The 57,671-nt window shown below is 36.3% G+C and carries 49 protein-coding genes and 2 riboswitches (2 of these 51 cut by a window edge); of the genes, 27 read left to right on the forward strand and 22 right to left on the reverse strand.

All coding sequences use genetic code 11. The features are described from left to right. Positions 1-1,351: the 3' portion of an amino acid permease gene (locus MKY08_RS01120; RefSeq protein WP_069513043.1), read on the forward strand. Its footprint begins 113 nt before the window's first position; the window shows 1,351 of its 1,464 coding nt (coding positions 114-1,464); the start codon falls outside the window, past its left edge; the stop codon is at positions 1,349-1,351. Positions 1,352-1,507: 156 nt separating this feature from the next. Here MKY08_RS01120 and MKY08_RS01125 read toward each other — a convergent pair whose 3' ends face one another. After that, complete coding sequence (locus tag MKY08_RS01125) at positions 1,508-2,773, reverse strand: Nramp family divalent metal transporter (RefSeq protein ID WP_069513042.1); 1,266 nt, start codon at positions 2,771-2,773, stop codon at positions 1,508-1,510. Between the two features lie 319 nt (positions 2,774-3,092). Then, positions 3,093-3,238: riboswitch (cyclic di-AMP (ydaO/yuaA leader) on the forward strand. A gap of 174 nt (positions 3,239-3,412) precedes the next feature. On the opposite strand from MKY08_RS01125, the gene MKY08_RS01130 reads away from it, so the two are divergent. The 3 genes from MKY08_RS01130 (at position 3,413) to MKY08_RS01140 (ending at position 7,570) form a co-directional block, all read left to right on the forward strand. Next, positions 3,413-5,236 (forward strand): APC family permease, encoded by a 1,824-nt coding sequence (locus MKY08_RS01130; protein ID WP_069513041.1) that lies wholly within the window; start codon positions 3,413-3,415, stop codon positions 5,234-5,236. 218 nt (positions 5,237-5,454) lie between these two features. Beyond that, positions 5,455-5,556: riboswitch (purine riboswitch) on the forward strand. A gap of 131 nt (positions 5,557-5,687) precedes the next feature. Further along, the gene (locus tag MKY08_RS01135; protein ID WP_069513040.1) at positions 5,688-6,272 is read left to right on the forward strand and encodes a xanthine phosphoribosyltransferase; all 585 of its coding nucleotides are present in this window, start codon (positions 5,688-5,690) and stop codon (positions 6,270-6,272) included. Next, positions 6,272-7,570, forward strand: a complete 1,299-nt coding sequence (locus MKY08_RS01140) for a nucleobase:cation symporter-2 family protein (RefSeq protein WP_069513039.1) — start codon at positions 6,272-6,274, stop codon at positions 7,568-7,570. The genes MKY08_RS01135 and MKY08_RS01140 overlap by 1 nt, the downstream gene beginning before the upstream one ends. A 137-nt stretch (positions 7,571-7,707) precedes the next feature. On the opposite strand, the gene MKY08_RS01145 is transcribed toward MKY08_RS01140, so the two are convergent. From MKY08_RS01145 to MKY08_RS01160, 4 genes are read right to left on the reverse strand one after another with little or no spacing between them, the layout of a single operon-like run. Next, entirely contained in the window at positions 7,708-8,541 is an 834-nt protein-coding gene (locus tag MKY08_RS01145) for an ABC transporter ATP-binding protein (protein ID WP_069513038.1), read from the reverse strand. Position 8,542: 1 nt separating this feature from the next. After that, positions 8,543-9,574: an iron chelate uptake ABC transporter family permease subunit gene (locus tag MKY08_RS01150; RefSeq protein ID WP_069513037.1), complete on the reverse strand. Its 1,032-nt coding sequence runs from the start codon at positions 9,572-9,574 to the stop codon at positions 8,543-8,545. After that, positions 9,571-10,605 (reverse strand): iron ABC transporter permease, encoded by a 1,035-nt coding sequence (locus MKY08_RS01155; protein WP_176723225.1) that lies wholly within the window; start codon positions 10,603-10,605, stop codon positions 9,571-9,573. The genes MKY08_RS01150 and MKY08_RS01155 overlap by 4 nt, the downstream gene beginning before the upstream one ends. A 1-nt stretch (position 10,606) precedes the next feature. Then, entirely contained in the window at positions 10,607-11,656 is a 1,050-nt protein-coding gene (locus MKY08_RS01160) for an iron-siderophore ABC transporter substrate-binding protein (protein WP_024360839.1), read from the reverse strand. 257 nt (positions 11,657-11,913) lie between these two features. Here MKY08_RS01160 and MKY08_RS01165 point away from each other — a divergent pair, with 257 nt between their 5' ends. Both MKY08_RS01165 and MKY08_RS01170 read left to right on the forward strand, forming a co-directional pair. Then, positions 11,914-12,096 (forward strand): DUF6366 family protein, encoded by a 183-nt coding sequence (locus MKY08_RS01165; RefSeq protein WP_069513036.1) that lies wholly within the window; start codon positions 11,914-11,916, stop codon positions 12,094-12,096. Between the two features lie 338 nt (positions 12,097-12,434). Beyond that, on the forward strand, positions 12,435-13,007 hold the full coding sequence (locus tag MKY08_RS01170) for a YitT family protein (RefSeq protein ID WP_069513035.1): 573 nt from the start codon (positions 12,435-12,437) through the stop codon (positions 13,005-13,007). A 48-nt stretch (positions 13,008-13,055) separates the two neighbouring features. Here the strand turns inward: MKY08_RS01170 and MKY08_RS01175 are convergent, their stop codons facing one another. Further along, positions 13,056-13,931: a DMT family transporter gene (locus tag MKY08_RS01175; RefSeq protein ID WP_069513034.1), complete on the reverse strand. Its 876-nt coding sequence runs from the start codon at positions 13,929-13,931 to the stop codon at positions 13,056-13,058. Between the two features lie 107 nt (positions 13,932-14,038). Next, positions 14,039-15,196, reverse strand: coding sequence for a PucR family transcriptional regulator (locus MKY08_RS01180; protein ID WP_069513033.1), 1,158 nt, complete (start codon positions 15,194-15,196; stop codon positions 14,039-14,041). 251 nt (positions 15,197-15,447) lie between these two features. Between MKY08_RS01180 and MKY08_RS01185 the strand changes: the two genes are divergently transcribed. Continuing rightward, positions 15,448-16,341 carry an EAL domain-containing protein gene (locus MKY08_RS01185; RefSeq protein WP_069513032.1) on the forward strand — a complete coding sequence of 298 codons (894 nt, stop codon included), beginning with the start codon at positions 15,448-15,450 and terminating at the stop codon, positions 16,339-16,341. After that, positions 16,307-17,257, forward strand: a complete 951-nt coding sequence (locus MKY08_RS01190; protein ID WP_069513031.1) for a GGDEF domain-containing protein — start codon at positions 16,307-16,309, stop codon at positions 17,255-17,257. Before MKY08_RS01185 ends, MKY08_RS01190 begins: the two co-directional genes overlap by 35 nt. A gap of 163 nt (positions 17,258-17,420) precedes the next feature. On the opposite strand, the gene MKY08_RS01195 is transcribed toward MKY08_RS01190, so the two are convergent. After that, positions 17,421-18,182 carry a glucose 1-dehydrogenase gene (locus MKY08_RS01195; RefSeq protein ID WP_069513030.1) on the reverse strand — a complete coding sequence of 254 codons (762 nt, stop codon included), beginning with the start codon at positions 18,180-18,182 and terminating at the stop codon, positions 17,421-17,423. Between the two features lie 194 nt (positions 18,183-18,376). On the opposite strand from MKY08_RS01195, the gene MKY08_RS01200 reads away from it, so the two are divergent. Beyond that, the gene (locus MKY08_RS01200; protein WP_069513029.1) at positions 18,377-19,771 is read left to right on the forward strand and encodes an L-cystine transporter; all 1,395 of its coding nucleotides are present in this window, start codon (positions 18,377-18,379) and stop codon (positions 19,769-19,771) included. Between the two features lie 90 nt (positions 19,772-19,861). On the opposite strand, the gene MKY08_RS01205 is transcribed toward MKY08_RS01200, so the two are convergent. Beyond that, positions 19,862-21,325: a methyl-accepting chemotaxis protein gene (locus MKY08_RS01205; RefSeq protein ID WP_069513028.1), complete on the reverse strand. Its 1,464-nt coding sequence runs from the start codon at positions 21,323-21,325 to the stop codon at positions 19,862-19,864. 704 nt (positions 21,326-22,029) lie between these two features. Here MKY08_RS01205 and MKY08_RS01210 point away from each other — a divergent pair. Further along, the gene (locus MKY08_RS01210; RefSeq protein WP_069513027.1) at positions 22,030-23,295 is read left to right on the forward strand and encodes an MFS transporter; all 1,266 of its coding nucleotides are present in this window, start codon (positions 22,030-22,032) and stop codon (positions 23,293-23,295) included. A gap of 109 nt (positions 23,296-23,404) precedes the next feature. Here MKY08_RS01210 and MKY08_RS01215 read toward each other — a convergent pair whose 3' ends face one another. From MKY08_RS01215 to MKY08_RS01225, 3 genes are all read right to left on the reverse strand, one after another. Further along, the gene (locus MKY08_RS01215) at positions 23,405-23,719 is read right to left on the reverse strand and encodes a hypothetical protein (protein ID WP_081328018.1); all 315 of its coding nucleotides are present in this window, start codon (positions 23,717-23,719) and stop codon (positions 23,405-23,407) included. A gap of 126 nt (positions 23,720-23,845) precedes the next feature. Next, positions 23,846-24,400, reverse strand: a complete 555-nt coding sequence (locus tag MKY08_RS01220) for a DUF1273 domain-containing protein (protein ID WP_069513025.1) — start codon at positions 24,398-24,400, stop codon at positions 23,846-23,848. Between the two features lie 224 nt (positions 24,401-24,624). Continuing rightward, entirely contained in the window at positions 24,625-25,788 is a 1,164-nt protein-coding gene (locus MKY08_RS01225) for a DUF418 domain-containing protein (protein ID WP_069513024.1), read from the reverse strand. A 103-nt stretch (positions 25,789-25,891) separates the two neighbouring features. Here MKY08_RS01225 and MKY08_RS01230 point away from each other — a divergent pair, with 103 nt between their 5' ends. The 4 genes from MKY08_RS01230 (at position 25,892) to MKY08_RS01245 (ending at position 31,029) form a co-directional block, all read left to right on the forward strand. After that, positions 25,892-26,593: a response regulator transcription factor gene (locus MKY08_RS01230; RefSeq protein WP_069513023.1), complete on the forward strand. Its 702-nt coding sequence runs from the start codon at positions 25,892-25,894 to the stop codon at positions 26,591-26,593. Continuing rightward, entirely contained in the window at positions 26,590-28,233 is a 1,644-nt protein-coding gene (locus tag MKY08_RS01235; protein WP_069513022.1) for a HAMP domain-containing sensor histidine kinase, read from the forward strand. The genes MKY08_RS01230 and MKY08_RS01235 overlap by 4 nt, the downstream gene beginning before the upstream one ends. Positions 28,234-28,660: 427 nt before the next feature. Next, positions 28,661-30,004, forward strand: coding sequence for a cytochrome ubiquinol oxidase subunit I (locus tag MKY08_RS01240; protein ID WP_069513021.1), 1,344 nt, complete (start codon positions 28,661-28,663; stop codon positions 30,002-30,004). After that, entirely contained in the window at positions 30,001-31,029 is a 1,029-nt protein-coding gene (locus MKY08_RS01245; RefSeq protein ID WP_069513020.1) for a cytochrome d ubiquinol oxidase subunit II, read from the forward strand. The genes MKY08_RS01240 and MKY08_RS01245 overlap by 4 nt, the downstream gene beginning before the upstream one ends. Before the next feature lie 174 nt (positions 31,030-31,203). Here the strand turns inward: MKY08_RS01245 and MKY08_RS01250 are convergent, their stop codons facing one another. Beyond that, a complete protein-coding gene (locus MKY08_RS01250; protein WP_069513019.1) occupies positions 31,204-32,109 on the reverse strand; it encodes a TetR/AcrR family transcriptional regulator in 906 nt (301 codons plus the stop codon). A 157-nt stretch (positions 32,110-32,266) separates the two neighbouring features. On the opposite strand from MKY08_RS01250, the gene MKY08_RS01255 reads away from it, so the two are divergent. Next, complete coding sequence (locus MKY08_RS01255; RefSeq protein ID WP_069513018.1) at positions 32,267-33,784, forward strand: MDR family MFS transporter; 1,518 nt, start codon at positions 32,267-32,269, stop codon at positions 33,782-33,784. A 93-nt stretch (positions 33,785-33,877) separates the two neighbouring features. Here the strand turns inward: MKY08_RS01255 and MKY08_RS01260 are convergent, their stop codons facing one another. Beyond that, on the reverse strand, positions 33,878-36,064 hold the full coding sequence (locus MKY08_RS01260) for an MMPL family transporter (RefSeq protein WP_069513017.1): 2,187 nt from the start codon (positions 36,062-36,064) through the stop codon (positions 33,878-33,880). Between the two features lie 123 nt (positions 36,065-36,187). Here MKY08_RS01260 and MKY08_RS01265 point away from each other — a divergent pair, with 123 nt between their 5' ends. From MKY08_RS01265 to MKY08_RS01295, 7 genes are all read left to right on the forward strand, one after another. Next, positions 36,188-36,805 carry a TetR/AcrR family transcriptional regulator gene (locus MKY08_RS01265; protein WP_069513016.1) on the forward strand — a complete coding sequence of 206 codons (618 nt, stop codon included), beginning with the start codon at positions 36,188-36,190 and terminating at the stop codon, positions 36,803-36,805. Positions 36,806-37,208: 403 nt separating this feature from the next. After that, on the forward strand, positions 37,209-37,637 hold the full coding sequence (locus MKY08_RS01270; protein WP_069513015.1) for a DUF1641 domain-containing protein: 429 nt from the start codon (positions 37,209-37,211) through the stop codon (positions 37,635-37,637). Positions 37,638-37,682: 45 nt separating this feature from the next. Further along, positions 37,683-38,867, forward strand: a complete 1,185-nt coding sequence (locus MKY08_RS01275; RefSeq protein ID WP_069513014.1) for an NAD(P)/FAD-dependent oxidoreductase — start codon at positions 37,683-37,685, stop codon at positions 38,865-38,867. 290 nt (positions 38,868-39,157) lie between these two features. Then, positions 39,158-39,973: a hypothetical protein gene (locus tag MKY08_RS01280; protein ID WP_069513013.1), complete on the forward strand. Its 816-nt coding sequence runs from the start codon at positions 39,158-39,160 to the stop codon at positions 39,971-39,973. 2,294 nt (positions 39,974-42,267) lie between these two features. After that, entirely contained in the window at positions 42,268-42,846 is a 579-nt protein-coding gene (locus MKY08_RS01285) for a TetR/AcrR family transcriptional regulator (RefSeq protein ID WP_025218406.1), read from the forward strand. A gap of 102 nt (positions 42,847-42,948) precedes the next feature. Continuing rightward, positions 42,949-44,061, forward strand: coding sequence for an ABC transporter permease (locus MKY08_RS01290; RefSeq protein WP_069513008.1), 1,113 nt, complete (start codon positions 42,949-42,951; stop codon positions 44,059-44,061). After that, on the forward strand, positions 44,062-44,739 hold the full coding sequence (locus tag MKY08_RS01295; RefSeq protein ID WP_069513007.1) for an ABC transporter ATP-binding protein: 678 nt from the start codon (positions 44,062-44,064) through the stop codon (positions 44,737-44,739). A 59-nt stretch (positions 44,740-44,798) separates the two neighbouring features. On the opposite strand, the gene MKY08_RS01300 is transcribed toward MKY08_RS01295, so the two are convergent. After that, positions 44,799-45,449 carry a hypothetical protein gene (locus tag MKY08_RS01300; RefSeq protein ID WP_256093224.1) on the reverse strand — a complete coding sequence of 217 codons (651 nt, stop codon included), beginning with the start codon at positions 45,447-45,449 and terminating at the stop codon, positions 44,799-44,801. 86 nt (positions 45,450-45,535) lie between these two features. Between MKY08_RS01300 and MKY08_RS01305 the strand changes: the two genes are divergently transcribed. Continuing rightward, a complete protein-coding gene (locus MKY08_RS01305) occupies positions 45,536-46,507 on the forward strand; it encodes a zinc-binding dehydrogenase (protein ID WP_069513005.1) in 972 nt (323 codons plus the stop codon). Between the two features lie 81 nt (positions 46,508-46,588). Here MKY08_RS01305 and MKY08_RS01310 read toward each other — a convergent pair whose 3' ends face one another. Beyond that, the gene (locus tag MKY08_RS01310; RefSeq protein WP_069513004.1) at positions 46,589-47,383 is read right to left on the reverse strand and encodes an EcsC family protein; all 795 of its coding nucleotides are present in this window, start codon (positions 47,381-47,383) and stop codon (positions 46,589-46,591) included. Positions 47,384-47,474: 91 nt separating this feature from the next. Then, entirely contained in the window at positions 47,475-48,842 is a 1,368-nt protein-coding gene (locus MKY08_RS01315; RefSeq protein ID WP_069513003.1) for a PLP-dependent aminotransferase family protein, read from the reverse strand. A 99-nt stretch (positions 48,843-48,941) separates the two neighbouring features. Between MKY08_RS01315 and MKY08_RS01320 the strand changes: the two genes are divergently transcribed. Both MKY08_RS01320 and MKY08_RS01325 read left to right on the forward strand, forming a co-directional pair. Beyond that, positions 48,942-49,523 (forward strand): GNAT family protein, encoded by a 582-nt coding sequence (locus MKY08_RS01320; protein ID WP_069513002.1) that lies wholly within the window; start codon positions 48,942-48,944, stop codon positions 49,521-49,523. A 157-nt stretch (positions 49,524-49,680) separates the two neighbouring features. After that, on the forward strand, positions 49,681-50,835 hold the full coding sequence (locus MKY08_RS01325; protein ID WP_069513001.1) for an ATP-grasp domain-containing protein: 1,155 nt from the start codon (positions 49,681-49,683) through the stop codon (positions 50,833-50,835). Positions 50,836-50,873: 38 nt separating this feature from the next. On the opposite strand, the gene MKY08_RS01330 is transcribed toward MKY08_RS01325, so the two are convergent. The 5 genes from MKY08_RS01330 to MKY08_RS01350 form a co-directional block, all read right to left on the reverse strand. Continuing rightward, on the reverse strand, positions 50,874-51,575 hold the full coding sequence (locus tag MKY08_RS01330) for an ABC transporter permease (RefSeq protein ID WP_069513000.1): 702 nt from the start codon (positions 51,573-51,575) through the stop codon (positions 50,874-50,876). Beyond that, a complete protein-coding gene (locus tag MKY08_RS01335) occupies positions 51,572-52,420 on the reverse strand; it encodes an ABC transporter ATP-binding protein (RefSeq protein ID WP_069512999.1) in 849 nt (282 codons plus the stop codon). Before MKY08_RS01335 ends, MKY08_RS01330 begins: the two co-directional genes overlap by 4 nt. Before the next feature lie 144 nt (positions 52,421-52,564). Further along, complete coding sequence (locus MKY08_RS01340; protein WP_069512998.1) at positions 52,565-53,521, reverse strand: LytTR family transcriptional regulator DNA-binding domain-containing protein; 957 nt, start codon at positions 53,519-53,521, stop codon at positions 52,565-52,567. Positions 53,522-53,533: 12 nt separating this feature from the next. Further along, positions 53,534-54,115 (reverse strand): dienelactone hydrolase family protein, encoded by a 582-nt coding sequence (locus MKY08_RS01345; protein ID WP_069512997.1) that lies wholly within the window; start codon positions 54,113-54,115, stop codon positions 53,534-53,536. Positions 54,116-54,292: 177 nt separating this feature from the next. Continuing rightward, positions 54,293-54,964 carry a carboxymuconolactone decarboxylase family protein gene (locus MKY08_RS01350; protein ID WP_069512996.1) on the reverse strand — a complete coding sequence of 224 codons (672 nt, stop codon included), beginning with the start codon at positions 54,962-54,964 and terminating at the stop codon, positions 54,293-54,295. Positions 54,965-55,292: 328 nt separating this feature from the next. Between MKY08_RS01350 and MKY08_RS01355 the strand changes: the two genes are divergently transcribed. Together MKY08_RS01355 and MKY08_RS01360 are read left to right on the forward strand one after the other, a co-directional pair. Beyond that, complete coding sequence (locus MKY08_RS01355) at positions 55,293-56,801, forward strand: SNF2-related protein (RefSeq protein WP_176723223.1); 1,509 nt, start codon at positions 55,293-55,295, stop codon at positions 56,799-56,801. 94 nt (positions 56,802-56,895) lie between these two features. Next, a protein-coding gene (locus MKY08_RS01360) for a YqhG family protein (RefSeq protein WP_069512994.1) crosses the window boundary here: on the forward strand, positions 56,896-57,671 show its 5' portion. Its footprint extends 4 nt past the window's final position; only the first 776 of its 780 coding nucleotides appear in the window; it begins with the start codon at positions 56,896-56,898; its stop codon lies off the right edge, out of view.

A 57,671-nucleotide genomic window follows, 5' to 3' on the forward strand; every position in this document is an offset into this window, starting at 1 on the left:
ATTTTTAGCAAGTGGTGGCGCTATTGCACAGGCTGGACCAGGTGGTGCACTACTTGCTTACGCATTAATCGGTATAATGGTGTACTTTTTAATGACTAGCTTGGGCGAAATGGCAGCTTATATGCCGTCATCGGGTTCATTTAGTACGTATGCAACAAAATTCGTAGATCCTGCTCTTGGCTTTGCCCTTGGTTGGAACTACTGGTATAACTGGGCGATCACAATTGCAGCAGAAATTGCAGCTGTTTCGCTTATTATGAAGTATTGGTTTCCTGATAGCTCCTCTGCATTATGGACAGTAGTATTTATTATGATTGTACTAACATTCAATTTACTATCTGTTAGAAGCTATGGTGAAAGTGAATATTGGTTTGCCATGATAAAAGTGGCGACTGTTATTGTTTTTATTATTGTCAGCCTATTGATGATTTTTGGTATTTTAGGAGGGCAAGCACCGGTTGGTTTCACGAATTTCTTTATAAGTGATGGTCCATTCCATGGTGGCTTCCTTGCAACATTCGGTATATTTTTAGCAGCTGGTTTCTCGTTCCAAGGAACAGAGTTATTAGGTATTACTGCTGGCGAAACGGATGACCCTGGAAAGAACATTCCAAAGGCTGTAAAATCCGTCTTCTGGCGTATTATTTTATTTTACATTTTAGCGATTGCGGCGATTGGGATGTTGATTCCATTTACGGATGCGCGCTTATTATCTGAAGATATTGCGGTATCTCCATTTACATTAGTATTCGATCGCTTAGGCATTGCTTTTGCTGCCTCATTAATGAATGCTATTATTTTAACTGCAATGTTGTCTGCAGGTAACTCTGGTTTATATGCATCATCACGTATGTTATGGCAATTAGCGGTAGATGGACATGCACCTAAAATTTTCACAAAATTAAGCCGTCGCGGCATTCCAATTTATGCATTACTGCTTACATTGGCAGTAGGCTGTCTAGCATTTTTAGCATCATTTTTTGGTGATGGCGTTGTCTATATGTGGCTTCTAAACGCTTCTGGGATGTCAGGCTTCATTGCATGGCTTGGTATTGCCTTTAGTCATTATCGCTTCCGCCGAGCGTTTGAAGCACAAGGGTTGGATTCAAAATTACTACCATATAAAGCAAAGCTATATCCATTTGGTCCGCTCTTTGCTTTCACCGTATGTATGATTGTAGTCATTGGTCAAAACTATACAGCATTCACTGGTGATTCAATTGACTGGTATGGCGTTCTTGTTTCATATATTGGTATCCCACTCTTTGTTATATTGTGGCTAGGCTATAAAATAAAACATAAAACAAAAATGATTCCACTACAAAAATGTGATTTAAAAGTGGAAAAATAATAATGAGAACTGTCCTAAATGTTAGGGCAGTTTTTATTTTTGTTGAACGCATCTGTCAGCCAATGAACCCCGCAGGAACGGATAATTGTCATAGTAAAAAGTGTTAAAGTGACGCAGTCACTTTAACACTTTTTCGTTTAGTTCAGCCTTATTTTATTAAGCAAATAGCGTTTCCCATAATAGGTAGATATTTAACGCTACGACGATGACAACGACACACCAGCCAAGAATTGTTGTGATACGGTGATTGACGAGGCTACCCATAATGTCCTTTTTACTTGTGAACATCACAAGCGGGATAAGCGCAAAGGCAATACCGAATGACAGGATTACTTGGCTTAACACAAGCGCATAGGTTGCATTGACGCCAGATGCAATAATGACCAGTGGTGGAATCATTGTAATGGCTCTGCGCAAATAGAGAGGAATTCTACGCTGGATAAAGCCCTGCATAACAACATCTCCTGCTAATGTACCGACAGAAGAGCTTGCAAGCCCTGCAATAAGAAGACCAAGACCGAAAGAAACGGCTGCCATAGGGCCAAGTGCATCTCGTAATCCATTATAGGCAATGTCTAAATCCTCAACTACTAATCCTTGCGTATGGAACACCGCTGCTGCAATAATCAGCATGCTCATATTAATCGCCCCAGCAATAATCATTGCAATTACAATATCGATAAACTCGAAACGGAAAATACGTCGCTTTTCATTGTCATTACGACCAATAACGCGATTTTGCGTTAAGGAAGAATGTAAATAGATTGCATGCGGCATAACAGTAGCTCCTAAAATACCTGTTGCAAGTAATAGGGAATCGACTCCATCGAAATGTGGTGTCAGCATTCCGAGTGTTACTTCACCCCAATTAGGTTGAGCTAAAAATGTCTGGAACGCAAATGCGAGTACTACAATTAGCACCATACCAGAAATACCAGCTTCAAAAGCTCTAAAACCTCTGCGTTGTAGCTCTAAAATGGCGAATGAGCCGATTGCCGTAATTAGTGCCGCTGGTAGCATTGGGATGTTAAATAATAAATATAGACCGAGGGCAGCACCGATAAACTCTGCAAGATCAGTTGCGATAATTACAAGTTCAGCCTGTATCCATAAAAATATAGAAGTTTTTTTAGAAAAGTTCTCTCTTGCTATTTCCGGCAAATTCTTTCCTGTTGCAATGCCAAGTTTTGCTGATAAAGATTGGATTAGTACAGCCATTAAATTAGAAAAGGCAATAACCCAAAGAAGTAAATAACCGTACTGCGAGCCAGCCGTAATATTTGTGGCAAAGTTGCCGGGATCGATATAGGCAACCGCTGCAATAAATGCCGGACCTAGAAAGGGTAAAATACGTTGCCAGCCTTTTATGTCGCCATCTAAAACAGCTTCGGCTGCCGACTTCTTAATCGGTTTATAGGCCATGTTGTTCCCTCGTTTCAAAAAGTATCGTTAGTGAAATAAAGTTTCCTATAGGAAAATAATGATACTACTATTCTATAGCTAGAACTGAAAAATGTGAAGAAGTTTGCTCAATTTTTTTATCATTGCCAAAAAACAAAGGGAAATCACTGCTGAAGTGAGTTAAATCGCGAATAAAACCATGGAAATCAGCAAAAATAATCCGAAACTGTTACCAGTAATGGGCTTCTACATATAAGGAAAAAATTTACGAAAACCGTATAATCTGTTCTTTACTTTTTATTAATACAGGCGTAATATGACATCATTATAAAAGTTTCAAATTTCTAAATCGCTGAAGCAACTAAACGCGGGGGACCCAATTTTGATGGATTGTCTCTACAATTCTTGGGGTGAATCTCTTTACAAGAGTAGGGCTACTCAGGCCCGAATCCGACAGCTAACCTCGTAAGCGTTAAGAGCAGAAAAGTTGGAGCTTGTCAGACGTTACAACGTCTACAAGTCGTATTTGGTGATGACTTGTAGACGTTTTTTGTTGTCATTTGGCACCCAAAGCCCAAGTAGCTAGAAAGAGCGAGTATGCAAAGGTGTAATTGATTTAGAAAGGCGAAACACACTCTAAAAATCTAGAAGGTGTTAAAAATGAAATCCTCATTCAAACGTTATGTTATCGGTAAACCATTGAGATCCGATGCATTAGGGGAACAAAAGCTTAGTAAAACAAAGGCATTAGCTATACTATCATCTGATGCATTGTCATCAGTAGCGTACGGACCAGAGCAAATTTTACTTGTGCTCATGACAGTAAGTACGGTTGCCTTTTGGTATTCGTTACCGATTGCAGCAGGGGTAGTGGTGCTCCTTGTGGCACTCACGTTATCCTATCGACAAGTTATTTTCGCCTATCCACATGGTGGTGGGGCATATGTAGTGTCCCGTGAAAACTTAGGCGTTAATGCAGGTCTTGTAGCGGGTGGGTCATTACTCGTTGATTATATTTTAACGGTTGCAGTTAGTGTGTCTGCTGGGACAGATGCTATTACATCAGCATTTCCAAGTTTACATGCTTATAATGTACCGATTGCAGTGTTTTTTGTTATTTGCCTAACACTATTAAATTTACGTGGCGTTACAGAATCAGCATCTGTTTTAGCGTATCCTGTATATTTGTTCGTTGTTGTGATGTTAATGCTTATTGGGTTAGGTATCTATAACGTCGCAACTGGGCAAGTTCCCGCTGAGTTACATCCAAAAATCGGGACGCCAGTTGCGGGCATTAGTTTGTTTTTATTATTAAAGGCATTTGCTTCAGGAAGCTCGGCATTGACGGGCGTAGAAGCGATATCCAATGCTATCCCGAATTTTAAAAGCCCTGCACCAAATAATGCAGCGAAAACGCTATTAGCAATGGGAAGTATTTTAGCAGTGCTGTTTATTGGTATCGTTGGCTTAGCTTATTTTTACGGAGTTGTGCCAAACGCTCAAGCAACGGTTGTCTCTCAAATTGCTGAAGCGAGTGTTGGACGCAATGTATTTTATTATATCGTGCAAGGTACGACAGCTATGATTTTAGTACTTGCTGCCAATACAGGTTATTCAGCATTTCCTTTACTCGCAGTTAATTTATCAAGAGACGGCTTTATACCAAGAATTTTTCAAATTCGTGGAGATCGACTTGGTTATTCCAACGGGATTATGATGCTCGGATTAGCAGCGATTGTCCTTATTGTGTTGTTCGACGGTGCAACAGAGCATTTAATTCCTCTTTATGCAGTAGGGGTCTTTATACCATTTACATTAGCGCAGACTGGTATGATGCGAAAATGGTGGCGTGAAAAGCCAAATGGATGGGTGACGAAATTCGCTATAAATACAATAGGTGCAGCCATTTCCTTTGTAGTGGCGATGATGTTCTTTGTTACAAAATTACCTCAAGTATGGCCAGTATTTATCTTTTTACCAATGATTATTTGGATGTTTCATCGCATTAAGCAGCATTACAATGCAGTCGGAGAACAACTACGACTAAATGGAGAAGCATTGCCAATAGTAGACGGAAATGTTTTTATTGTACCGGTAGCGGGGATTACAAAAGTGGTAGAAAATTCACTGCATTATGTGCAATCGTTGAATGTGGAAAAAATTATTGCCTTTTATGTAGCATTTGATCAGGCTGATGCCAAAGCCTTTGAGGAAAAGTGGAAGGCATGGCAACCAGATATACGTCTCGTTACGTACTATTCGCCATATCGAAGCATTACGCAACCTTTAAAAAAATTTATTGATAAGGTAGAACACCAATATGCGAAAACAGGCTATCAAGTAACAGTAGTCATTCCACAGTTTTTACCGAAGAAAGGTTGGCATCACATGTTACACAATCAGTCGAGTCTATTAATTCGTACATCGCTGTTATTTCACAAAAATGTCGTCATTATGACCGTACCTTTCCATTTATCTAAATAATGACTAGCAAGGTCGAAAATAGTCTGATATAATCAGAGCATTGATTGCAAAACACGAACGTTTACCATGAAATAATGTGTAAATACCATTAAATTCCGAAAATTTAAACTTTTTTCAGCTCTAGATATAAGCATCTGCCGAAAGAAGACATGCATCAGCTTATTATGCATATTCATATTGAAATTATAAAAATGGATATTTATAATAAGAAAGTTCAACCAGCTTAATACTGTTTCACTCATATAATAGCGAGAATATGGCTCGTAAGTTTCTACCGATTTACCGTAAATGAATCGACTATGGGTAGCATTGCTTTAGAAAAACTCATACTAGCGATGATGTTTTCTATTAGTTTCGACGTTTTTACGCTGAATGCCTTGCTCCACTCGTAGATGAATGGAATCAAAGTATTCAGCGTTTTTATTATTTTAAGAAAGAAGGAAAAGCAGCAATGAAGTTATTACGTGACAAAATTATGCAGGAAGGTAAAGTTTTATCTTCGTCTGTATTAAAAGTTGATTCTTTTTTAAATCATCAAATTGATCCACAGCTTATGAAAGAAATTGGGCATGAATTTGCAAATCGCTTCTCTGATGAAATTATTACTAAAGTGCTAACAATTGAATCTTCAGGAATTGCACCTTCTGTAATGTTAGGTCTTGAAATCGGTGCACCAGTAGTATTTGCTCGTAAACGTAAATCTTTAACATTATCAGATAATCTCTATTCGTCAAAAGTACATTCTTTCACAAAAAATGAAACAAATGATATTTCAGTATCTTGTAATTTTTTAAGTAAAGATGACAATGTTTTAATCGTCGACGATTTCCTAGCAAACGGTGAAGCGGTAAAAGGATTACTTGATATTGCAGCGCAAGCAGGGGCTCATGTTGTCGGTGTCGGCATCGTGATTGAAAAAGGCTTCCAAGACGGTGGAAAATTATTACGTGAGCAAGGTGTTCGCGTTGAATCATTAGCAATTGTGGATTCTTTAGAAGACGGCAAAGTAACATTTGCAACGGAGGATCGCGCGTAATGAATGCCTTTAAGTCAACGACGCTAGCTATTCAACATTTACTTGCGATGTATGCAGGTGCGATTTTAGTTCCGCTTATTATTGGTGGCGCTTTAGGTTTTGATTCAAAGCAAATGACTTATTTAGTAGCGATTGACATTATGATGTGTGGGATCGCAACATTACTTCAAGTGTATTCAGGTAAATTTATCGGTATTGGTTTACCAGTAGTTTTAGGATGTACTTTTACAGCAGTAAGTCCAATTATTGCAATTGGGACAAACCCTGAACAAGGCATTACCGATATTTATGGCTCCATTATTGCATCAGGTTTAATCGTTATGGTCATTGCAGGCTTCTTCGGTAAGCTTGTAAAATTCTTCCCACCAGTTGTAACAGGTTCTGTTGTGTCCATTATTGGTATCTCTTTATTACCAGTTGCATTGAACAATATGGCGGGTGGACAAGGTGCAGAAGACTTTGCATCGGGTTCTAATGTGGCTTTAGCATTTATTACATTAGTAATTATTTTAGTCGTTTACCGTTTTACTACAGGCTTTGTGCGTGCCATTTCAATTTTAATTGGCTTAGTTGTCGGTACAGTGCTAGGCGCATTTATGGGTAAAGTGGATTTCAGTCCTGTGTCAGATGCGGGTGTATTCCATATGGTTCAACCGTTCTATTTCGGAATGCCAACGTTTGATGCGACAGCGATTTTAACTATGACGCTTGTCGCGATGGTTTCTTTAGTAGAATCTTCAGGTGTCTATTTTGCATTGAGCGATATTTGCAATAAAAAATTAGATTCAAAAGATTTAGCACGTGGTTATCGTTCAGAAGGTCTTGCTTCTGTTATTGGTGGTATTTTCAATGCCTTCCCATATACTACTTTCTCACAAAACGTAGGGCTTACGCGTATGTCTGGCGTAAAAAATCGCAAAGTCATCTACATCACAGGTGGTTTACTAGTAGCACTTGGCTTCCTACCAAAAATCGCAGCACTCACAACAATTATTCCAACACCAGTACTTGGTGCGGCAATGTTGGCGATGTTCGGTATGGTAATTACACAAGGTATGGGCATGCTAGTACCTGTTATGAATGAGTCAGCAGAAAACGCCATGATTGCTGCGATTGCAGTTGGCCTTGGTGTAGGTGTATCGGTTGTTCCAGATATTTTCGCATCATTGCCATCATACGTATCGGTTCTTACGTCAAATGGTATCGTCTGTGGTTCGGTTACAGCGATAATCCTTAATATTTTATTCAACATGATTGGGCCTAAGCATAAAAATGACCCGATGCATGGAGAAATTTAAATCAAAAAATGCCACTTCCTGATAAAAGGAGGTGGCATTTTTTTATGAGAAAAAGAAACAAGACAAGGGAAAGGAAACAAGCGTCTAACTCCTGTTCAATTTCCCTTGTCATGTCAATGAAATGCATCGCTACTTTGTTAGCTTGATTTTGATTTCAGCGCTATATTGTCAATTTGGTTGTGGTGTCGTCCAATTGGTACGACGGATGGTGAATGGGATACAGGGTCTTCCATTACTATACAGTCGAGTGCAAATATATCTTTAATTAATGAATTTGTAATAATGTCAGATGGTGGTCCTTCTGCTACGAGCTTCCCTTCATGTAGGGCAAATATATAATCTGCATAACGTGCTGATAAGTTAATGTCGTGTAACACCATGACAATGGTCGTGCCATATTTACGATTTAAATCAGTCAGTAAATCTAAAATTTCTACTTGGTACGTAATATCTAAGTAAGTTGTTGGCTCATCTAAAAATAAAATATCTGTTTGCTGCGCTAATGCCATGGCAATCCATACACGCTGTCTTTGTCCCCCTGATAATTCATCAATATGGCGATCAGCAAATTCTGTAATGTTCATCATTTCCAACGCTTCAGCAACAGCCTCATAATCTTTTTTAGACCAACCTTTTAAAAAGCTCTGGTGGGGGAATCGCCCTCTACCAACTAAATCGGCAACTGTTATTCCTTCTGGAACGATAGGTGTTTGTGGTAACAAGCCTAGTATTTTGGCAAGTTGCTTCGGTGGCATTTTTTGAATAGCTTGCCCATCCAATGTTACTTGCCCTGAAGTTGGCGTAATGAGTCGTGCCATCGTTTTTAGTAGCGTAGATTTTCCGCAACCGTTTGCTCCGATAATTATGCTCATTTTATTGCTAGGAATCGTTACACTAACGTCTTGTAAAATCGTTTTATTGTCGTAACCAGCAGTAATTTGTTCCGCTCGAAATGTATGTGTTGGCTTCATATTACAAATCTCCTTTTCGATTGATACGAATTAATAAATAAATTAAATACGGTGCCCCAATAATCCCCGTAATTACGCCAACAGGATATCTGGTATCGAATGCGAACTGACCGATTAAATCGGCCGCCAATACTAAAATAACGCCAATTAAGCCAGCAGGCACGATATTTGAAAAGCCTACACCAACAATCTTTTTGGCAATTGGACCTGCTAGAAAGGCAACAAAGGCAATCGGTCCGGCAGCTGCTGTAGCCAACGCAATCATTAAAACCGAGCTAAGCAAGAGCACCAACCTCGTTTTGTTTGTAGCAACGCCAAGTGATGTCGCTGCTAGTTCACCAAGCTCTAATATTTCTAATCGACTAGCCAAAAAAAGAACAATGGGGGTGCAAATTAAAACGGCTATAATTAATGGATAAAGATTTTCCATTTTCGCACCATTCAAACTTCCGCTTAACCAACGCATAGCCGAAGGGAGGTCATGCGTATTCCCAATAACCATTAAATAAGAAATAAACGCATTTAACATTGCTTGAATACCGATGCCGATTAAAATTAATCGACCAATTGAGAACGAGCTACCTTTAGATAATATAAAAATAACGATAGCAGTTAAAAGACCGCCTATTACTGATGCAATCGAGACAAATGCATTACTCGCATGCAGAACAATAATGCAAAAGACAGCAGCAGCACTTGATCCAGCAGTGATGCCAATTACATTTGGATTGGCTAATGGATTGCGCAACATTGTTTGAAAAATGTAGCCACCAGCCCCAAATGCAAAGCCAGCAAATAGTCCAACGATCATTCGTGGTAATCTAATTGTACCGACTGCAAAAGAAGCTCCTTTTACCTCCGCACCTAATAATACGCTGACAACATCTTTTACTGGATAAATGGTATTGCCAAGCATAAGCATTAAACCCATAAGTACAATCGAAATAACTGCTAGCAAACACGTCATAAGTAGGAAACGACGTTTTCGTTTCATTCTTGAACTATAAATAGACATCATTGTTTCATTCATCATAATGCACGCATTTTCGCTTTCATTGTAATAAAAATTAATAGGGGAGCTCCGATAAAGGCAGTTACAATACCTACTTCAAGCTCGCTCGGACTCCCTAATAGTCTTCCACACACATCAGCAATGGTTAAAATAATTGCCCCAGCGAATGCTGAAAGGGGAATAACATAGCGCACGTCTGGACCAATAATTAATCGAATTAAATGAGTTGCTAACAAACCGATAAATCCAATCGGTCCAGCTAATGCTGTTGCCACACCACACAATAACACGCCGCCAAATGAAGCGAGCAAGCGAATTGTCCCCGTTTTAACACCTAAGCCAGTCGCTACATCCTCTCCTAATGCTAGTGCATTCAATGCTGGCGCAGAGAAGATAGCAATACAAATTCCAACTATTAAGAACGGGATAAACAGTGAGATATTATCCCAGCTACCAGAACCTACACTACCAACTTGCCAAAATCTAAACTGGTCCATCACTTTCGTACGTGGAATCATAACGGCCACGACAAGTGATGATAGTATGGCACTTGTAGCAGCGCCGGCTAAGACGAGTTTGATTGGTGTTGCGCCGCCACTCCCGATTGAACCAACAGTAAAGACAAAAATAGCGGTAATCATTGCCCCTGCAATTGCCAGCCAAATATATTGATCCGCAGAACTAATATTAAAAAAGGCAATCCCACAAACAACAAATAAGGATGCCCCTGTATTTACACCTAGTATACTTGGATCCGCAATTGGATTACGCGTTACAGACTGCATTAATGCACCTGAAACACCTAAAGCGGCACCACACATAAAACAAAAAATTGTTCGAACAATTCTTTGTCGAACAACACTTGCCTCATGAGAAGCAACTTCTGAATGGAATAGACCATCCAGAAGTTGCGTCCAAGTAATCATCCGAGAACCAAATATAAGCGACGCCATCACACTTAGACAAAGTAATATAGCAAGCAAAATAATCAGCTTACCGAAGTGACGTGGCATCCATACATGCTTATTTTCTGAAACGGAAGTATTCATCATATTATTTCAACTTTTTCGCAACATCAGAGATTAATGCTAAGTACTCGTCAATTGTATATTGAATGGATAATGGGTTTGGATTACCTGCTGCAGCTAATGGCGTATTATCAGTTATGACAATGACTGAACCATTTTGGATTGCTGGCACTTTTCCTAAAATAGGGTCAGCTTGTAGTGCAGCCAAAGTTTTATCATCCCCATATGTAATAAAAATTTCTGCATCCTTTAAAGCATCTGCATTTTCAGCACTTAATTCAATATAGAAACTAGAGTCATCTTTTACTTGCTCTTTAATACTTGGTGGGTACTCCATACCTAATTCTTCTAAAAACTCACCACGAGGATCTGCAGGCGTATAAATATAAAACTTAGATAAATCAGTTGCATTGAACGAAGCAAATACAGCTTTTTTACCTTTTAATTCAGGTAATTCATTTGCCTTATCAGCTATTAACTTCTCTGTATCAGCAATCAATTGTTTGCCTTCCTTTTCCATACCCATACCTTTTGCATTGTATAGGATTTGGTCACGCCATGAAATAACCCATGGAATTTCTGGGTATGCAACAACTGGCGCAATTTGGCTTAATGTATCGTAGTCTTCTTGTGTAATACCTGAATAGGCAGCTAAGATTACATCAGGATTTGAATCAGCAATTGCCTCAAAATCTAAACCATCCGTATCTTGATAAATATTAGGATTTTCTTCACCTAACTCTTTTAACTTGTCAGCTGTCCATGGCAGCATACCACTATCATCCTGTACGCCGTAGTTTGCAGCAGAGAAGCCCACTGGCACAACACCAAGTGCTAATGCCACATCATGGTTTGCCCAAGCAATCGTTGCAACGCGTTCAGGTTTTTTATCAATTACAGTTTCTCCAAAAGCATGCTTAATAACGATTGGATATTGTGTATCACTAGCATCAGATTCTGGTTTTGAATCACTAGATGCAGCACCGGACTCTTTTTCTGCACATCCAGCTAAAGCTAAAGAAAAAATAGCTATAAATAACATTGTAAATAATGAAAAGTAACGCTTTGAATTCATATTAGAATGACACTCCTATTAAAAAAATAATTGATAATGATTATCACTATCGTTTGTAGTATATAACCAATACATATATATTTCAATAGAATATTTTTTAAATTAAAAATTGCCAATACTAAACATTTTTCTATTTCCTTAATTTGCATGCAATATAGTTGAATTAATGAATATTCTGATTTTATGCGGAATCGTTTGTTGGAAATGATACTATGAAAGAAGTAAGAGGAAGTTCAATTTGAAAAAGGGGGGCTTTCATGTCAGAACAAGAACGGGAAAATTTAAAAGTGAAAGAACAGCGAAAAAATCCTGGAGGCGCTTTGAACAGTGCATCTGCACAAGCGCATACCGGTTCACCTAGCAAAGGGTGTTTAGTCAATATTGGTTCGCTTGTCATGATAATCGTTATTATTTTGTTGGTAAAAGCATGTGCAAATTAAAGTTTTCAACTTATAAAAAGAGACGCTATCCTTTTGTTTGGGTAATGTCTCTTTTTTCATTATTTTCTGGTCGAATATTCTTTGCTGCATCTATAGCTTCCTTCGCAAGTAGTAAGTGAGACACTAAGATAGGAGGCTAGTTCACCTTCTATTTTCGTTCTAAATCCTCCTCCCTACACTTAAACAATGAATGAGCATGTCACGATGTATACGTTTCAATTCTAAGAAAATTTCTAGGTGAGAAAATATTCTTTCTTGTTGTAAAGGTAATGTCCACAAACATGTTCAAATCAATTTTTTCATACTATAAGACATGCTTAGTCTCGGAGGGGGGTTGTATGTTTTTTCTGAAGAAAGGCTTGGTCATCATAATAGGTAGTATCTGTATATCATTAGGCATTAATCTATTTTTAACACCTTATCAAATACTAGACGGAGGCGTTGTAGGGGTAGCACTTATTTTGTACTATTTGTATCAACTAAAAATCGGACTTATGATTATTATTTTAAGCATTCCAATATTTGTTATCGCTTGGTTTAAATACAGAGCTTATTTCTACAATAGTGTACATGGCTTAATTGCTTCGTCTTTTATTATTGACCTGTTGAAGCCTATACGAAATATAATTCAAATCGATGCGATTTATAGTGCAATTTTTGGGGGCATTTTAGTTGGTTTTGGCATCGGTTTAATGCTTCGCTTTCAGACAAGCACTGGTGGAACAGATCTAGTTGCACAGTTTTTAAGTGATAAAACAGGCATTAATGTGGGGATTCTTATTTTTTTTATTGATTCGATTGTTATCGTTTTAGGTGGGTTTCTATTATCTTCTAATACACTAATCCTTTCCATAATTACTGTGTTAGTAGTTGGTATTACGACAAGTATGATAACCAGTTATGCAAAATAAAAAATAGCTTCAGTAAACACTGAAACTATTTATAGATGAGCGTTAAGGTCAGTTATTCATCATCCGCTTTTTTGGATAGGCGGGTTTTACTTCCGCAATTAAAATAGCTAATAAAATTAATACTGCGCCAATAACCATTCTGCCTGTCAGTACTTCATGCAAAAATATTACCGAAAGCACCATACCGAAAAAGGATTCTGTTGATAAGATAATGGCTGCCTTTGTAGCCGTTGTATATTGATTTGCTACATTTTGGAAAAGGTACGCAATAGTAGTTGAAAAAATCCCTAAATAAATGATTGAATAGATAGCTTCTTTTTCAAGATTAGTAGGGATATCGCCTTGACTGACGACGACCAAGATACCCAAAACGGATGCTGTTATAAACTGCACAATGGTAAGAGCGATTGCATCTTCCTTTTGTACAAAAAGGTTTGTACAAAAAATATCGAAAGCAAAGGCAACAGCACATGCTAGAGAAAGGGCATCTCCTATATTCATTGTGAGGGAACCTTGTAATGATAAACAGCCAATTCCAACAAGCGCTATAATAGAGCCAATGATTTCATAACCATCGATTCGGCGTTTATAGACGGCATAAGCAATAAGTGGAACAACGATTACATTAACAGCGGTTAAAAATGCATTTTTAGAGGGAGTCGTATATTGTAAACCAACTGTCTGAAGGGCAAAGGCAATATACAATATCGTGCCTAGTAAAACACCTTTCCAAACGACTGATTTTGTTGCTTTTTTTAATTTGTATCCAAAAATGACGGTTAGTATAATCGAAGCTAATATAAATCTTCCTGCCATCACTTGATAAGCAGTTAAATATTCTAGTGCAATGGCTGTAATAACAAACCCACTACCCCAAACGATAGCAGTTGTAAGCAGCATGCCATCAGCTATGTATTGTTTCATCTTTCTTCCTCCTAACTCCAATAAGAATAGCATGAGAAGGAAGAAAATATTTTGACTTTGTTTCTAAACTTTCAGGCGTTTTTTTGTACTTATTCCAAAGCGAATATTTAATCGGCTATTTTGCTATGTAATAAGTACAATTTAACGGCTGCTGATAAGCGTTCATAAAAAACATAATCATTATCTAGCGGTGCTACCAATTGGCGGATTTTTGTTATGCGATATCGGATAGTATTGGGATGGCAGAAGTGCGCAACTGCCACTTCTTTTATGTTACCTTTCTTTGCAATATAGGTGATTGCGGTATTGATGAAATCAGTATCAATCTTTTCATCAAGTAAGGGCCCTAGATAGTTTTTTACATAATGCATGGCAAATTGAGGATCTTTGCGATGTAACTCAATTAGCAAGCTATCAGAACCAAGCTGAGTGTAATGACAAGTAGGAGTCATATCAATTTCTGCCATTAAGCGGGCAGCGAAAGCTTCCCGTACTGCAAGGTGAAGTGCCGTTTGTGTGATATGCACCTGGCTATAGCCAACAGTCAATTTGTCTGTAGAAATATCATACATTGTAAGCCATTCATTAAGAAATTTTTCGAATTGAAAATGCTGTGATAGATTGGTCATTAAGATGAAGAGGCTATTTTTGTATTTGCAAATAACTCCTGTTTTTAATAGTGGTTCCAATTGCAAAAAAAGTTGCATCCATTGTGTATTCGATACGGCTTGCATTTGAAAATTCGCTACGAATACATATTTTTCAAACGGTTTGTTCAATTGTTGTAAAAAAGATGTGATTTGCTCTGCAGAGACATCTTCGTTAATGAGACGTTTCATAATGGTTTCTAAAAAGAATGTATAGTCTTGCGTTTTTGCATAAGCCATTGTTTCTAAAATAATTTTTTCAAAAAATTCATCTCCACCAAATCGCAGGATCGGGAAATGATGTGCATTGGCTAATGCGAGTACCTCTTCTGGTAGATCATTATAAATAACAGGCTTATATGCTAATGCGCTTGCTTCTAACTGAATCAGATTTTTTACAGCATTTACTAAATAATCAGGCTGTTGCTTTGCAAATAATAAGCTACTAAGAATTACACTATTTGGTGTAAATATCGTTTCTCGAACAGTGTGAATATCAGGCGAAAATTCAAAATCTAGAATTTCAACATTTTGGACAGGTTTATGTAAACCATTGCTACCTGCAACGACTGTAAAGTCCTTTGTAATCGGCAATTGCAAAAAGTTTTTTACGTTCATTTTGGAATCTAGCTACCTTTCCAGTAATTTATTATTAAGTATCGTACCATCATTTTAAGATAAATGAATATAGTTATTGTCTTTTATTGCAAATTTAAATGTTTCAATAGAGCCTGCGTTCATGTAATTAATTATTTTCAGTGCCAGTCACTTTTTCGGAAATCAACATCGTTCTTTTTACAACTACTTCACAGAGCGTTTACAATGAAAGCTTACAATGGATACTAATAACCAATTTAAGAGGTGCAGAAATGGAGTCTGTTGTGAGACAAAGCGTAAAGACAAGCAATTTATTCTTATATTTAAATCATTTATATGAACAGCATCAAAGCAATACTTTATATATAAAACGGTTAAAAGCATTAAATAAAATTATCGAAACAAAAGATTTACATACTTTTTTTCAGCCAATTGTGGATTTACAAACAAAACAAACAATGGGATTTGAGGCATTGAATAGACCAACGCCTTCTAATTTATTTAACAATGTCGATCAATTTTATGAATTTGTAGGGCAAACGGATTGCGTGTTTTTATTTGAATGCTTTTGTCGGAACCTATCATTGCAACGCTTCAAAGAGCGCCTTCACGGGGAGTTACTGAACGAAGATTTTATCCTATTTCTCAATATCCATCCCAATGTATTGCTGGATAAAAAATATAATAGTGGAGAGACGTTACAACTATTAAAAGAGCTAGGTATTAAACCACAGCAAGTAGTCTTTGAGTTAACGGAACGTAGCGCTGTGTTAGATTTTGTAGAGTTCGAAAGGGTATTATCACATTATCGTTCGCAGGGTTATCGAATTGCAGTGGATGATATGGGGTCCGGTTATAATAGTTTAAAAACATTGATTTATTTAAAACCCGAATTTATTAAGTTGGATCGTTCGTTAATTCAATATATCGATAAAAACAGTGAGCAGCAGCAGCTTGTTACATTGCTTATGAAATATGCGGAGCAAGCTGGAACAAAAATTATAGCAGAAGGCATAGAACGGCAAGAGGAGATCAATTATTTACAAGACATTGGCATCCATTATGCACAAGGGTATGCGTTAGGGAGGCCATCAAAAGACATTCAATTGGGGGAATTAAGGGTGGATGACCATGCAGATAGGAGAAGTCACAGAAAACGTTCCTAGTATTGATGAATTTGTGAAAAACAAAGATGTAGATTTACTTTTTACAAGCAATCCATCATTGCGAAGTGTTGTTGTTGTACGAGATGGCAGTCCAATTGGACATATTACCCGCACACATTTCTATCAAAAAATTGGTACACGCTATGGCTATAATCTATTTATGGGTCGACAAAACCAGCTGATTATTAAAGAAAATCCCCTAATTGTAGATTATGACACACCTATTATCGAAGTCAGTACAGAAGCGATGGGCCGACGAGCAGAGGACCTGTACGATGATATCATTGTCATTAAAAAAGGTGTCTATTTTGGTGTGGTCAGTATTAGAGAACTGTTGTTAAAGCTTGTAGAGACGCAAGTAGCCATTGCCAGCTTTTTAAACCCACTTACAAGCTTACCTGGCAATAAATTAATAGAAGAAAAATTACAAGCGGCATTACATCTTGAAACATATAGTCTCATTTATTTTGATTTGGATCATTTTAAAACCTATAATGACACCTATGGTTTTAATAAAGGAGACAAAATCTTACTGTATTTAACAGATGTTCTCAAAAGAAATATTGCAGGTGGAGAAGATTTTCTAGGACATATTGGTGGCGATGATTTTGTTGCTATACTCCCACATTATGAAGTAGCAATCATCTGTCAAACGATTATAGAAGAATTTGATGCGCAAATTATTGATTTTTATGAGCTGGAGGATTTAGTGAAATTACAAGTTCCTAATAGAGCTGGAAAATTAGAGCGTTTTTCATGTACTTCATTATCAATTGCGGTTATTACAAACGAATACCAGCAATTTACTTCAGTTGACCAACTATCAGATGCAGTAGCACGATTAAAAAAGGAATGCAAAAAGATATATGGAAGCTGTTATCTAATTAATGACAAAGCAACCTACCTTATACATTAGATTTTTAAGATGTAGAGTGGTTTACCCGCGAAACAGAGAGAAATACCCGCGAAGAAGAGAGGTTTACCCGCGGAACAGAGGGGAATACCCGCGAAACAAAGCAAAATACCCGCGAACAGCATTAAAACCTACCTCGTCTTATAAACGAGGTAGGTTTTTTTATTTAGTAAGCACTCCAGCCAGCATCAGCTGCTAAAGCGACACCGTTAATAAGGCTGGAATCTTCAGAAGCTAAAAATAGTGCAATATTAGCAATATCTGAAACTTGACCAGCTTTTGGCATAAGTTGTACACCGCGTACAGATTGTTGCATACCAAATGGGTCAACATTCGTCATGGCTGCAGCAAAGCCAGTTTCTACATGTGCGGGTGCAATCGCGTTGCAACGGATATTTTGTGAACCGTAGTGCGATGCAATATTTTTTGTCATACCTACAACTGCGTATTTCGCTGTAGTATAAGCTAGTCCACCGCGACCGCCCGTTAATCCTGCAATGGACGCCATGTTGACAATTGTTCCACCGCCATTTTCAATGAATATTGGTAATACTTGTCGAATAGCTCGCATTACACCACTTACATTAATGTCCATGACACGTTGCCAAACTGCATCTTCGACATTCGCCGCCGCCTGCATATTGTCACCAACTCCGGCATTATTGACTAAAATATCTATACGACCAAAATGAGCAACCGTATTAGCCATCATTTTTTGAATATCTTCTTCTACCGCAACATTTACTTTGACACCAAATGCCTCAAAGCCAGCTTTATTAAACTCAGTAACAGTTGCATTTAATGCGTCCTCATTGAAGTCTGCAATAACAACTTTTGCCCCTTCTTGTGCATATTTACGCGCAATTTCTTTACCGATTCCTGCTCCACTACCTGTAACAATCGCTACTTTATTTTGCAATTTCCCCAAAATTATTTCCCTCTCTCACAATAAGTTTACTGTTAAACTAATTTGATTATAGTCTTTTTAGTCGTTAAATCAAAGAAATTGAACCGCTTACATTTTTAAAAATCTTAATCTTAATAAAACATACTTGAATAATAGGTATTATAGGTATATAATTCGGTTTACATTATAAATAAAACATCTTAGGAGGCTTTCTATTGTCAACTTTACAAGTCATTCTTAACGTAGCACTGTTACTTGCTTGCGTTGGAATTTTAGTTATTATGAATAAAAAACATGTGAAATTTTCAAATCGTGTTTTTGCTGGTCTAGGTTTAGGTATCGCACTAGGTCTAGGGTTGCAATTATTTTACGGTATTGACTCGGAAATTTTAGCCAAGACAACATCTTGGTACAACATTATTGGTACGGGTTATGTGAAACTGTTACAAATGGTGGCAATGCCTCTAGTATTTATTTCTATTTTGATTGCCTTTACGAAAATGACAATTGGCAAAAATTTTGGCAAAATGGCCGCTTTAATTTTAGCAATTTTAATCGGTACGACAGCAGTATCAGCAGCAGTAGGGATTCTTTCAGCAACAATATTTGATTTAGATGCTACTCAAATTATGCAAGGCGACGCTGAAACAGAGCGTGGGGCATATATAGAAGAAAAGACAACGGGCATGACTGCACCTGATTTACCAACGCAAATTATTGAATTGTTCCCAGCGAATCCATTTCTTGATTTAACAGGTGCTCGTTCGACATCTACAATCGCAGTTGTTATATTTGCAGCATTTTTAGGTTTTGCTTATTTACGTGTCGCACGTAAAGATGGAGAGATGGCTGCAACCATTAAAAAAGGCATTGATGCAGTGCATGCATTAGTAATGGGTGTTGTAACAATTGTTTTACGCTTAACACCATATGGTATTTTAGCCATTATGGCACGCACAGTCGCAACCTCTGATTTCGGGGCAATTTACAACTTAGGTAAATTCGTTATTGCTTCTTACGTTGCGTTAATTATTATGTTCCTTGTTCATTTACTAATTATTTCTCTAAGCGGTCTAAATCCGTTTACGTATTTAAAAAAATCGCTTGAAACACTATTATTTGCCTTCACTTCACGTTCAAGTGCGGGGACTCTACCTATGAATATTAAAACGCAGACTGGTAGACTTGGTGTACCAGAAGGGATAGCAAACTTTGCAGGTTCATTTGGTTTATCAATTGGTCAAAACGGTTGTGCTGGTGTATATCCTGCAATGCTTGCAATTATGATTGCACCAACTGTCGGCATTAATCCACTAGATCCTGTATTTATCATTACAGTTATTGCAGTGGTTGCAATTAGTTCGTTCGGGGTAGCAGGTGTTGGTGGTGGTGCAACATTTGCAGCTATTCTTGTGCTATCAGCGCTTCATCTACCCGTTGCACTTGCCGGTATTTTGATTTCAATTGAGCCATTAATCGACATGGGGCGTACCGCTCTAAATGTAAGTGGATCAATGACAGCAGGGGTTACAACAGCACGTGTAACGAAAGAGTTGGATACAGAAATATATAATAATAAAGCTGTTAGCGCACAAGTTTCTGACTTATAGGCTTGTAAAATGAGTTTGGAACATAACAAACATAGCAAAAAAGTGTTAGATTGATTGAAGTCAATCTAACACTTTTTCTCTTTTGTGCAGTCAATAAGTATTTTTTATGTTTTCAGTGCTTTTGGCTGTGTCATCAATGTACTTTGCAATAATATGGTTGTCAGCTGTGATGTTTTCAATTGATGCATTCATTTGTTGTAAGGTTGCAGTGGCCTCCTCAATAATGGCAGCAAAATCATTTGTCGACGAGTCAACATTTTTGCTGTTTACAGCTACTTCATTTGATAAATGCTCAAATTCATCAAATTTTATTTTTAATGAATGTAAAATATTGCTTAATTGAATAAAGTTTGAATTAACTAACTTTGTAGATTCTACACTTTGATGCAATGTGTCGCTACTTCTTGTCATGTTCACCTGTGCTAATTTATTCGTTGTATTGACATCCGTTAAATTTTCACTGATTTTGACAGTAAGATTATTCGTTAAATCCGCTAAATTTCGTATTTCTTGAGCCACAACAGAAAATCCTTTTCCAGCATCCCCAGCACGAGCCGCCTCAATCGAAGCATTTAATGCCAATAAATTTGTCTGTTCCGTTATTTGTTGAATATCATTGGCAAACTGATTTGTTTCTTCAATTTTTTCCGTTAAGGTTTTGAAGTTTTCACTTAAGTTGGATATTACATTTTGCAGACTATTCATCTCCGTTGTAAGATGATTTATTTTATTTTGGCCTTCATCCGCTAAGTTACTAGATTGAATAGAGTCATCTATTAAACGAACTGTTATGTCATTCATGGAATGGATTGCTGCTAAGTTATTTTGTGCACTATCCGCTATTTTAGATATTTGCTCACTTTGCAACATACTACCTGATGAGATTTCATTCATGGCTAGTTGAATTTCTTCTTGCGATCTTAAACCAAATTGAACTTTTTCGTTAATTTTACTAATGCTTTCAGCAATAACGGCGATTTCGCTTTCTAAATGAAGTCTATGTTCTTCTTTTGTTTTTGCATCGGCTTCTGCGATTTCACTATATGCTTGTAACTTTTTAAATTGGTTTTGATTCATACGGATTAAGATTGTTAACAGAAATCCAATAAACAAATAAATGATAACAAAAGAAGTAATTTTTTCACTAGCAAATTCAGGTTTAGGGAAGAGATAAATTAAACCAAGCGTTATAAACCCTAGACTATAGCCAATACTAAATATTTTGGTATTAAATTGAACAGCAGAAAAGATAGCAAAGAAAAAAATTGAAAGAGCAGTGGATAATTCCCCACCATAAATCATGACTAAACCAATATTAAAGACATTCATAATGATCACGATCAAATAGGGGAAGACATACTCTTTTTGATAACGATTACTGACTATATATAACAATGGATAAAAAATAATTTGAAAGCTATAAAAAAAGATAATCCAAAAATCTGGTTTTAAAGATAATGTGCCGAGTAAACCTAAAATTGTTGAAGCTAAATAAGTAAAAAGCATCAGCTTATTTTTATTTTTCAAGTCCATTAATTTTAATTGCTCAATCATATTGCACTAAAGACCTCCTGTTTAATTTGTTATTTTAAAATAGTAATTAAGTGGATTGTTTATCTTTAAACTAGTTATTAGAATTGATTATAGTTATTTTAACTGGAAGTAGTAAAGCATTATTTTCAATTTTTACCGATGTTAGTTAGAACTACCTACGTAATCAATTTTGAAATTGTAAAAAAAATTTTCAAATAGAGGGAAAATGTTATGACAAGTATTTCTCGTTCAATAAATAAATTTTCTGTGAAATTAATTAATTTAATATTAAACAGTTTAATGTTAAAATAAATTGCAGGTCACAAAAGTTTCACAATTATTGGAGGTGTTTATGTGGGGAGAAAGCAGGATAAAGTCTAATATAACGCGGTTTTAGAGGATAAATGGTCAACTGCGAATTCGCTTGCAGAAATGTGAAAAGTAAGCTACCGCAGATTTAATAAAAAGAAAGTAGTAGCTTTTTAGAGGCAATCTGTGTACAAGGATTCCTCAGCATTTGTTCTTTTAAACAATGAAGCCGATCATTCTTTTTATGAAGTAGTTCTTACTTGAACCATGTACATCAGCTTAGGCTAATGGACAAGTTAAGTAATGTAAATATACAACAAAATAAATCATGGCATATGTGCCAATTTGTAGCTAAATGGCGAATTTTGGCGTTTTATGTAAAACAAAGTCGTTTATATAAAAGGAGAAAAAGGGAAATGAGTGCTAATAAGAAAAGGTTTCACTTTGCATGGCTAGTATTACTAGGTTTATGTATTTCAGTTGGTTTAGCTAAGTCGGGATTAAACAGTTCGGCAGGACTATTCCTATCACCCGTATCTGAAGACATTGGTGTAGGTCTTGGAAATTTAACGTTATATCTAAGTATTTCATCTATCGTTACAATGGTATTTTTACCGATTGGTGGGAGATTAATGGCGAAGTATGATACACGTATTTTACTTAGCGTTGCTATTATTTTACAAGCGGGTGCCTTTGCTTTATTCGGTATGATGAACTCTGTATGGGGATGGTATATCCTTGCAATGCCATTAGCTATTGGTGGCGTATTAATTACAGTATTAGCTGGACCTGTATTAGTCAATCAATGGTTTAAACAGCGCAGTGGACTAGCTTTAGGTATTATTACTGCTTCTGGAGGTTTGATCGGAGCGTTTACACAACCTTTAATTGGTAACTTAATTGCCACTCAAGGTTGGCGAAGTGCTTATATTATTGTAGGTGTAGCAGCGATTATTATTATCGTACCAACAATTATTTTATTTTTAAGAAAATCACCACAAGAAAAAGGATTATTACCTTATGGTGCAGCGGACAATAACAATGTAGAGAAGAAAGTAGAAACGGATACTAGCAATACCGGAATCTCGTTTGCAGATGCTAAAAAGTCTTTATCATTTTTATTGTTAATTTTGTTCTTCTTTATTATTACGTCAATAGCAAGTTTTTCAATCCATATTCCAACGTATCTTGTAAATCAAGGGTTTAGTGTGAAGTTTACTGGTAATGTGATGGCTGCTTTAATGGTTGGTGTATTGTTAGGGTCAATTATTTTCGGGTATTTAATTGATAAAATTGGTGCTAAAAATACAACCGTTATCGCCATGTCGATTGGCTTAGTGTCTATGATTTTATTGCTCTTCTTTGTTGAAAGTACAATTGCAATCGTTGTAGCTGTTGGTCTTTTCGGATTTGTCACAGCTTGTATAGGAACATTAGCGCCTGCTATTACTTCTGCCTTATTTGGTAATAAAAATTACAGTCAAATCTATTCGACCGTTTCAATTGGCTTGGCAGTAGCGGGTATTATTGCACTTCCAGCGTATGGTTATATTTTTGATTTCACAGGAAGCTACACAGCTGTTTTATACATTATTGTAATCATGTTAATCATTAATATTGTTTCTGTCTTAGTTGCTTTCCGCAATAAAGAAAAAATGGTGCAAAACGGACTGTGGAAATAAGATATTAATTGGCAAACTAAAAACTACGCCTAACTTGTTAGACAAGTCATGGTGTAGTTTTTGTTTTCAGGATAATTGTTTGAGAATTGTTTGAGTGACTGGCACCCAGTTAAATAATTTTTACATAAAAGTCTTTGCCGTTTATAATGTCAGTTAATTCAATGTTGTAATGAGTTTTATAGTAATCATAAATATTGCGTGCTAAACCGGAGTGTCCATTTAAATAAGTTCCCTTTTTAACTTCTTTCCGTGGATTGTGAAAATCAAAATATAAGCGCGAATCGTGGCACATTGAATTTAAAATGGCTTTAAATTCCTGTTCCTCAATATGAATTCCTCGCGTATATTGGCACTCTCGGCGATACGTATCGTGTGAGACATTCACAGGTGAAGACTCAAGGGTCATTTCGATTTTTCTATTCAAATGACAACAGCTCCTTTCAAGATTCATTACTATTCTCTCTATTATAAAATTGTCAGAAAATTATATCAATATTTATCTACAGTAAAGAATTAAGAAATGTAACTTGTAGGGGAGGGATAGGGTAATTTACCAATCTTGCTGTTGCATTTCCTCTGCAATTACTTGAAGATCATAGGAATTGATGGTTAGAAGCGTATAGTCGTGGGTTTCCATATATTTTTCTGCCAACCGCTTGATATACTTCGGAGAGCCCTCGTTTTCTTCATCATAAACAAGCAACAAACCGTCCGAATTTTGAATAATAAACTTGTCTTTCTCTGTAAACTGCCAAGGAGCCTCATACGGCTTTTTTGTCACACTCGTTACAAAGTCTGCTTGCGCTACTAGTGATAAATACTTTTCTTGTTTCATTTCTTGCCAATTTTTTTCTTGCTCTAAAAAGGGTGTGATAACTGCATATTTTAAGTCAGGAAATTCCTCTTTTAATGTTAAGACAACCTCCACGCTCCATGTTTCAACACCTTGCTGTCCACTAATAATGACCCATTCTAAACCTTCATCTAATAGATTTCTTAAGCGATTTTCTAAAGCTTTTTTGATAATAGGGATACCAGGATGTTTATCATTAAAAATGCCTAGTTCATGTGGTTTGTAGCCTGTTATAATCATTCGCTGAAGCACTAAAACGCCCCCTAAGCTGTTTGTATGTATCAAGTATACAGCAGGGGACGGATGAACACGAATGACAAATCCGGTTGGTATAATGTAATGATTTCTTATATTTATTTTACGGTTGTTCCCAAGAAAATAATGACGCTTAAAATGCAAAAATTGTTAAGACTACAGTTGCTGTTGCGCAAATGCCAAGAAACCACCAAGTGTCTGAGAAATCCTCTTTCGTTTCACTATTCATAGGATATACTTCCTTTCTGTTTAATGCGTCCATTCCAAGACCAATTTGTCCATATACGGAGCAGCGCTTCAAATGGACCCCGTTTAAATTTCTTTAAATAAACAATGCTTAAAATGCATTGCAAGCTATATACTGCAATTCCCAAAATTACGCCGCCAAACACGCCCAATTTGCCAAATAAGCCGAGTCCATAACCGTAAAACACGGTCGTACAAATCACCGTTTGTAATAAATAATTGGTTAGCGATAATTTCCCCACGCTTTCAAAAGCGGTAGACAGACGTTGAATAGGTCGAGAATGAAATAGTAGAGCAGCCAAACAAATATAACCAACTGCTAACACCATTGAGCCACCTACAAGCAACATAGTAGAAAATGGGCTATCTATGAAACTAATACTTTTACAAGTAATGCCTATTGGTACAAATAATGAGCCAAGGATATACCATTTCTTTTCATCTTGCATATGTTCAAAAGCATGATTTTTCGCTAGCCCCATGCCTAAAAGAAATAATGGTGCAAAAAATAATGGCGCAAAAATGATTATGAAATAGATCATAAGTGGGTCATCTACGTCAGGAGGCATGACGTTTAATCGAAAATCGTAAATTTCTTGATAGCTACCATTCGCATAGATGGTATTTGCTTTATCAATATATACTGCCATTTTTTTTTCTTCTTTTTCTGTTGTTTCGTCTGAACCATATGTTAAAGCGGTTGCCAATACAAATAATACGCTAGCCCAAATAAATAATGTTTTTGGTTTGCGATTTATGAATGGAATTAAAAATAATGTCATAATTCCATAAAACAGTAAAATGTCACCTTCCCATAAAAATGTAGAATGAATAAATCCAAGTGTGATTAATCCCGTTGCCCTACGTAAAATGGACCAGCGACTTTTCCCTTTTTTATTACGGATTGACTGTATAAATTTAATAAGAGAAAAACCGAACAGCATTGTGAAAATGGGCATAAAAGAACCTTCGATAAAAATTTTTACAAAATATAACGCCCCTGTATCGAGAGTCGATAGATGTTCTGGTTTTTCTTTTCCATAAATGCCGAACTGAAAAATAAGCAAGTTGGCCATTAAAATACCAAATAAACTAAATCCACGCATTGCATCGATGAAGCGTACACGATTTGCTATCATTGCCTTTTAACTCCTTTATTGGTTAACTTATATATAGTGTAGTTGGTAAAGCTTATAGTGAAATAACGACTACCTTAAAGTAATCTTAAAAGTAGGTGACAGGGTGCAAGAAGCGGCGATATTTGTGTTAGAGGATGAACGTGCGATTGCGGAAATGATCGAAATTATTTTAAGAAAAGAAGGTTTTGAAAACATTACGTTATGCACGACGATAGAAGATGGAAAAAAGGCGATTGAGCATAATGTTTTTGATTTTTATTTATTAGATATCATGCTACCAGACGGTAGTGGGCTTGATTTGGCGGAAGTTATTCGAAAGCAAAGTGATGCACCGCTATTTTTTTTAACAGCCAAGAGCAGTGATGCAGATAAACTTCGAGGGTTTATGAATGGCGCAGACGATTATATTACGAAACCGTTTAATCCGCTTGAGCTAGTAGCAAGGGTAAAAGTCCAATTTACTCGATATATGAAGCAAAAGAATGTATCTGGAAGTCACGTTTACACATGTAGCCGTTTTACTTTTGATATAGATGCAGCAGAAATAACTGTAGACGGAAAAAAAGAATTGATTAGTGGTCGTTTATTTTACTTATTGAAGTATTTATGTGAAAACGAGGGGCAAGTATTATCGAAAGAACAAATTTATGAACGTGTGTGGGGCGATTTTTTATTTGACGATAATACGGTAATGGTTCATATTCGCAAGTTACGTGAAAAAATAGAAAGGAATCCTGGTAAACCAACTTGCATTATTACGGTAAGAGGGATTGGCTATAAATTAGTTGGAGATGATCAAGTATGAAGCCGGCAGGGAAATTATCACTGCGTTTTGTATCCTACTTTATCATATTTTATTTACTTATCATTTTGGGCTTCATTATTAGTTTAGTGGTTTTTGGACTTTTTATAAATGAACGAGTCGGTGATAACATCCATACGATGAGTTCTTTTGAAATTGAAGATAATGCAATTGTGAAAAATGGTAAATCCGTAAAAATAGCCGATTTCTTAGAAAAACGCGCAGAGGAAAATGTAGGGCAGTTATATTTATTGAACAATGCCATGGAAATTGTCGATTATACAGGGGATAGTTGTGAGCTGTGTAGCATGACGGACCGTGAAATTATGGCGCTTAAACGTCCAGGCATGCATACGTGGGAAATACCCAAATACTATTTGTTGTTTTTACCTACATCGCCTTTGCAGCCTATGTTCAATGAGGTCTTGCAGGTGATTCGTGAAAAGAAAGAATTCCCTTCGGAGCTACTCGAACGCTTACAAGCTAATCAGATTGCGATTGAAATTTATAATGAGCGTTGGAATCGTGTAAAGGTAATTGGTGAGCATTATAAGAAATTGCATAAGCCGCAGTTGCTAGATGAAAAATATGATATTTTTGAGCAAGCCGAGCTTAGGCAAAGTACGTCATTAGAAGATGGTTCAACGCTAATAGTACGTATGCCAAACCCCTCCTATAAGCCATTTGAAGAGCCTTTTAATAAAGCAATGATTTTATTTGTGTCCATATTTTTTGGCGGGCATAGTATTTTGTTGCTAGGCATTATTTTGTTATCCATGAGCATTTCACGTCAATTTGTACGGCCGCTTGTATATGTGATCTCTCGTATTGAACGGTTGACGCAGTTCGATTATCGGGAAGTAAGTGATAATAAAATCCATCATCAAAAGACGGGGAAATTGAAAAGGAAATTTAAATTATTCCAACCTGTTGATGAATCGCTTAATCATTTATCTGAACGTCTTGCTTCAAATGAAAGACAAATCCAGCAATCAGAGCAACTACGCGAGGAATGGATAACGGGTTTATCGCATGATTTAAAGACACCATTGAGCTCGATTTATGGGTATTCCACGATGCTTGCTTCCGAAGAGTATGAATGGACGAAAGAAGAGATGCGAATATTCGCGAATACAATGCGTGAAAAAGCAACCTATATGGACTTACTTATACAAGATTTAACGTATTCTTATCAACTAAAGAATAAAGCAATCCAGCTCGAGAAAGTATCGTTAGCACTTGCCACATGGTTACCCCAATTTGCAGATGAGCAAGTATCAATCAAAGTATATGGGGACGTTATGCTTGAAGCCGATGAGCTTTTATTAAAGCGCATATTAGATAATTTAATTACCAATGCTAAAAAATACACACCTGAAGGTACGAAGGTTCTTGTAGAGGCTCAAAATATAGACAAAGGCATTAAGTTAACGATTACAGACCAAGGACCAGGTATTCCACAAGATGAATTAGACAATCTTTTTGAACGCTATTATCGTGGTACAAATACAACAGATGATGCAACGGGCACAGGTCTTGGCTTAGCCATTACGAAACAACTGATTGATTTGCATAATGCAACAATATGCGTACATTCTGATAACAATGGTACTGTCTTTGAATTGAAATTTCTTGAAAAATAAAAAAATGCCCTTATGATAATCAATGTTTAATCATACAGAAGTTTTTTAATTATCAGGGGTGGGACTGTTCATTAGATGATGACACCAACAAAATATGAATGCAGAAGATTACTCGTTTTGGGAGTAATCTTTTTTTATGTAAATAGAAAGTTTGATGCCATTCACAAAGTTGTCAATGTCGTTTTTTTATAGTGGAAAACCCCTATATTTCTAAAAAGTTGGGTTGCTTATACTGGTGGCATAGAAGAAAAAGGAGATGCAATTATATGAGGAATCAAAGGGTTGATTCGTATGGTAAATAAACAACAAAATCGTATTGCATATAAATCCCAAGAGAAAAAGTTAATACTTATTAGTTTTATAGTTGCTGGGATAATGTTGATGTCTATTATAGGGAGAATATTTAGTAGCTAGGAGATGTATAAATATGAATGATTCAGCTGTATTTTGGAGCCGTGCATTAACCGAATTAACATTATCTTTCCATATTATTTATGCAACAATTGGTGTTGGTATACCGCTGATGATTATGATCGCTCAATGGGTTGGGATTAAAAATAATGATGAGCATTATTTATTACTCGCTCGACGTTGGGCACGGGGATTTGTTATTACAGTAGCAATTGGCGTTGTGACAGGAACAGCAATTGGCTTGCAACTTTCTTTATTATGGCCAAACTTTATGGAATTAGCTGGTCAAATTATCGCTCTACCACTATTTATGGAAACGTTCGCGTTTTTCGTTGAAGCCATTTTTTTAGGGTTGTATTTGTATACATGGGATCGCTTCAAAAATCCAAAGAGACATTTACTATTATTAGTACCAGTAGCCATTGGTGCTTCTATGTCAGCAGTATTTATTACAATCGTGAACGCCTTTATGAATGCACCGCAAGGATTTGATATTGTGGATGGGGAGCTGATTAATATTCAGCCTGTACTAGCCATGTTTAATCCGGCAATGCCGACAAAGGTAGCGCACGTTTTAGTAACATCTTATATGACGGCAGCTTTTTTATTAGCTTCCATTGCTGCCTATCGCATGCTACGAGGGTCTGCGCACGTATATCATAAAAAAGCACTGTACTTACTATTGAAATTAGGGTTAGTCTTTTCACTCGCAGCACTTGTAGTAGGAGACTTTTCAGGCAAATATTTAGCGGAATATCAACCTGAAAAATTAGCAGCAGCAGAATGGCATTTTGAAACGGAAGAAGACGCTTCCCTTGTTTTATTTGGTGTATTGGATGGAGAAGACATAAAATACGCTATTAAAATACCTTATGCTTTAAGTGTATTAGCGCATAATAATCCGTTTGCAGAAGTAACAGGGCTTGATCAATTTCCGAAAGATGAACAACCACCACTTTATATTCACTATTTATTCGATGTAATGGTGATGATTGGCACGTTATTAATTGTAGTGGCAGCTGTTTATGTTCTTGGTAAATGGCGAAATTGGCAATTTGTTTCGTCTAAACTATTTAAAAGAGTAATTGTTGCAGGTGGTCCACTTGCACTTATTGCAATAGAAGCGGGCTGGTGGTTAGCAGAAGTAGGGCGACAACCATGGATTTTAAGAGGGTACATGAAAACATCGGAAGGTGCGACTACGAGTGGGCAAGTAGATACGATGTTAATTCTATTTGCGGGCTTATATATCGTTTTAGCAATTGGTAGTATCATAGCGCTTATTCGGATGTTCCGTGACAATCCAATTGAACGTGAACTTGCAGAACATAAATTAGTTGAAGGTTGTGAAGAACCATGAGCTTAGAAGTTTTGGGCATTTCTGTACTATGGTTATTTCTCTTTGGTTATGTCATCGTTGCATCTATTGACTTTGGGGCAGGCTTTTTTAACGCCTATAGTGTAATGATTGGGAAAGATCATATTTTATCACAAGTGATAAAACGCTATTTATCACCAGTGTGGGAAATTACGAATGTTTTCTTAGTTTTTTTCTTTGTAGGTATTGTTGGTTTCTTTCCGCAATCAGCTTACTATTATGGCACAATTTTGCTAGTACCCGTAAGTATTTCTCTAATTTTAATTGCAATTCGAGGCAGTTATTATGCATTTGAATCGTATAGTGCAAAAAGTGGACATATTGGCTATAAGTTGATGTACGGTGTCACTGGTTTATTTATACCTGCATCACTTTCCATTGTATTAACGATTTCCGAGGGTGGGTTCGTAACAATGGTAAAGGATCAACCTCATTTGGAAATTGCGAAACTTTTTACTAGCCCGTTAACTTGGTCAATCGTGTTGTTAAGTGTTGTAGCGGTTCTGTATATTTCCGCAGTATTTTTAACTTGGTACGGTAAAAGAGCGAGTGATGAACATGCTTCTAATTTAATGAGAAAATATGCACTTGGTTGGTCAATTCCACTTATCGCAAGTGTTATCGGGATTATGGTGGAATTAAAGGGGCATAATCCTGCGCATTATGAAAATATGCTGAATTTATGGTGGCTATTCGCCATGTCAGGTGCTCTTTTTATCATGACTCTAATTCTTTTAGGTGCTAAGAAAAAATATGGGCTGGCCGTTATATTATTGGTCGTGCAGTTTGGCTTCGCCTTTTTCGGTTATGGTATTTCTCATTATCCTTACTTGTTGTACCCATATTTATCGGTTCATGATAGTTTTACAAATGAATCGATGGCGATAGCATTGGTCATTGCCTTTATTGGTGGTCTTGTTTTACTCATACCTTCACTTTATTTAGTGATGAAATGGTTTGTATTTGATCGTGATTATGCTTGTGGTAAACGGAATCACCACGTATAGGAGGTTTTACAGTGAATCAATTTATTATTTTTTATGCACCGTTTCTAGTGGTTGCTTTAAGTATTATAATTGGCTTCTGGGTAGGCCCGAAAGACCGTAAAGTAAATCGTTAAAATTGTTTGGGTGACTGGCACCACTAAAACCCCCGATTAGCATGCTAATCGGGGGTTTTGATTATCTTTTACATTGCTCTGATGGTTGTTGCATTTTTACATAGCGCCATAAACTATTGGCAATATCGCGTGCTTCAGCAGCATGTTCCGTTCCAACGAATGCTTTTCTGAAAGGAGTGAGCAATGATTCGATAATAAAGAGTTTTGGTTTTTGTTGCTGCAATTCCTCTAAAAGAAATGTTGCATATTCAAAACCTTCAAGCGTGTCATGCTCTGACAGCCCTTTAGTAAAGCCTGCTAATTGGTCAATGACGACATCTTTACTTACTTGTTGATAATTAATTACGTTTTGTATCGCGTTAAACATTTCAGCGCTTATAAGGACTTCATTGGATTCAAGCATAGTAGGTATAATGACACTTATATTGCGCAATGCTACTCGTACAATGGCTTCGCGATTTATATATTTGTAGTCCGCTATTAGGACTGCACGTAAGGACAGGTTCACCATCCCCAATGTTTGTACGGCACATTCATAGCTCATCGGTCTAATTTCTTCACCAAAAACCTGTACAAGTCGATTGGCAAGCCACTCTAATTCTTGTAAGTGATAATTCAAAAGGATTTTTTTAAGTTCACTATCCCGTGAATGGAAAATCGATTCGAAAATTTGTACGAGGTTATGCTCGCGATTGACATGCATCAACACAGCCACTTGCTGTGTTAATATTTCTAAATCAGTGGGATCCTTTCCATAAAGAAGCTCGTGTCGACGATTACTAGCCTCCTCGCGCCCCTCATCCAATATGGCAATCAAACATTCATTTTTAGAAACAAAATGATTATAAAAAGTGCCCTTTGAAACTTTGGCCGCACTAATAATATCGTTAATGGACGTATCTAAAAATCCTTTTTCTATAAAAAGTTCCCGAGCTGCAGTAATTATTTGTCTTTTTCTTTTATTCATGACCTCACCTTTTTAAAGTTATTATACTAGTATTCTACAATGTAAACGCTGTTATATCAACGTTTTGAAATTTTTCAATCTTAATTCTTGAAAAAAGTAGACTGCGAGTATAAAATAAGTTTTATCGTAAACAACAAGAGAGAATAGAGGGATATAAATGAATAATGACTTAACAATGAAAAAGCCCCCTTATGGCATGATTGCTATTTTGTTCGTGGGTGCTTTTGTTGCTTTTCTTAACAACACATTGTTAAATGTTGCGTTGCCAACAATCATGAAAGATTTTGGTATTACGTATGCAAAGGTACAATGGCTTGCAACTGGATATATGCTGGTCAGCGGTATTTTAGTACCTGCATCAGCATTCTTTGTGACGCGCTTTAAAAATAGACATTTATTTATTACGGCGATGTCTATCTTTACGATAGGTACAATTATGGCTGGCTTTGCTCCAAACTTTGGCATGTTACTTGCAGGTCGTATGGTGCAAGCGGCAGGGGCTGCTAGTATGTCACCATTATTAATGAACGTCATGCTAACTAGCTTCCCAAAAGAAAAACGTGGAGCGGCAATGGGTATTTTCGGTTTAGTTATGATTGCTGCACCAGCAATAGGTCCGACATTATCTGGTTATATCGTTGAACATCATGATTGGCGTATGTTGTTCCAAATGATTATACCATTTGCCATTATTAGTCTACTATTTGGTATTTGGAAATTAGACAATGTCATGGAAACACGTGAAGTACACTTAGATGTTCCTTCTGTATTATTATCGACAGTAGCGTTTGGTGGAATTTTATACGGTTTCAGTACGGCAGGTGACAAAGGATGGTCGAGTCCTTGGGTATACGGTACGATTTTAGTTGGCTTTGTTGCTTTAATTATTTTTATCTTTAAGCAATTACGTATGGAACAGCCTTTACTAGAATTACGTATTTACAAATATCCTATGTTTGCATTAAGTTCTGCGATTTCCGTAATCGTTTCAATGGCGATGTTCTCGGGGATGATTTTAACACCTGCGTATGTCCAATCAATTCGTGGGATTGAACCATTCGAAGCAGGTTTAATGATGCTTCCTGGTGCCCTTGCAATGGGGATTATGTCTCCGATTACTGGTAAACTTTTCGATAAATTTGGACCGCGTATATTAGCGATAATCGGTCTAACAATAACAACAATAGCTACTTTCGGCTTAACAAAATTAGCGATGGATTCTAGCTATACATTTATCGTATCGATGTATACAATTCGGATGTTTGGTATGTCGATGGTTATGATGCCAATTATGACAAATGGTTTAAACCAATTACCACAGATGATGAATCCACATGGTACAGCAATTAATAATACTTTGCAACAAGTAGCTGGAGCTATTGGTAGTGCGGTATTAGTTACATTTATGAATAACCGTACAAAATCAACAGCAGAAGATTTAATTGCAGAGGCCAAAGCACATGCAGCTCAATCTGGTGCTACACCAACAGCGGAGCAAATGCAACAAATGCAAGAGCAAATTATGCAAACAGCTTTACTAGATGGCATTACACATTCTTTCTTAATCGCTGCTTTTGTGACGGTTCTAGCACTAATACTAGCGTTCTTCTTAAAACGTGTAAAAGTTGAAAGTGCGGCAGCTACAATGGATTTAAAAAAACCAACAAATTCATAAGATAGACAAAGAAATCCCACCGCTCAAACTGTCGGTGGGATTTTTATTATTGTGTATTGTTAAATGCTAAATTGTTTGAGTGCCTGTCACCATTTAATGACCTTTTTTAAAGAGTGCTCCTGGCCAGAATGCATATTTGCCAAGCACCGTAGTAATGGCTGGTACAAGTAAAGGTCGTACGATAAACGTATCCAGTAATATACCAATAGCCGTTACAACACCGAACTGTACAAGGACTTGAATTGGTAATGTAGCAAGCACTGCGAACGTACCTGCTAAAATGAGTCCGGCAGATGTAATAACACTACCTGTATGCACAACGCCTTCCTCTACTGCTGTTAAATGGTCCTTCGTTTTTCGTTTCTTCCAAATCTCTGAAATCATGAAAATATTATAATCCTCACCAAGTGCCACTAAAAATACAAAGGCATATAGCGGGATAGAGCCTGAAATTGCCTCTGCACCCATGACATGATGCAAAATAAGCCAGCCAGCGCCAAGCGCACCAAAGTAAGAAATAATTACTGTAGCAAGCAGATAAACAGTTGCTGTTACTGAACGTAAATAAACAAATAATAATAATGCGATTAAAGCAATCATTGTCGGCATGATAACAGATTCATCGCGCTCGGTAATTTGCTTTGTATCATATTGGCTTGCTGTTTCGCCACCAAGCCATACGTGTGAGTCAGCATCTTTTAAACCAGAATCTTTAAGAAGCTTAACAACTTCAGCCTTTAATTCAGGGATATGCTCTAAAGACTCTTGTGCATATGGATTGGCATTCAATGATAATTCATACAATTGTATCGAATTATTTTTCGTACCAATTTGTACATCAGACACGTTATCGATATATGGAATTTTTGTAAGCTGTTGTTGTAAATTAACATCCGAGCCTTGCGTATCAATTACTAGCTGAACAGGTGCCAGTTCGCCAGGTGAAAAATTCTCTTCTATTAAAGTAAAGCCTTCACGTGATGGCATATCTTCTGGGAAAGAAGATAATAAGTCGAAAGTATATTGAATGCGTGGTACAAAGGCCGCTAAGCCACCAAGGAGCAAGACAGTGACTGCAATAACAATCCATGGCTTATGCGTTACAAAATGTCCAATTTTATGACTCACTTTATGGGAAGGTTTATGCTGTTTTTTGCCCTTTGCTTTTGCCATTTCTTCTGTACGTGGCGTGAATGGGAAAAAGGCTACTCGCCCTATAACGACAAGAATTGCTGGCAATACAACTAGTGCAGCAATGCCCATTATCAATACGCCAAAGCTAAATGGCACTGCGAAGCGTTGGAAGGAGCCATAATGGGCAAGACTAAGTGTAGCTAAACCAATAACAACGGTAAGGGCACTCATCATAATAGCGCCACCCGATTCTTTCACAGCGAGCTTCATCGCTGTCGCTTTATCTTCAACGTCAAATAAAATTTCACGGTATTTTGAAATTAAAAATAAGCAATAGTCCGTACCAGCGCCAAATAATAAAACCGTCATAATGGAAACAGCTTGCGAGTCTTTGTCAATCCATCCTTGCTCTGCAAAGAAACCGAGTGTTGGACTAATAACACCATAGGCAAGCCCTACAACAATTAAAGGAATAATGGCAAGTAATGGCGAACGATAAATTAGAATTAATAACACTAATACAAGCAGGACAGTTGCTATCATTAGTTTTACATCAGCTTGTGAAAATAAACTAACAGCATCCGTTGCAATACCGACTGGTCCAGAATAGCGCACATGGAGAGCATCGCTTGATAAATCTTGATCCAGTTGAACATTGTTTGAATCCATTGTTTTTGATAATGTATCTAGACTTTCTTGTAAAACATCAGTGGCAACATCTTTTTCAAAGAAAACAGGTGTGACGATTGTAGAGCCATTGTCAGATGCAGATGCTGATAAAGCCTGTGGTGGCATATTATCATATGGTGGAACTAATGTTTGATGCTCTAAAGGGTTGCTATTTAGCTCTGCATAAACCTTTTGGATAGCTCCAAAATCAGCTGGTGTTAGGCCGCTTTCTCTATGCCAAACGAGTAATAAAGGTGTACCTGCATCATTTGGGAATTCTTCAGCAATAATGGCTGCTGCTTGCTCGGACATTTCGGTGTCAGGCAAGTTTTTACCCGTTTCACTTTCGATGCTATTAATTTGCGGCCAAGCAAACGAAAGGACGAGAACAAGTAATACCCAGCATCCAAGTGCAAGAAAACGCCCTTTTTTACTGGATACCATTGAGCCCCATTGCTCAAGTGGATGTTTTTTCATTGGAAAACCTCCGTTTCATGTAATGTACACTAATTATATATACTAGAAGGTTAATTAATCAATACAGAAGTATTGATATGTTATAATATGTTTAGTACTACACATTATAAGGAGGCGATCTTGTTGAAACAATCACCGCGTGTTCTAGGAAGACCTCGCCATGATGACAAGGCTAAACCTACAAAAGATATTGTCTTAGAAACAGCGACAATGCTGTTTATTAAGGATGGCTACAAAAACGTGTCCATGGATGATGTTGCCAAAGCCTGTAATGTTACAAAAGCCACTATCTATTACTACTACCCAACTAAAGGGGATTTATATACATCGGCCTTAGTTGAAATGATGCATAGAATTAGACATCATATTGAACGAATTTTAGAGCAACCGATTCCTTTTAAAGACCGATTAGAACAACTCATTGAAGTCCATTTATCAGCAACTGTTGATATTGATATGAAGAACTTTATGCGAGAGGCGACCATCAATTTATCACAATCGCAATTGAAAGAAGTACATGCTGCAGAAAATGAGATGTATAAAACGATTGAGCGAGCGATGCAAAGTGAAATGGAAAAAGGGACAATTCGCAAAGGAAATGCAGAATTTTTTGCCCATACGTTTATGGCGCTAATGTCAGTGGGCTACTTTAAAGATGGTGAAGGAAAAAGGCTTTTTGACACAGTATCTTTGGCGTCAAAAGAAATTATTGCTTTCTTTTGGTTATCCATCGAAAAGTGAGAAAAATTGTAGCTAATAACATAATTTATGGCGTTTGAGTTGTTAAATTGCGTGAGAAAAATTGATTTATCTTCCAAAAAAAGCAGAAAAAGAGTGCAGACCGCTAAAAGTAGTTTACAATTAAACTATTTTTCAAAGATTGTGCCATAGTTGATTGAAATAATGCGCAAACAGTCTTATAATGGATGTTGTAATGTCACCAAGATAAGATAAGGATGGAATTGTGATGCGCTTTGTGCAAAATGGAGAATATGTAACAAATCATGAAATTCGCTTTCCAGCCCTTGTGACTGGTGAATGTAAGATACCCGCTGTAACGACTGTTAAGAAGATCGCTTAATGGTCTTTTTTACATGGAGGCAATATAAAAAATAGTATTAGTGACGGCAAAGGAGAGTTCAAAATGTCAGAAACGAATAACCAAGCACAGTCTGAACAATTAACTGTGAGTCAAGAACAATTAGATGTACTAGACCAACTATTAAAGCCTGAGGTGCAAGAATCTCTAACAACTTTAGTTGAACAATTACCAAAGCTAACTGAAATGATGACGTTATTAACTAAATCATATGAGTTTGCACAAGCAGTTGCAACAGACGACGTATTAAAAAGCGATACTGTTGGTGCTGTAACAGAAATGGCTGGACCAGTAGTAGGATCAGCTAAACAACTTGCAGCAACAGCTATTGAGGCAAAAGATCGCGCTTCTGAAAGCCAAGAAGTCATCGGTTTATTTGGTCTTGTGAAAATGATAAAAGACCCACAAGTTCAAAATGTTTTCCGTTTTGTTAATGCATTTTTACAAGTTAACGCTGAACGTAAATCAAAATAAAGTTCGAGATATATTCAATTCGTAAGGACGGAGGATTAATTAATCATGTCAAAAGAAATCGTCATCTTAGGTGCTGGTTACGCAGGTGTATTAACTGCATTAACAGCACGTAAGTATTTATCAGCTGATGAAGCTAAAATTACAGTAGTAAACCAATTCCCAACGCACCAAATCATCACTGAACTTCACCGTTTAGCTGGTGGTACTATTGCAGAAGGTGCAGTAGCGCTACCGCTTAAAAAAATCTTTAAAGGTTTAGATATTGATTTACAAATCGCTAAAGTAACGAAATTTAATGTAGATACTAAAAAGGTTGACCTAGATACTGGTTACACTTTATCTTACGATACATTAGTTGTTTCTTTAGGTAGCCAAACTGGTTTCTTCGGTATCCCAGGATTAGAAGAAAATTCAATGGTACTTAAATCTGTTAACGATGCAAACAAAATTAACCGACACATTGAAGATCGTATTAAAGCATATGCACAATCTAAAGACGAAGCAGATGCAACAATCGTTATCGGCGGTGGCGGTTTAACAGGTGTTGAGCTTGTTGGTGAAATCGTGGACAACTTCCCAAAAATCGCTGCACAACACGGTGTAAACTTTGCTGATCTTAAAATTAAGCTAGTTGAAGCTGGTCCTAAAATCTTACCAGTACTTCCAGATGTACTAATTGAACGTGCAACGGAAAGCTTAACAAAACGTGGTGTAGAATTTATCACAGGTACGCCAGTAACAGGCGTTGATGGTAACGTTATTTCACTTAAAGATCGTGAGTCAATCGTTGCTAATACATTCATCTGGACTGGTGGTGTAGCTGCACTTCCAATCGTTGCTGAATCAGGCCTTGCAGCTGACCGTGGCAAAGCAACAATCAACGAATTCCTACAATCTACATCACACGAAGATGTATTTGTAATCGGAGATGCTTCTGTGGCATTACCAGCTGACGGCGGACGTCCACTTTATGCGCCAACTGCACAAGTTGCTTGGCAAATGGGTGAATGTGCAGGATACAATTTATTTGCACAATACAAAAACCAAGAGATGAAAACATTCTCTGCAGTTAACTCTGGTACACTTGCCAGCCTAGGACGTAAAGATGCAGTTGCAACAATTGGAGCTAGCAACACACAACTTAAAGGTCTACCTGCAACACTTATGAAAGAAGCGTCTAATATTCGCTATCTGACACATATCAAAGCGCTATTCGGCTTAGTATACTAAGCATAATGATTCCCTTACAACTGTTATAGTTGTAAGGGTTTTTTTATGGAAACTTACAATATTTATTTGCGATAGATTAGATACGATTTATATTTTTGGCAAGGGTGCTAAAAGCCTCTTACACTTCCTGCCTCCACTTGTGATAGCATAATATTTTATATTTTTTACCAAAAATAAAACTTTTTAGGATTCTGTTTTTGTAGTTCTTTTCTATCATATTTCTTTACTTATCTATATTATTTACATTAAAATATACTCATTAAAGTATTTTAGTAGGAGGTTTACATAAGATGAAAAAAATTGTTTCTACTTTATTAAGCTTTACTCTAGTAATAAGTACTTTAGCATTTGCGACACCAAGTAAAAAAGCTTTAGCTTCTGAATTAACTTATAATTCTGATAATTTTAGAATTATTACTGATACAGAAGAACGATCTGAATATATTTTAAAAGTAGATGGTCAAGAAATCCATTACATTGAGACAGTAAAAATAGTTGATGAAGATACCCAAGAAATTGACACCAAAGTATTTAATAAGGAAACAAATGAGCTTTTGCAACATTTCGTCACTGTAGTAGAGGATGATAAAATAATTGAACAAGATGTAATTGATTTCAAAGACTTATCACAACAAGAAGATTCAATAATGTTCAGCCAGACTAACTTCGCAGCAACGAATTTCACGAATTCCCGATTTGCTTCTAGCGCTTATATAACATCTAATAGATCGTTGGTATCCGTTTTAGGTATTAGTTATACAACTAATTATATAAGGAATATAGGTTATGCGGATTATGCTAATTTAAAAACACGTACAGTTAATCTTACAACTGGGTCTCCAAAAGATCGAAATGCATATAATTACTATACGCGAAATGTTGACAGTTTAAGATCCACGGAAAGTGGAACTCTTGTTGGATGGATAATAAGTGCCTTCAGTGGAGGTGGTTTAGCAATTGGTACATTACTTTCTTGGAAAACAGTACAAATTGTCTTAAAGAATATTGCAGGACCTGTAGCACTTGCAGCTAATGCTTGGGCTATTGGTCAATGGTACTATTATTACAATAACTGTGTTAATGGTTTCTATAATATTCCTAGATAAAAAAGAGTCTCCATGAGACTCTTTTTTAAACGCTCCTCTATTCATTGATTATTTTGATTTTTCTGATTTGAAATAAGTACAAGACAATAAATATATAATAGTATGACTAATGAAAAAAATAAGAAAATACCTATTTCAAAATGATAGGATACTGCAAATATCATGGCAAGACTAATAAGGGCAAGGATTAACAGAATATTAACGATATAGTGTTCTTTAAATCGAAAACTAAGAATGATAACTAGAAAAAATAAAATACTAGCAAGAAAGAAGATAAACTGTAATTCATAATATCCTAAATAAAAAACCATATAGAAATATAAAAATACTACAAAAAATATTTTTACAAATTTGCTCATCTTATCACTCCCAACGCTATAAGCATTAACTATTTTGATTTTTTTTAGAAAGAAGTATATGACAATAAACATACAATAATATAATTAAAGAAAAAAATATGAAGATACCTCTTTCGAAATAGTGAGATACCATAAATATCATGGCAAGACTAATAAGGGCAAGGATTAACAGAATATTAACGATATAGTGTTCTTTAAATAGAAAACTAAGAATGATAACTAGAAAAAATAAAATACTAGCAAGAAAGAAGATAGGTTGTAATTCATAATATCCTAAATAAAACACCATATAGAAATATAAAAATACTACAAAAAATATTTTTACAAATTTGCTCATCTTGTCACGCCCTTTTTTTATTTAAATTATAAGGCAAATCTAACACATAAATAAAATAGTATATACATTGGTATACATACTTATATTCAAATATAGATGATTTATCTTGTGTTAACGTAAGTAATAGCCATCACATCAATAAGATAACATAGCATAACAATGAATTAGGCAGTTATAACAGGTTTTGATTCTTGTTACTGCCTTTATAGCAATCATTAGAAGAATGTTTAAATAATTTTTGGAAAATGTTATGTTGAAATAAATTGCCATTTGTTGATATAGATTTAACTTGTAGATGCCAAATAGATAGTTTCCAAACTTAGCTCCATCAGAGTTCAATCAGCTTTTGATATGTAAAAAAGTTTTGTGTAAAATTAAAGTGTCTAACTCTAATCTGCGCGAGGGCTAATTCGTATTAAAATGGTATGAATAACAATAAATGAGTAGGTGAAGTTATGGATAATAAGTATGAATTATTAGGTATTTTATGTATAATAATTCCTATTTTATCTACAATATATATTCTATTAAACAGTGATATTTTAGTACCAAAAGGATATAATTTGGAAATTTATGGATATGTAATATCTAGAAATTTAATGATTATTTTTTTATTATACTTACTTTCTAAATTAGGATATTTCCTTTATTCGCAACTAAAACAAGACTAGCGAGTAGCTAGTCTTGTTTTAGTTGCGAAGTTGTTATTAATTTATAATCACCATATTGTGGAATCTTAATAGTATAGGTTTTAAGTCTTAATACTTTTCCGGTTACTATATCATAAAGCTCTCTAATACCCGTTTCGGCTTTATAATATGCTCTATATGCCATATAAACGGTTGTATTAGGATTAGCATGCAATGTATATCCTATTGAGCTAGTGATAGATTTTGATCTTGAAAAACCTAGTCCATCTATTATTCTAGATACTTCTGTCTGAAAAGAGGCGGTGTTAGATGATGTAATATAACCGCCTGCAGCGCCTGTCTTTAGATTATCAGAAACTCTTTTAAAGCCCGACCATTCATAGTATGTCCTAATGTTTGTCTTTCAATATCGGAAATCATTAATAAAAAAAGGTGAAATTTCTGCTGTATTAACTACTTCTGCGACTAGAAAAAACAAAATACTAGCAAGAAAGAAGATAGGCTGTAATTCATAATACCCTAAATAAAAAACCATATAGAGATATAAAAATACCAATAAAAATATCTTTATAAATTTACTCATCTTGGCACACCTTTTTGTATCAATTATAAAGAAAATTAAACACATATATTATTATTTTGCTCTCGAAATGTTTAAAATCTACGCTTAAGTTTAGAAGATAAAATTTTAGGGGTCTTGTGTAAATATAAGTTTAGTATGCCATGACATAGGTAATGTCCATTACATCAAAACGTTATTCGGCTTAGTGTACTAATTTTAATAGTGGATGTTAATGTGAAAACTAACATTTAACGGGGTGTTTTAGTTTTGTGCAGTCATTTTCTAGTGTTTATTTCACTAATAGAAAGTACCGTAATTATTGTGAACTATTTAATTGTAGCGTATGCTAAAAGTATCCAACAATTCGTGTAGGGAGTGAGGAATATATGGGCCGCGATCGTAAGTTTAGTACGCTCGATTTATTCTTGGAATCGAAAAAATTGGTATTAGCTGTTGGCTATGAAGGATTTACGATTGCTCGACTAGCTGAATCATTAGAAGTTTCAAGAGCTGCCATTTATAAATACTATACAAATAAAGATGAACTACTGATGGATTTTATGTTACATGAGATGGATAAAAGTGTAAAAGATTTATTATCAATCCCTGCGGAGTTATCTTATCTTGACCAATTAGACGAGTTATTGCATAGTATTTTTCGTTCAAAGGATTTACATTTACTATTAGGTATTGCTGAAATTATTCCAACAACTAATAAACCTCACATGCAAGAAAAAAAAGAAAAGCTGTCAGCGATGCATTTTAATATGTATGGACCTTTAATGCGTATCGTCCAACAAGGTAAAAAAGAAGGATTTGTGGATGCTGATATTCCTAATGATCTTGTCCTTGGATTTATTTTTCAGAGTATTAATATTCCAAATCATAGTCAAATGGATGAAGTACAGTTTTTTAACTTTACGAAACTATTAATTTTAAACGGTGTGAGAGGTAAAAATAAGTGACACATGTGTAACTAATGAGTATAATACTAGTTGCGTATGTGTACTTTTTTATTTAAAAGTGACACATGTGTAACTTTTAAAAATACTAGGAGGAAACGATCGATGTTTTTAGCTATAAAAGAAATTAAACATGCAAAGTTACGCTACTCAATGATTACAATGATTATTGTGTTAATAGCATGGTTAACGTTTATTTTGTCAGGGCTTGGAAATGGACTTTCGACATTAAGTGCAGCTTCTATCAAAAATCTAGATGCTCATTATGTAGTATACGAGGAGGGTTCAGGTTCAAAATTTAGTAAATCTTTAATTTCCGCATCTTTAAAAGAAAAGATTGATGCACAAAGTGAAGTAGAAGATAGTGCACTATTTGGCTCTGCAATGGCGGCTGTTTCTAAGAAGGGTATTGATGAAAAAACAGATATTGCACTTCTAGGAATTGAACCTGGGTCGTTTATCGAACCCAAAGTAATAGAAGGTAAGAAGTTAGATAAAAATATTCAAAATGGTGTTTTAGCCAATAAAACGTTACAAGACAAAGGCTATGCAATTGGTGACGAAATCAAAGTGGACAGTTCCACAATTGTATTAAAAATTGTCGGCTTTGTTGAAAACGAAACATATAACCATTTACCAGTATTATTTAGCACAGTAGAACAATGGAGAGCCTATCAATTTGCTGCACCAGGTGCCAATAACGGCATTGAAGATGTAGTAAATGCGATAGCGATACAGGCACCTAACTTAGATGCAGAGAATTTTAGTGAAAAAATCGGGGGCATCGAAACCGCAACGAAAAGTCAGGCAATTAATGGAATGCCAGGATATATGGAAGAGAACGGGACAATTGTAATGATGTTAGTGTTTCTCGTTGCCATTTCTGCGTTTGTCATTGCGGTCTTCTTTTATGTTTTAACGATTCAAAAGACGCAACAATTTGGTGTAATGAAAGCCATTGGTGCAAAAAATAGTTTTATAACAAAGGCAATTGTTTCCCAAGTGTTTGTCATTTCTTTAGTAGGTATTTTAGTAGGCGTAGTGCTTACGTATTTAACAGCACTAGTTTTCCCGGAAGACATGCCTTTTAATTTAGACCCTACGCTTGTTGTACTTTACGGTTTCGCACTTTTACTAATTAGTGTGTTAAGTTCATTTGTATGTGTTCGCCAAGTATCTAAAGTAGATCCATTAACAGCATTAGGGAGAGTGGAGTAGATGAAACGTTTAGAAGTAAGAAATATGACAAAAACCTATGACGAAGGCAGTTCAACAATTACAGCTCTTAACAATGTGTCAATGGAAGTAGATGCAGGTGAAATAGTAGCCATTATTGGTCCATCGGGTTCAGGCAAAAGTACATTATTATCGGCAGTTGGAGCCTTGTTACAGCCCTCTTCAGGTAGTGTCATCGTCAATGGTAAAAAAATTGAGACGCTAAAGGAGAAAGAACTTGCTAAATTCCGTCTAAATGAAATAGGGTTTATTTTACAAACATCTAACTTAATTCCTTATTTAAATGTACTAGATCAACTACTGCTAGTAAAAAAAATGGCAGGTAAAGTATCAAGTGCGGATCAGCAGTTTGCAAAGCAATTGTTGGCAGATTTAGGACTAGAAAAAAAGCTTAAAAAATTCCCAAATGAGCTATCTGGGGGAGAGCGTCAGCGTGTCGCAATAGCCCGAGCATTTATGAATGATTCAAGTGTGATTTTAGCAGATGAACCAACAGCTAGTTTAGATTCTAAGCGTGCTTTCGAAGTCGTGCAGTTAATTTCTAATGAGGTTAAAAAGCGTAAAAAGGCGGCTATCATGGTAACGCATGATGAGCGTATGTTAACTTACTGTGACCGAGTGTACCGCATGGAAGATGGTGTTTTAACACTGCAATCTTAATATTGCTTTAACGGCATTTATTCATGATCGTTCTTAGGGTTTTCTGCATCTTGAGCTTTTTAGAAAGAACTACCGTTTTGAAGAAAAAGTTTGAGCTCGGTTAGTATAGTGTGACAGGTATTAATCGACTCTAGTGAATGGTTTGCTATTTCTAGTGAATGGTTTGCTATTTCAAGTGAATGGTTTGCATTTTCTATAATAGCAAGCTGATGAGAAGTTAGTTGGTTAAGTCTTTCCACTGTAAAGTGAGGGTCAGCTGTTCCTATAGCTAAAAAGGAATGTCGATGGATTAAATTTTGCATAGTATGTTCCAAAGATAGCAGTGGTGTAAACAGTATATAGTGGGAAGGTAAAACGGTCTCCTGTTGCATATAAAAATCAATAATTGGCATAGTTCCTAGCGATTTTCCAAGGTAAACAACTTTTTGGTAAGTTTTTGTTTGTGAATAATAGGTCACGATAGAATCGACAGTGTTAAAAACTTTTTCAGATATAACGTTTGGCGACTTGTGGAACAATTGTTGTTCAAATGTATAACATACTTGGACAATATCATAGTCGAAGTCAAGCATCAATGAAGTAGCGTAATGTAGTATGGGTTTGTCATAGTTGTAGCCTGTACCAGAGAACATAAAACAAATTTTGTCACTATTCATATCAAAGAAATTGCAGTCAATGCCATTGTAGGTATCTTTTCTAGGTTTTATCATCATCAATCCTCCTATCGGTTTGAAAAATGGTAACTCTTTTATGTAAAGTTAGTTATAATTTTACTATAACAGAAAGGGGGATAATGATGAAGGCTGTAACAATAAATGCTTTTGGACCACCTTCCGTATTAACACTTGTGGATTGTCCAAAACCAGCGATTTCCAAAGGGGAAGTGCTAATACGGGCGTCCTATACAAGTGTTAATTTTGCGGATATCAAAAACAGAACGGGCAATAAAGCGAAAGCGAATTTTCCAATGATCCTTGGATTAGATGTTGCGGGTGTTATAGAAGAGGTTTTTGATGATAGCAGTGGTTTTCAAAAAGGAGACCAAGTGATTGCTTTCCCAAAAAATGGTGCATATGCGCAATATGTCGTCGCAAATGAACAGCTAGTGTTCCGCATTCCAAATGACGTACCTCTTAAAAAGGTAGCTGCTATACCGACTGTTTTATTTTTATCTTATATGTTAACACATCAAATTACACAATTAGGTACAGACGATAGTATTTTAATTCATGCTGCATCAGGTGGAGTCGGAACGATGCTTATTCAAATGGCAAAAAGGCGTGGAGTGAAGAAAATAATAGGTACTGTTAGCACTAAAGAAAAAGCTGCCATTGCCTATGAGCTAGGTGCACATCATGTCCTGACATATGAAAACTTTAGTGCCAAAGTAAATGACTATACGGATGGTCTTGGTGTCGATGTTGTCTTTGATTCGATTGCAGGAGCCATTACCGAAGAAAGTTTCCGTTGCTTAGCTCCATATGGTACTCTTGTGCAATTTGGTAACAGTAGCGGTCAGATGGGTCAAATAAAAACAGCTGACTTACATAGTAGTTGCCGCAATGTAAAAGGCTTTAGCTTAGGAACGACGCGTGCTTTAAAGCCAGAATTATTGCAACAAGTAGCTCCAGAAATATTTTCATTATTACAGAATGAAAGTTTCCAAGTGCCTATAGCAGCAGAGTTTGCTTTAGAGGATATGGAAAAGGCACATACCTTTATGGAGAGCCGTCAACATCAAGGGAAAATCCTAATTAGCATTGTGTAAGAATTGTTTGGGTGAATGGCACCGCAAGAGCCTTTCCCAGGCTCTTGCTAAATTGTGTGAGAATTGTTTGAGTGACTGGCACTAATTTAGTTTTTCGTATATTCTTCTTTTTCGATATAGCATGATGCCTGTCTCCGCAACATCTTGCATCATGCCTTTATTAGCGTATGCTCCGAAAATCATGCCCGCAATCGGTACCATTTGGAAAAGCTTTTTCCAGCCCATTTGATCGCGGTACGTGAAAAATACTTCCTGCCAACCTTGAAGCTGTGAAATCATCGTTTCTGATGCGTTCTTGCTGTCGTGCATAGAGGACAGCTCTTCTAAAATAGCTTCTTTACCCACAATATCCGCTGACGTAAATTGTAGACATTTCACAATGAAAATACGTTCCATTTTATCATTCGGATCGTAGCCATGAATAATTGCTATTTCTTGCAATGTTTTTAAAGCCATACCTAATATAAAAGGAATATCAATCGCCAATGTGAAAATACCACCAAAACCAGTCGAAGCACCTTGTACGGTTGCTAATTTTACGCGTTCTTTTTGAAGCTTGTCACTAAGAGTGATCATCTCCTCTAAAGGAATATTCCCGATATCAGAAATTGCAAATATATTAGGATTCGAAGACTGGTTACGGATTTTTTGAATCATCATTTGTTCATTAATTAAATATTTCCCACCGGATTGAATATAACTTCCTAGCTCATCAACAAGTAAAGCTAGTTTTTGTTGAATAAAGGCAGGGGTCATCTTATCTAAAATTTTAAATGGAATGCGCCCTAATTTCTCCCAAAACCATAGTCCTTTTTGGTCTTTCTCCCACGCTTCAATTTCTTGTAAATAGCTGATTAATTGCTCTCGATTCTCCATTTATCTACTCCCCTTGTAAATGCATTTAGTTAGAATACGTAATCTAGTTTAAAAAGTTTCAAGTACATGCATAAACATTAATGAATATAGATTAAGAGGCATGCCATACAGAAGCAAGTAAGGAAATACCTTCTTCAATTTGTTCTAGTGACAATCCTCCATAGCCAATAATTATCATCGCATGTTCAGCAGGGGATTGAAATGAAGTCGAACAAGGATAAACATTAACGCCTACTGTATGAGCAAGATGAAGAGCATCTTGTTCCGATAATCTTTTTGGTAATTTTACAATAATATGTAGACCAGCATGTTCGCCTATAACTTTAAATTCATTGGAGAAATGATTAGCAATAGCTGCTAGTAGTGTGTGCTGTTTTTTTCGATAAATCGTACGCATTTTGGCTAAATGTTTGTCAAATAGCCCTTGTCCAAGAAAATCCGCTAGTACAAGCTGGTCTACTTTTGACACAACGGACTTTTGTTCCTGATAAAAACTAGAAAATGATGCAATGAGCGATTTAGGCAAAATCATATAACTAATCCGAAGAGACGGCAGTAGTGTTTTTGAAAATGTCCCAAAATAAATGACCCGCTGTAGTTGATCCATATTTGCTAGAGAGGGGATTGGAAGTCCCTTATAACGAAATTCACCATCGTAATCATCCTCTATAATAAATGCCTCGTTTAATTTCGCCCAGTGTAACAGTGCTGCCCGTCGTTCAGCCGACATAACCATCCCCAGTGGAAACTGGTGAGCTGGGGTTGTGTATAACATGTGAATAGTCTTTTGGGGTATCGTTACACCTAAGTTATCCACAGCAATTGGATAGATGGGTAAACCACATTGCTGTAACGTAGCCCTTACACGTTTAAACCCAGGTTCCTCTAAGCCAACATGCGTTTGTGGGCCAAAGTAATGACATAATGCTTGCAGTTGGCTTTGTGTCCCACTATAGATAAATACTTGTGATGCTTCACAATGAATACCTCTGGAGCGTCCAACATACTTGGCAATTTCCTGTCGTAAAGCTGCTTCTCCCTGCCATGGACTTGTTGATAAACTGTTAATAGTAAAATGCTGTTTCATTAACTTATGGAAAATGGAGAAGGGGAACGCGTCTTTATCCACATGACCATTACTAAAATCATAGGTTACTGATTGTTCGGTCATAGGCAAAGGAGCCGATTTTTCTGTTTGTAATGGTTGGAGCCATTCAAACTCCAATTGCGCAATGTAGTAGCCTGAGCGCTCTTTACTATAAATATAACCTTCTGCAAGCAGTTGCTCATAGGCTTCTTTTATTGTATGAACGCTAACATGTAATGTTGTCGCAAGCATTCGTTTGGAAGGCAATTGTTCATGGGCTAGAAGCTTTTTCGAAAGAATAGCATGTTTTATGTTTTCATAAATCTGTGCATATTTAGGCTTATTTCCGATAAAGGAGATAGCTAGTTCCATTTCATTTCACAGCTCCTTGGTATGGTTGAAATTTTGAAAATTGGTTATATTCATCATATCAAAAATCCTGTTTAATAATGAAAAAAGGAGTGAAGGACAATGAAATTTAACATGTTAGAAAATAACGTTGTATTATTAAGACCTTTAGTGAGAGAGGATAGTCAAGCGCTATTGGCTGCAGGCAGTTATCCAGAGATTTGGTCGTATATGTCCACAACGATTGAGGATAAAAGTGATGTGCATAACTTTGTGGAAAATGCATTGTCTAACAAAAGCCTCATGAAAGAGTATCCATTTGTCATTGTGGATAAGTTATCAGGACAAATTATAGGCTCAACTCGTTTTATGGATATTGATAGCAAGCATCAACGGTTAGAAATAGGGACTACTTGGTTGACTCCTTCATTTTGGCGTACTGCGGTCAATACGAATTGTAAATATTTATTACTTACCTATTGTTTTGAAGTACTTGGTCTACAACGAGTTCAAATTAAAACAGATCATGACAATATACGTTCACAAAAGGCAATCGAACGTATAGGGGCTACAAAAGAGGGGGTTCTACGCAATCATATGATTCGTAAAGATGGCTCAACACGGCACACAGTGATGTATAGTATTACATTACAAGAATGGCCAGAAGTAAAGGCACGGTTAGAAATGTTGTTAGAAATGGAGTAACTTCAAAACACAGTAGCGCTTCCTCTTACTTATTAAAAATCAGTAAAAAAATGGATGATTAGTAGTCTAATAATCTAGTTTTTGTCAAAAAAAGTGTGGTTTTAGTTATTCAAGGGTAGATTATTTAAAATCTATTTTTGAAAAGTGGGGGATTAGTATGTTGAAGCCAAAATTAACATTGCGACAAATATATGGTGACAATGCTGTTTATACACCTCGTACACCATATAGCGATAATCCATGGATGATGGATGATTGTCATAAACTAGATGCATTAACCTCAAGGGAAGTAGCCATTGCTGATATTCCCGTTTTAGTGCACCGTGCAACACAAACAGCAAAAGCTAAAAAGCTACACGATTTAGCTGGTTTAGCTTGGATAGAGCAACCGTATACGTATGAAACGCAAGAAGAATATTTAGCACAATTGGATGCATGGTGTGCGGAAGGGAAGACGATTGTTTGTCAGTATTTACATGACGCAGAGGATATGAATCGAAATTGTTATTGGATGGATGCAGCAAAATTTAATGAGCTTAATACGAAAGCTTACATTGATCATTTAATTGACAGTAAATACGTGCCAAGCCGTTTAAACATTGAGCTGTATAAATTATCGGATGCAATGAAAAATTGGAAGCCACCTGTTGTACTCAAGCCTGGAGATGATTCGCCCACTTCTGGTGGGTACGGCGTTATTATTTGCCAGAATCAGGATGAGCTCACAGAAGGTTTACGTCAATTTCGAATGAATGGGACAGAAAGTATTATTATTGAAGAGTTATTGCAAGCAAAGGATAATTATAGTTGCCAGTTCGTCTATTCAGAAGCGCTTGGTATACAATATTTGGGTGCTTCTAACCAAATGACAGATGACAATGGCATATACGAAGGAAATGTTATTGTAGAGAAAGTACCAGAAAAAGTGATTGAAGTAGGACGCCATATAATGGAGCGTGGTGTAGCAGAGGGCTTTGTGGGTGTTGCGGGATTTGATTTAATCGTAACAGAAGCAGGAGATGTGCAAGCGATTGATTTAAACTTCCGTCAAAACGGCTCGACATCTATGCTTATGTTTCATGAAGCGTTAGGCAAACTGGTTAATAAATTTGCTTCCTATGCATCAAAAGGTGTAGAGGAGAATGCATCATTTTTTCAAACAATCGAGCAATGTATTAAGCAAGGTGTCCTATTGCCACTATCCTTTTATGATGGGGATTATTTTGAAAATAAAGTAGCATCGCGATTTATTGGTATTTGGTATGCTGATACATTACAAGAAATCGCAGAACTTGAACAACAATTACTTTAAATAAGTGAAATTGTTTGGGTGCCTGGCACTTAATCTACCTAATTTAATTTTTTATAAATAAATCCTGTGATTCCCCATGTTAACGACGACCAAACGGTAATCGTAACGATTGGAATAATACAATCCATCATCGTGTAGGGACCTTCTAAAGCTTCTGCTAGTAGCACTAGCTGTGAGCTTGGTAGCCATTTCGCCAATTCTAAGATTGGGTAGACAGAAGCCAGTGATAGGGCAAACGGTCCGAAGGAGAAAATAAACATCACGGGCATCACGATGATGGATGCTTCCATAATCGTTTTGGCAAATAATCCACATAATGTTCCTAAAGCAATATAGAATACGGTAGAGAGCAATAGGGCAATCGCTAGGATTAAAAGATTGGCAGGCTCATAACCAACAAGGAAAATAGCCAAACTAACTACAACAACGGTAACTATAAAGACGAACAAGCTTTTTCCTATTAAAATATCTGCCAGTGAAGCAGGGGATAGCATTAAATTTCGAAGCGTATTTTTCTCTTTTTCTTCAGCTATTAAACAACATTGTACATAGGCAGTTACAACTGCGAATACTAAGTTGATTGGTAAAAAGTATGCATCAATACTGCTCGTGCCAATCTTGTTGTAAGCAAACGCTAATATAAGGGGTAAAAAAACCATAACAGATACTGCATAATTTCGTGAAAATTCCTTGTAGTCTTTCATAAAAATTGCTTGAATACGTGTAAATGACATGTTCATATTAAATCACTCCCTGTTATTTGCATAAAAATATCTCCTAAAGTTGGCTCGTTTGTGTATAGACGTGCAACTGCATTCGATTGCATCCAATCGTATAGTTTTTGTGCATCCTGTTTACCATTTTGAATCGTTTCGTAGTGACCATTTGTTAATTCGACCGTAATAGTTTCATCTCCAAATTCTTTTTTTAATTGCTTTGGTGAACCAATCGCACGTATTTTACCTTGATGTAAAAAGGCAACTCGATCACACAGTATTTCTGCTTCACTCATATCATGTGTTGTTAAAAAGATTGTTGTCCCGAGCTCATTTAATTTGCGTAAGCCATTGTAAATATGTTGCGTATTAACAGGGTCAAGTGCTGAAGTTGGCTCGTCTAAAAATAGTAATTCAGGTTTGTGCATAATGGCACGAGCTAATGTCACACGCTGTATCATCCCTTTAGAAAGTTGACTTATTTTCTTTTTACGTTCTGCATAAAGGTTCACAAAATCTAATGCTTCCTTTACTGCTGAATTGGGCAATTGATATAAACTACTATAGAGTAATAAATTCTCCTCGATTGAAAGTCGCGTATACAGTCCACTATTATCAGTTAAAATGCCAAAGCGTTGACGATTTTGGCTGCTCTTCATTTCACTGACAGGTCGATTAAATAATGAAACGTCACCTGCAGTTTTTTCTGTTTGGGCAGTTAAAATTTTAATAGTCGTCGTTTTGCCCGAGCCACTTGGGCCAAGAAAACCGAATATTTCACCCTTTTTAATTGTAAAAGAAACATCCTGCAAGGCAGTTTCCCTATTAAACACCTTATTTAAATGTTGTACATCAATAACTGTCTCCATGTGTAAACCTCCTGTAGTTGTTGTTAACCTAACTTTACAGTGTGATGGAGAAGTAGACATTAAATTACAGGTGAAAGGCAGAAAAATGACCTTCAATGGAGAAATATTTAGCTGACAGGAGTCTTTTATTTCCTGGGAAATCTACTATATTCCGAGTATTTCTTTTAAATCCGCAAGTTTATTTTTCGACAAAGGGACAACTGTTTTTTCATTGCAATTTAACGCAAGACTGTAGCTGTTGCGGGTCCAAGTGATGATTTCACGTACCTTTTGGAGGTTAACGATATAAGAACGATGGCTTCTAAAAAAGCCGAATGGTGTCAATTTCTGCTCTAAGTCATTAAGAGATAGTGTGCAAGGATAGGCTTCATTTGCAACATATACGCTCACAACGCCTTCCACACTTTCAATATAATCTATTTCTGGTGGGTTAAATAAAATGATTTTGTCATTTTTCTTTGTTGGGATTTTATCAAAGCGGATAGGTGCATTGTCGATTGGTGTGGAAACTGTTTCAATTTCATCCTCTTTTACATCCAGTGCATGTAAACCTAATGCATCTAATCTATATATTTCGCCACTCGAAATAATCAAGTCTTCCAAATTATTCGAAAGTAAAATAATGGTTTTTTCTTTTTTTTGTAGAGCGGCAAGTAATTGTTGTACGCTATGCTTTGAAAATTCATCTAGATTTTGAAATGGTTCCTCGATTATTTGAATTTGTGCTGAATTAAGATATGTATGAAGCAGTTTTAAACGTTGCTTTTCACCGTTTTGAAGTTTATTGATTTTTTTGTTTTTTTGTTCGGTAAGTGTTAAAAGCTTTAAAATATCGTCTTTATTGTGCAAGGGGATTGTATAAAGCTTCAAACAAAATTGAATATACTCCATCACTGTCAGGCGCTCATATAAAGCACTTTCTCGCAAACAAGTATAACAATTAGGTTGTTTTAAAAACCATTCCATTAATGGCTTGATTTTAGCAACGTCAGTATAAATGCCAATAATACAGTCTGGTTGCAGTGGAAATTGAAAGCTTGGATAAATAATATTTCCTGATTCAATATAAGGTTCGATTTCAATATATTTATTTTGGTTCATGCTAAGCACTCCTTATAGCTGTTCCTTATGTAAAAAATGATGAATGACAGATTGCGCCTGTAAATAACTATTTTTGCAATAGTTTGAATTGTTGTAGTCCATAAAGCCATGCTTCCCACTTAATTGAGCAGTTTGTACAAACGGCAATCGCTCTATTTCCTTTTTCAATTCATTCACATCAAAGCTTTTTTCATGACTAGGTAAAATGACCAGTGTTGGACATGTAGGATGGATGTCTAAGTATTGACGTATTCTTGAGCCGTAAATACAAATAATACGATGAATTGGTAAGTTAGAGAGTCTCCATGCCAATGTTGCACCGACGCTAAATCCTATTAAAACCACTTCATCATATTGTACTTTTGCTTCTAATAGACGAAGTGTTAGTCGTTCAAGTGGGCGATCAAAGCCGATTTCTTGCGTGAAATATTGATAAGCTTCCTTTTCCTGACTATATGAAAATACTTTGCCGTTGGAATACAGAGAAATACATTCTACGTTTGTATTTGAATCACTATATGTTTGTCCTTGATCTTTTATAAAATCATTTACACCGTAAATTTCATGTAGAATAAAGATTTTTTTTCTTTTCATAGTAACCTCTTTTTCCAATAGTGTAACAAAAAGTATTTAAAGCGTACATTTAATAAAAAACATTGAATTTGTAAGCGAGTTACCTTAGCGAATAATAACGATTACCGCAAAAAAAAGCGTTAGATTGATTGCGGTCAATCTAACACCTTGCTCTTTTAACAAAACAGTCTAAATATTTTACGTTAGAAGGGCTACTTGATCGAAGGCGTTTAAGGCATTGACACCATGGGCTAAAGCAGAACCAGCCTTTAATGCAGTAGCAACCATAATAGACTCAGCAATTTCCTCTTTGGAAACGCCTAATTTTTTTGCTGCTTGGACATGTAGAGAAATGCAATAAGGGCAGCCTGTAGTATGGGCAACAGCAATAGCAATGAGTTCTTTGTCATATCCTGTTAATAGCCCGTCCTTCATTGCTTTTGTATCAAAGTCAATAAAAGCATTAAAGGCGCTAGAATGTAGAGAAGAAAATTCTTTAATTCGTAAAAAATACTGTTCTTTATATAGTTCCTCATCCGCATTGCCATCATAGGCGTTTAAGGCGTTGACCCCGTGGGCTAGAGCAGAACCCGCCTTGAGTGCGGTAGCAATCATAATAGCCTCACTAGCCTCTTCTTTTGAAGCATTTTTTTGTTTAGCCTGTGTAATATGCAATTCAATGCAATAAGGACAACCTGTCGTATGAGCCACAGCAATGGCGATTAACTCTTTTAATTTAGCCGATAATTTCCCTTCCTTTAATGCAAGTGTATCGAATTTAACAAAGGCATGAAACGATTCAGGTGAAAGGTTAGCGAATTCACCTAAACGATTAAAATAATTTTTTTGATAAAGACTATTAGTTGACATGGAACCCTCTCCTCAACATTTATATTTTTGTTATTCTAGCAAAAATTACCGTCTTCCAAAGCAATTACTAAAATCTTAGTGCAATATTGTGTGCTTATTTCTACTAAGAATATTAAATAAGCCTATAAATGTAAATTTATTTCGAAAAATTTGAAAATAGAACTAAAAATCAAAGGAAAATAGTATTTTTTACGAAAACTAGAAAATAGGGTTGGTTTTATTCGATTAAAAGATCGTCTTACTTACTGAGATATTCCTATAAATAATGGTCATAGCTTTTTCTTTTTTGGACAACCTAATTTAGAAATAATAGCATGAGGTGATGATCATGATAGTGGAGAGGTCGTCCGATTGGCAAGAAGGCTTTTTAAATAGGCTAAATAATGCTGAAAAATGGCATAGTTGGACTTTGTACAAAATGAACTATGAAATTGTGAAAATGAATTTAATTCCGGAATTTACTGGTTTACAAGCGCCTAAATTTTTGCCCAAACTAACACCACTTGCCCATCAATTAGAAGCAGCGCAAACCGTTATTGAACGTATGAATGGGAAAGCGATACTAGCAGACGAGGTGGGACTTGGTAAAACGATTGAAGCAGGTCTTATTTTAAAGGAATATTTGATACGAGGGCTTGTAAAAAAGGCTTTAATTTTAGCACCAGCATCTCTGATTAACCAATGGATAGAAGAATTGAATCAAAAATTCCACATTCCCGCAATGGCGTATAAAAAAAATTGCCCAATTGAGCGTTACGATATTGTTATTATGAGCATGGATACCGCCAAAAAAAGCCCACATAAAGAACTTATTTATGCGCAAGATTATGACATGATTATTATTGACGAGGCGCATAAATTAAAAAATCATAAAACCCAAATATACGATTTCGTACAAGGATTAAAGAAGAAGTTTTGCTTATTACTAACGGCAACTCCTATTCAAAATGATGTTTTTGAACTTTATTATCTTATTTCGCTACTAAAACCAGGTCATCTTGGTAATTATGAAACGTTCCAGTCTGCATTTTCTGCAAGCAAGCACGATTTACAGCATGATGACTATTTAAAAGAATTAGTCAATCAAGTGATGGTAAGAAATCGAAGAGAGGACACGGGTATTGAGTGGACCAATAGACGTGTTCAAATTGTGCCAATTCAGTTTAGCCCAGAGGAAATGGAAGTGTATCAGCTGCTTGGGACGCTAACATCTACAGCCTCTTTTTCATTAATTACGTTGCAAAAGGAAATGTGCAGCAGCAAAGAGGCAACTGCACTAACATTATCTAAAATGCTTGAAAACAGTACTGAACGTGAAGAGTTAGAAGAAATTTTAGCCAAAGTAATGGCGTTAGAAGTCAATTCAAAGGCCCAAAAAACGCTTGAGATTATTGAACAAGCAAAAGATAAAGTCATTATTTTTACAGAGTATCGTGCAACACAAATTTACTTGCAGTGGTATTTACACTCACACGGTATTACGAGTGTTTTATTTAATGGTAAGTTTAATAAAAACAAGCGGGATTACATGAAACACGTATTTAAGGAAAAAGCGCAAGTGCTGATTGCAACTGAGGCAGGTGGAGAGGGGATTAACCTTCAATTTTGCCATCACGTCATCAACTACGATTTGCCTTGGAATCCAATGAAGCTTGAACAACGCATAGGTCGTGTGCATCGTCTGGGTCAAGAACATGATGTTCATATTTATAATCTTGCAGTAGAAGACACGATTGAAATAGATATTTTGGCATTGCTGCATACAAAAATTGATGTTTTTGAAAAGGTAGTTGGTGACTTAGATGCCATTTTAACGAATTTCAAAAAAACCGTCTAAGCTTCCAAGGTAGAAGTGCATTGTTGCTTATGAAATTTGGAAATGAAGCCTAAGTGAATGAAATAAAAGATTGTTATTGTAAGGGGAGAGGGGCATGTATTCACAACAAGTTCATAATTATTTACGGCAATTTTTCTTAGAAAATGAATGTGATATGGTCTTTGAGGATGAACATTATTTAACAGTACAATTAACGATTGCTATGGATAAAAGAATAATGAACCGCCCTTTTTACTGGCAATATGTAGAAGCAACCAATGGCGAACCAAACCCTGCACAAGTTACCTTTATTACAGATCAAAATACAATGTCAGGAAAAGTAATCGGGGAAGTTGTCCATTTTGGCTCACCCAGGCTCAATCAAATATTTCAAGCAACAAGAGAGCTAGGAGCTTTTGTTCAAATGTTTCAAAAAGTGGATGCAGGGATAGGGCAAGTATTGCTTACCCCGTGGCTAGGCGTAAATTATAAAGTGTCGTATTGTTGCGATCGAACGAAAGAAATGCTGTACTCTTTTGGTATTAACTTACTGACAGGAACGATAAATAATAATTTCCATGAAGCAATAATTAGCATCGATTGGGATAGCACGCAATCTGAAAATGCATTTTATGTACAGCATATTATTAAGCCAGAACGTGCACTTCAACGCTTGGACAAAGCCATCGATGCAATTATTCAACAGGATGACCATACATGGGCTGAACAAGCTAAAAAGAGATGGCAACGAGACCAACGCGTTTTAGACTACTTTTATGAAGATATAGAGGAAAAGCCAGAGTGTTATGAGGTTGAGAAAAAAGCATTAGAAGAACAATATGATGCAAAAATTAAAATAGAAATTGTAAATGGTGGATTATTTTATATGAG

Origin of the sequence: Lysinibacillus sp. FSL M8-0337 (genome assembly GCF_038593855.1) — a bacterium.
GTDB lineage: Bacteria > Bacillota > Bacilli > Bacillales_A > Planococcaceae > Lysinibacillus > Lysinibacillus sphaericus_D.

Excerpts from the sequence above, each read along its gene's own strand:
- MKY08_RS01125 (WP_069513042.1), bottom strand. The coding sequence starts at position 2,773 with ATGGCCTATAAACCGATTAAGAAGTCGGCAGCCGAAGCTGTTTTAGAT.
- MKY08_RS01130 (WP_069513041.1), top strand. The coding sequence starts at position 3,413 with ATGAAATCCTCATTCAAACGTTATGTTATCGGTAAACCATTGAGATCC.
- MKY08_RS01135 (WP_069513040.1), top strand. The coding sequence starts at position 5,688 with ATGAAGTTATTACGTGACAAAATTATGCAGGAAGGTAAAGTTTTATCT.
- MKY08_RS01140 (WP_069513039.1), top strand. The coding sequence starts at position 6,272 with ATGAATGCCTTTAAGTCAACGACGCTAGCTATTCAACATTTACTTGCG.
- MKY08_RS01145 (WP_069513038.1), bottom strand. The coding sequence starts at position 8,541 with ATGAAGCCAACACATACATTTCGAGCGGAACAAATTACTGCTGGTTAC.
- MKY08_RS01150 (WP_069513037.1), bottom strand. The coding sequence starts at position 9,574 with ATGATGAATGAAACAATGATGTCTATTTATAGTTCAAGAATGAAACGA.
- MKY08_RS01155 (WP_176723225.1), bottom strand. The coding sequence starts at position 10,605 with ATGATGAATACTTCCGTTTCAGAAAATAAGCATGTATGGATGCCACGT.
- MKY08_RS01160 (WP_024360839.1), bottom strand. The coding sequence starts at position 11,656 with ATGAATTCAAAGCGTTACTTTTCATTATTTACAATGTTATTTATAGCT.
- MKY08_RS01165 (WP_069513036.1), top strand. The coding sequence starts at position 11,914 with ATGTCAGAACAAGAACGGGAAAATTTAAAAGTGAAAGAACAGCGAAAA.
- MKY08_RS01170 (WP_069513035.1), top strand. The coding sequence starts at position 12,435 with ATGTTTTTTCTGAAGAAAGGCTTGGTCATCATAATAGGTAGTATCTGT.
- MKY08_RS01175 (WP_069513034.1), bottom strand. The coding sequence starts at position 13,931 with ATGAAACAATACATAGCTGATGGCATGCTGCTTACAACTGCTATCGTT.
- MKY08_RS01180 (WP_069513033.1), bottom strand. The coding sequence starts at position 15,196 with ATGAACGTAAAAAACTTTTTGCAATTGCCGATTACAAAGGACTTTACA.
- MKY08_RS01185 (WP_069513032.1), top strand. The coding sequence starts at position 15,448 with ATGGAGTCTGTTGTGAGACAAAGCGTAAAGACAAGCAATTTATTCTTA.
- MKY08_RS01190 (WP_069513031.1), top strand. The coding sequence starts at position 16,307 with ATGCAGATAGGAGAAGTCACAGAAAACGTTCCTAGTATTGATGAATTT.
- MKY08_RS01205 (WP_069513028.1), bottom strand. The coding sequence starts at position 21,325 with ATGATTGAGCAATTAAAATTAATGGACTTGAAAAATAAAAATAAGCTG.
- MKY08_RS01210 (WP_069513027.1), top strand. The coding sequence starts at position 22,030 with ATGAGTGCTAATAAGAAAAGGTTTCACTTTGCATGGCTAGTATTACTA.
- MKY08_RS01225 (WP_069513024.1), bottom strand. The coding sequence starts at position 25,788 with ATGATAGCAAATCGTGTACGCTTCATCGATGCAATGCGTGGATTTAGT.
- MKY08_RS01235 (WP_069513022.1), top strand. The coding sequence starts at position 26,590 with ATGAAGCCGGCAGGGAAATTATCACTGCGTTTTGTATCCTACTTTATC.
- MKY08_RS01240 (WP_069513021.1), top strand. The coding sequence starts at position 28,661 with ATGAATGATTCAGCTGTATTTTGGAGCCGTGCATTAACCGAATTAACA.
- MKY08_RS01245 (WP_069513020.1), top strand. The coding sequence starts at position 30,001 with ATGAGCTTAGAAGTTTTGGGCATTTCTGTACTATGGTTATTTCTCTTT.
- MKY08_RS01250 (WP_069513019.1), bottom strand. The coding sequence starts at position 32,109 with ATGAATAAAAGAAAAAGACAAATAATTACTGCAGCTCGGGAACTTTTT.
- MKY08_RS01255 (WP_069513018.1), top strand. The coding sequence starts at position 32,267 with ATGAATAATGACTTAACAATGAAAAAGCCCCCTTATGGCATGATTGCT.
- MKY08_RS01260 (WP_069513017.1), bottom strand. The coding sequence starts at position 36,064 with ATGAAAAAACATCCACTTGAGCAATGGGGCTCAATGGTATCCAGTAAA.
- MKY08_RS01270 (WP_069513015.1), top strand. The coding sequence starts at position 37,209 with ATGTCAGAAACGAATAACCAAGCACAGTCTGAACAATTAACTGTGAGT.
- MKY08_RS01275 (WP_069513014.1), top strand. The coding sequence starts at position 37,683 with ATGTCAAAAGAAATCGTCATCTTAGGTGCTGGTTACGCAGGTGTATTA.
- MKY08_RS01280 (WP_069513013.1), top strand. The coding sequence starts at position 39,158 with ATGAAAAAAATTGTTTCTACTTTATTAAGCTTTACTCTAGTAATAAGT.
- MKY08_RS01285 (WP_025218406.1), top strand. The coding sequence starts at position 42,268 with ATGGGCCGCGATCGTAAGTTTAGTACGCTCGATTTATTCTTGGAATCG.
- MKY08_RS01290 (WP_069513008.1), top strand. The coding sequence starts at position 42,949 with ATGTTTTTAGCTATAAAAGAAATTAAACATGCAAAGTTACGCTACTCA.
- MKY08_RS01295 (WP_069513007.1), top strand. The coding sequence starts at position 44,062 with ATGAAACGTTTAGAAGTAAGAAATATGACAAAAACCTATGACGAAGGC.
- MKY08_RS01300 (WP_256093224.1), bottom strand. The coding sequence starts at position 45,449 with ATGATAAAACCTAGAAAAGATACCTACAATGGCATTGACTGCAATTTC.
- MKY08_RS01305 (WP_069513005.1), top strand. The coding sequence starts at position 45,536 with ATGAAGGCTGTAACAATAAATGCTTTTGGACCACCTTCCGTATTAACA.
- MKY08_RS01310 (WP_069513004.1), bottom strand. The coding sequence starts at position 47,383 with ATGGAGAATCGAGAGCAATTAATCAGCTATTTACAAGAAATTGAAGCG.
- MKY08_RS01315 (WP_069513003.1), bottom strand. The coding sequence starts at position 48,842 with ATGGAACTAGCTATCTCCTTTATCGGAAATAAGCCTAAATATGCACAG.
- MKY08_RS01320 (WP_069513002.1), top strand. The coding sequence starts at position 48,942 with ATGAAATTTAACATGTTAGAAAATAACGTTGTATTATTAAGACCTTTA.
- MKY08_RS01325 (WP_069513001.1), top strand. The coding sequence starts at position 49,681 with ATGTTGAAGCCAAAATTAACATTGCGACAAATATATGGTGACAATGCT.
- MKY08_RS01330 (WP_069513000.1), bottom strand. The coding sequence starts at position 51,575 with ATGAACATGTCATTTACACGTATTCAAGCAATTTTTATGAAAGACTAC.
- MKY08_RS01335 (WP_069512999.1), bottom strand. The coding sequence starts at position 52,420 with ATGGAGACAGTTATTGATGTACAACATTTAAATAAGGTGTTTAATAGG.
- MKY08_RS01340 (WP_069512998.1), bottom strand. The coding sequence starts at position 53,521 with ATGAACCAAAATAAATATATTGAAATCGAACCTTATATTGAATCAGGA.
- MKY08_RS01345 (WP_069512997.1), bottom strand. The coding sequence starts at position 54,115 with ATGAAAAGAAAAAAAATCTTTATTCTACATGAAATTTACGGTGTAAAT.
- MKY08_RS01350 (WP_069512996.1), bottom strand. The coding sequence starts at position 54,964 with ATGTCAACTAATAGTCTTTATCAAAAAAATTATTTTAATCGTTTAGGT.
- MKY08_RS01355 (WP_176723223.1), top strand. The coding sequence starts at position 55,293 with ATGATAGTGGAGAGGTCGTCCGATTGGCAAGAAGGCTTTTTAAATAGG.